This is a genomic window from Paraburkholderia sp. RL17-347-BIC-D (assembly GCF_046027915.1).
Lineage (GTDB): Bacteria > Pseudomonadota > Gammaproteobacteria > Burkholderiales > Burkholderiaceae > Paraburkholderia.
Genome location: NZ_JARESS010000009.1, coordinates 171,879 through 228,421 on the forward strand (window position 1 = coordinate 171,879; position 56,543 = coordinate 228,421).

50 protein-coding genes and 1 pseudogene (2 of these 51 cut by a window edge) are annotated in these 56,543 nt (G+C 63.7%); 25 read left to right on the plus strand and 26 right to left on the minus strand.

The annotated features are described in order from the left end of the window. The 3 genes and pseudogenes from P0D96_RS15055 to P0D96_RS15065 form a co-directional block, all read left to right on the plus strand. Positions 1–121 (plus strand): annotated as a pseudogene (locus P0D96_RS15055) (type VI secretion system Vgr family protein); it begins 2,547 nt to the left of the window's first position. Further along, entirely contained in the window at positions 121–984 is an 864-nt protein-coding gene (locus P0D96_RS15060; protein WP_408178365.1) for a hypothetical protein, read from the plus strand. The pseudogene P0D96_RS15055 and the gene P0D96_RS15060 overlap by 1 nt, the downstream one beginning before the upstream one ends. 79 nt (positions 985–1,063) lie before the next feature. Beyond that, positions 1,064–2,221 carry a glycosyl hydrolase gene (locus tag P0D96_RS15065; RefSeq protein ID WP_408314150.1) on the plus strand — a complete coding sequence of 386 codons (1,158 nt, stop codon included), beginning with the start codon at positions 1,064–1,066 and terminating at the stop codon, positions 2,219–2,221. A 54-nt stretch (positions 2,222–2,275) separates the two neighbouring features. Here the strand turns inward: P0D96_RS15065 and P0D96_RS15070 are convergent, their stop codons facing one another. Beyond that, positions 2,276–4,852, minus strand: a complete 2,577-nt coding sequence (locus P0D96_RS15070) for an adenosylcobalamin-dependent ribonucleoside-diphosphate reductase (protein WP_408178364.1) — start codon at positions 4,850–4,852, stop codon at positions 2,276–2,278. 271 nt (positions 4,853–5,123) lie between these two features. Then, positions 5,124–5,405, minus strand: coding sequence for a DUF3331 domain-containing protein (locus P0D96_RS15075; protein WP_106311561.1), 282 nt, complete (start codon positions 5,403–5,405; stop codon positions 5,124–5,126). A gap of 371 nt (positions 5,406–5,776) precedes the next feature. On the opposite strand from P0D96_RS15075, the gene P0D96_RS15080 reads away from it, so the two are divergent. Further along, positions 5,777–6,859 (plus strand): AI-2E family transporter, encoded by a 1,083-nt coding sequence (locus P0D96_RS15080; RefSeq protein ID WP_408314097.1) that lies wholly within the window; start codon positions 5,777–5,779, stop codon positions 6,857–6,859. Positions 6,860–6,910: 51 nt separating this feature from the next. Here P0D96_RS15080 and P0D96_RS15085 read toward each other — a convergent pair whose 3' ends face one another. Together P0D96_RS15085 and P0D96_RS15090 are read right to left on the minus strand one after the other, a co-directional pair. Then, positions 6,911–7,819, minus strand: a complete 909-nt coding sequence (locus P0D96_RS15085; RefSeq protein ID WP_408314099.1) for an alpha/beta hydrolase — start codon at positions 7,817–7,819, stop codon at positions 6,911–6,913. A gap of 99 nt (positions 7,820–7,918) precedes the next feature. Continuing rightward, complete coding sequence (locus P0D96_RS15090; RefSeq protein WP_132382997.1) at positions 7,919–9,028, minus strand: OpgC domain-containing protein; 1,110 nt, start codon at positions 9,026–9,028, stop codon at positions 7,919–7,921. A gap of 521 nt (positions 9,029–9,549) precedes the next feature. Between P0D96_RS15090 and P0D96_RS15095 the strand changes: the two genes are divergently transcribed. Beyond that, positions 9,550–10,710, plus strand: coding sequence for a porin (locus tag P0D96_RS15095; protein WP_132382999.1), 1,161 nt, complete (start codon positions 9,550–9,552; stop codon positions 10,708–10,710). 30 nt (positions 10,711–10,740) lie between these two features. On the opposite strand, the gene P0D96_RS15100 is transcribed toward P0D96_RS15095, so the two are convergent. Next, complete coding sequence (locus tag P0D96_RS15100) at positions 10,741–11,688, minus strand: LysR family transcriptional regulator (protein WP_408314101.1); 948 nt, start codon at positions 11,686–11,688, stop codon at positions 10,741–10,743. Between the two features lie 229 nt (positions 11,689–11,917). Here P0D96_RS15100 and P0D96_RS15105 point away from each other — a divergent pair, with 229 nt between their 5' ends. Further along, positions 11,918–12,919, plus strand: a complete 1,002-nt coding sequence (locus P0D96_RS15105) for an aldo/keto reductase (RefSeq protein ID WP_408314103.1) — start codon at positions 11,918–11,920, stop codon at positions 12,917–12,919. Between the two features lie 141 nt (positions 12,920–13,060). Here the strand turns inward: P0D96_RS15105 and P0D96_RS15110 are convergent, their stop codons facing one another. Beyond that, positions 13,061–13,390 (minus strand): hypothetical protein, encoded by a 330-nt coding sequence (locus tag P0D96_RS15110; RefSeq protein WP_342960527.1) that lies wholly within the window; start codon positions 13,388–13,390, stop codon positions 13,061–13,063. A gap of 222 nt (positions 13,391–13,612) precedes the next feature. Next, entirely contained in the window at positions 13,613–14,200 is a 588-nt protein-coding gene (locus P0D96_RS15115; protein WP_408178358.1) for an NUDIX domain-containing protein, read from the minus strand. 124 nt (positions 14,201–14,324) lie between these two features. Between P0D96_RS15115 and P0D96_RS15120 the strand changes: the two genes are divergently transcribed. From P0D96_RS15120 to P0D96_RS15135, 4 genes are all read left to right on the plus strand, one after another. Continuing rightward, complete coding sequence (locus P0D96_RS15120) at positions 14,325–15,080, plus strand: DeoR/GlpR family DNA-binding transcription regulator (protein ID WP_408314104.1); 756 nt, start codon at positions 14,325–14,327, stop codon at positions 15,078–15,080. A gap of 433 nt (positions 15,081–15,513) precedes the next feature. Then, complete coding sequence (locus tag P0D96_RS15125) at positions 15,514–18,342, plus strand: xanthine dehydrogenase family protein molybdopterin-binding subunit (protein WP_408314105.1); 2,829 nt, start codon at positions 15,514–15,516, stop codon at positions 18,340–18,342. After that, the gene (locus tag P0D96_RS15130; protein ID WP_408178355.1) at positions 18,339–19,061 is read left to right on the plus strand and encodes a (2Fe-2S)-binding protein; all 723 of its coding nucleotides are present in this window, start codon (positions 18,339–18,341) and stop codon (positions 19,059–19,061) included. Before P0D96_RS15125 ends, P0D96_RS15130 begins: the two co-directional genes overlap by 4 nt. Then, on the plus strand, positions 19,058–20,317 hold the full coding sequence (locus tag P0D96_RS15135; RefSeq protein ID WP_408285955.1) for a c-type cytochrome: 1,260 nt from the start codon (positions 19,058–19,060) through the stop codon (positions 20,315–20,317). The genes P0D96_RS15130 and P0D96_RS15135 overlap by 4 nt, the downstream gene beginning before the upstream one ends. Before the next feature lie 155 nt (positions 20,318–20,472). Here the strand turns inward: P0D96_RS15135 and P0D96_RS15140 are convergent, their stop codons facing one another. Continuing rightward, the gene (locus tag P0D96_RS15140; RefSeq protein WP_408285953.1) at positions 20,473–20,880 is read right to left on the minus strand and encodes an SRPBCC family protein; all 408 of its coding nucleotides are present in this window, start codon (positions 20,878–20,880) and stop codon (positions 20,473–20,475) included. A 131-nt stretch (positions 20,881–21,011) separates the two neighbouring features. Between P0D96_RS15140 and P0D96_RS15145 the strand changes: the two genes are divergently transcribed. Continuing rightward, entirely contained in the window at positions 21,012–21,428 is a 417-nt protein-coding gene (locus P0D96_RS15145) for a hypothetical protein (protein WP_408178352.1), read from the plus strand. 619 nt (positions 21,429–22,047) lie between these two features. Beyond that, on the plus strand, positions 22,048–23,001 hold the full coding sequence (locus tag P0D96_RS15150; protein WP_408178351.1) for a peptidoglycan DD-metalloendopeptidase family protein: 954 nt from the start codon (positions 22,048–22,050) through the stop codon (positions 22,999–23,001). A 10-nt stretch (positions 23,002–23,011) separates the two neighbouring features. Here P0D96_RS15150 and P0D96_RS15155 read toward each other — a convergent pair whose 3' ends face one another. Then, on the minus strand, positions 23,012–23,830 hold the full coding sequence (locus P0D96_RS15155) for an alpha/beta fold hydrolase (RefSeq protein WP_408285950.1): 819 nt from the start codon (positions 23,828–23,830) through the stop codon (positions 23,012–23,014). A 493-nt stretch (positions 23,831–24,323) separates the two neighbouring features. After that, entirely contained in the window at positions 24,324–24,722 is a 399-nt protein-coding gene (locus P0D96_RS15160; RefSeq protein WP_132383021.1) for a hypothetical protein, read from the minus strand. A gap of 409 nt (positions 24,723–25,131) precedes the next feature. Between P0D96_RS15160 and P0D96_RS15165 the strand changes: the two genes are divergently transcribed. The 3 genes from P0D96_RS15165 to P0D96_RS15175 are packed head-to-tail and all read left to right on the plus strand — an operon-like array spanning position 25,132 to position 29,113. Further along, positions 25,132–25,587, plus strand: a complete 456-nt coding sequence (locus tag P0D96_RS15165; protein WP_408252169.1) for a (2Fe-2S)-binding protein — start codon at positions 25,132–25,134, stop codon at positions 25,585–25,587. A 1-nt stretch (position 25,588) separates the two neighbouring features. Continuing rightward, entirely contained in the window at positions 25,589–27,820 is a 2,232-nt protein-coding gene (locus tag P0D96_RS15170; RefSeq protein WP_408314108.1) for a xanthine dehydrogenase family protein molybdopterin-binding subunit, read from the plus strand. Between the two features lie 12 nt (positions 27,821–27,832). Next, positions 27,833–29,113 carry a c-type cytochrome gene (locus P0D96_RS15175; RefSeq protein ID WP_408314109.1) on the plus strand — a complete coding sequence of 427 codons (1,281 nt, stop codon included), beginning with the start codon at positions 27,833–27,835 and terminating at the stop codon, positions 29,111–29,113. Positions 29,114–29,192: 79 nt separating this feature from the next. On the opposite strand, the gene P0D96_RS15180 is transcribed toward P0D96_RS15175, so the two are convergent. From P0D96_RS15180 to P0D96_RS15210, 7 genes are all read right to left on the minus strand, one after another. After that, a complete protein-coding gene (locus tag P0D96_RS15180; protein WP_408314111.1) occupies positions 29,193–29,849 on the minus strand; it encodes an amino acid ABC transporter permease in 657 nt (218 codons plus the stop codon). A gap of 2 nt (positions 29,850–29,851) precedes the next feature. Beyond that, positions 29,852–30,598 (minus strand): amino acid ABC transporter permease, encoded by a 747-nt coding sequence (locus tag P0D96_RS15185; protein WP_106277825.1) that lies wholly within the window; start codon positions 30,596–30,598, stop codon positions 29,852–29,854. A gap of 68 nt (positions 30,599–30,666) precedes the next feature. Beyond that, positions 30,667–31,491 (minus strand): transporter substrate-binding domain-containing protein, encoded by an 825-nt coding sequence (locus P0D96_RS15190; protein ID WP_408285946.1) that lies wholly within the window; start codon positions 31,489–31,491, stop codon positions 30,667–30,669. A gap of 78 nt (positions 31,492–31,569) precedes the next feature. Beyond that, a complete protein-coding gene (locus tag P0D96_RS15195) occupies positions 31,570–32,643 on the minus strand; it encodes an ABC transporter ATP-binding protein (RefSeq protein WP_408181914.1) in 1,074 nt (357 codons plus the stop codon). A gap of 39 nt (positions 32,644–32,682) precedes the next feature. After that, on the minus strand, positions 32,683–33,567 hold the full coding sequence (locus P0D96_RS15200) for an ABC transporter permease (protein WP_132383035.1): 885 nt from the start codon (positions 33,565–33,567) through the stop codon (positions 32,683–32,685). Continuing rightward, the gene (locus tag P0D96_RS15205) at positions 33,564–34,526 is read right to left on the minus strand and encodes an ABC transporter permease (RefSeq protein WP_408285944.1); all 963 of its coding nucleotides are present in this window, start codon (positions 34,524–34,526) and stop codon (positions 33,564–33,566) included. Before P0D96_RS15205 ends, P0D96_RS15200 begins: the two co-directional genes overlap by 4 nt. Then, a complete protein-coding gene (locus tag P0D96_RS15210; protein WP_132383037.1) occupies positions 34,523–35,617 on the minus strand; it encodes an ABC transporter substrate-binding protein in 1,095 nt (364 codons plus the stop codon). The genes P0D96_RS15205 and P0D96_RS15210 overlap by 4 nt, the downstream gene beginning before the upstream one ends. Positions 35,618–36,150: 533 nt before the next feature. On the opposite strand from P0D96_RS15210, the gene P0D96_RS15215 reads away from it, so the two are divergent. After that, positions 36,151–37,044, plus strand: a complete 894-nt coding sequence (locus tag P0D96_RS15215) for a LysR substrate-binding domain-containing protein (protein ID WP_132383039.1) — start codon at positions 36,151–36,153, stop codon at positions 37,042–37,044. Between the two features lie 66 nt (positions 37,045–37,110). Here the strand turns inward: P0D96_RS15215 and P0D96_RS15220 are convergent, their stop codons facing one another. Further along, positions 37,111–38,193: a calcium:cation antiporter gene (locus P0D96_RS15220; RefSeq protein ID WP_132383041.1), complete on the minus strand. Its 1,083-nt coding sequence runs from the start codon at positions 38,191–38,193 to the stop codon at positions 37,111–37,113. Positions 38,194–38,665: 472 nt separating this feature from the next. Then, positions 38,666–39,028, minus strand: coding sequence for a BON domain-containing protein (locus tag P0D96_RS15225; RefSeq protein ID WP_132383043.1), 363 nt, complete (start codon positions 39,026–39,028; stop codon positions 38,666–38,668). A gap of 418 nt (positions 39,029–39,446) precedes the next feature. Here P0D96_RS15225 and P0D96_RS15230 point away from each other — a divergent pair, with 418 nt between their 5' ends. Beyond that, positions 39,447–40,088: a DNA-3-methyladenine glycosylase gene (locus P0D96_RS15230; protein ID WP_408314113.1), complete on the plus strand. Its 642-nt coding sequence runs from the start codon at positions 39,447–39,449 to the stop codon at positions 40,086–40,088. A 282-nt stretch (positions 40,089–40,370) separates the two neighbouring features. Beyond that, the gene (locus P0D96_RS15235; RefSeq protein WP_408285937.1) at positions 40,371–40,715 is read left to right on the plus strand and encodes a DUF4148 domain-containing protein; all 345 of its coding nucleotides are present in this window, start codon (positions 40,371–40,373) and stop codon (positions 40,713–40,715) included. Between the two features lie 371 nt (positions 40,716–41,086). Here P0D96_RS15235 and P0D96_RS15240 read toward each other — a convergent pair whose 3' ends face one another. Continuing rightward, a complete protein-coding gene (locus P0D96_RS15240) occupies positions 41,087–41,530 on the minus strand; it encodes a CBS domain-containing protein (protein ID WP_408289484.1) in 444 nt (147 codons plus the stop codon). 270 nt (positions 41,531–41,800) lie between these two features. On the opposite strand from P0D96_RS15240, the gene ribA reads away from it, so the two are divergent. Continuing rightward, on the plus strand, positions 41,801–42,451 hold the full coding sequence (gene ribA, locus P0D96_RS15245; RefSeq protein WP_116121574.1) for a GTP cyclohydrolase II: 651 nt from the start codon (positions 41,801–41,803) through the stop codon (positions 42,449–42,451). Between the two features lie 128 nt (positions 42,452–42,579). On the opposite strand, the gene P0D96_RS15250 is transcribed toward ribA, so the two are convergent. Then, the gene (locus P0D96_RS15250) at positions 42,580–42,783 is read right to left on the minus strand and encodes a hypothetical protein (protein WP_408289487.1); all 204 of its coding nucleotides are present in this window, start codon (positions 42,781–42,783) and stop codon (positions 42,580–42,582) included. A gap of 14 nt (positions 42,784–42,797) precedes the next feature. Beyond that, positions 42,798–43,715, minus strand: coding sequence for an NmrA family NAD(P)-binding protein (locus tag P0D96_RS15255; protein WP_408314115.1), 918 nt, complete (start codon positions 43,713–43,715; stop codon positions 42,798–42,800). Positions 43,716–43,920: 205 nt separating this feature from the next. Between P0D96_RS15255 and P0D96_RS15260 the strand changes: the two genes are divergently transcribed. Continuing rightward, complete coding sequence (locus P0D96_RS15260) at positions 43,921–44,859, plus strand: helix-turn-helix domain-containing protein (protein WP_408314117.1); 939 nt, start codon at positions 43,921–43,923, stop codon at positions 44,857–44,859. A gap of 89 nt (positions 44,860–44,948) precedes the next feature. On the opposite strand, the gene P0D96_RS15265 is transcribed toward P0D96_RS15260, so the two are convergent. The 3 genes from P0D96_RS15265 to P0D96_RS15275 form a co-directional block, all read right to left on the minus strand. Then, entirely contained in the window at positions 44,949–45,776 is an 828-nt protein-coding gene (locus P0D96_RS15265) for an anti-sigma factor family protein (RefSeq protein ID WP_408314119.1), read from the minus strand. Beyond that, complete coding sequence (locus P0D96_RS15270; RefSeq protein WP_012426855.1) at positions 45,773–46,291, minus strand: sigma-70 family RNA polymerase sigma factor; 519 nt, start codon at positions 46,289–46,291, stop codon at positions 45,773–45,775. The genes P0D96_RS15265 and P0D96_RS15270 overlap by 4 nt, the downstream gene beginning before the upstream one ends. 150 nt (positions 46,292–46,441) lie before the next feature. Continuing rightward, positions 46,442–47,164, minus strand: a complete 723-nt coding sequence (locus P0D96_RS15275) for an anti-sigma factor family protein (protein WP_408181905.1) — start codon at positions 47,162–47,164, stop codon at positions 46,442–46,444. Positions 47,165–47,444: 280 nt separating this feature from the next. Here P0D96_RS15275 and P0D96_RS15280 point away from each other — a divergent pair, with 280 nt between their 5' ends. The 3 genes from P0D96_RS15280 (at position 47,445) to P0D96_RS15290 (ending at position 49,454) form a co-directional block, all read left to right on the plus strand. Then, positions 47,445–47,714 carry a DUF4148 domain-containing protein gene (locus P0D96_RS15280; protein ID WP_132383061.1) on the plus strand — a complete coding sequence of 90 codons (270 nt, stop codon included), beginning with the start codon at positions 47,445–47,447 and terminating at the stop codon, positions 47,712–47,714. A gap of 112 nt (positions 47,715–47,826) precedes the next feature. Then, entirely contained in the window at positions 47,827–48,918 is a 1,092-nt protein-coding gene (locus tag P0D96_RS15285) for a catalase family peroxidase (protein WP_408289498.1), read from the plus strand. Then, positions 48,915–49,454 carry a cytochrome b gene (locus tag P0D96_RS15290; protein ID WP_132383065.1) on the plus strand — a complete coding sequence of 180 codons (540 nt, stop codon included), beginning with the start codon at positions 48,915–48,917 and terminating at the stop codon, positions 49,452–49,454. The genes P0D96_RS15285 and P0D96_RS15290 overlap by 4 nt, the downstream gene beginning before the upstream one ends. Before the next feature lie 7 nt (positions 49,455–49,461). Here the strand turns inward: P0D96_RS15290 and P0D96_RS15295 are convergent, their stop codons facing one another. Further along, positions 49,462–51,957, minus strand: coding sequence for a GcvT family protein (locus tag P0D96_RS15295; RefSeq protein WP_408314122.1), 2,496 nt, complete (start codon positions 51,955–51,957; stop codon positions 49,462–49,464). A 272-nt stretch (positions 51,958–52,229) separates the two neighbouring features. On the opposite strand from P0D96_RS15295, the gene P0D96_RS15300 reads away from it, so the two are divergent. Further along, positions 52,230–53,012 (plus strand): DeoR/GlpR family DNA-binding transcription regulator, encoded by a 783-nt coding sequence (locus tag P0D96_RS15300; protein ID WP_408181899.1) that lies wholly within the window; start codon positions 52,230–52,232, stop codon positions 53,010–53,012. 124 nt (positions 53,013–53,136) lie between these two features. Next, positions 53,137–56,543 carry the 5' portion of a DEAD/DEAH box helicase gene (locus P0D96_RS15305; protein WP_408314124.1) on the plus strand. The gene runs 52 nt beyond the window's last position, so the window shows 3,407 of its 3,459 coding nt (coding positions 1–3,407); the start codon lies at positions 53,137–53,139; the stop codon falls past the right edge of the window.

Genomic DNA, 56,543 nt, shown 5'->3' on the forward strand with positions numbered 1-56,543 from the left:
CCAGATGTTCTCTGACGGCACGCTCATTTCGCAGGGTGTCACGAACGATCTCGGTGAAACAGGGCTGACGCAGAGTCACGTGCCCAAAGACGTGGTCATTAAATTTCTGGAGAACCATTGATGGGTGACAAGCAGGGCACAGTCCTTGGAACGGGCACGGCAATGCTGACGCCCAGCGGCTACCAGGTTCGCCCGAAAGTCGCGCTAAGCAGTTGCAACAGGATCGTGCCGCCCGCAGCGGCTTCGATAATCGGGAAATGTCCGTACTACTATCAGCCATTACACGGTGAGTATCTTGAAACGGTAGAAAAGGTTAGCGTCTCAAGTGCCTGGGAAACGGTCAAGGCTTTTGCCACCTCGTGGGATCCATGGAAAGACAAGGAGGTCGCGCGTCGTTTGCTGCGTCGTCGCGAGCAGTTGATAGCGCCTGAGAGCACCGATTCCGATTGGTCTCGTCATGGCAATTTCATGATGCGACATGTCGGTTGCGAGCATAAACCGCCCTCGTATTACGTGAGCTATGGGTACTACTATTGCTCTACTTATGGAGCCAAGCTTTATCCGAAGTTGAGTCCGGAAGGGCAGGCGTGGCTACAAAAAGCGCGGTGGCATCTTCAGAAAAATATGGAAGATGGACTCAACAAGAACATGATGGGAGATTTGATTCGGATGAGCAGCCAGAAGCCGGGGAATGGCAGCTTCAAGATGATGGTTCCGCAATACGAACTTGAACTCGACGACGATATGTTCAAGGCCTTCGCGTTCAGGACACACCCTCTGGCCTATCTGGATGGCGGTCTCGCAGATCTTCCGGTTTCGGACCTCGCAAAAATTACGGCGCAACCAAACATTCAGGAGTGGGGTGACGCACGAACGTGGGAGCAGGCGGTCGACAGTGGCAAAGTGGTCCTCCCGAACATGATTAACCGCTCGGATATGGATGATCCCGTCGGCAAGGCTCTCGGCCGACTGCTGGCGAAGTGATATGCAAAAAGCTAAACGCTGGAAAATTTCGATCGGCGGGCTCGCGCTTCTCGCCGCTGTAACCTATGGATACCAGAGCATGACGACAGGTTGGGAAACGATTGCGACCGCCTTTTCAAAAGGTGACAAGCCCTATGGTGGCGGAGAATTTCGTATTCGCGGAAACCAGGTGATCAGTCTGAAGCTCGCAGATCCAGAAATCACTTTCAAGCCAGCGAGTCAGTTGAAGGATCCGCAGGTGGCAGAGCCAACCGAAGAATGGATGAATGACTCCGGCGAGCGCCTAAACCGGTCAACTGTAAATTTCTTGCAGGGGACCATCGAAGCTGGGATAAAGCGCACGTTCCAGCAACGAGGTCAGGATGCCGCATGGTGGTATTCAAAAGACTGGGGTACCGTCTATATCAGCACGGGTTGGATGGATTACAAAGCACCTCGCCTATCGAACGGCCTGGCACCGCAAATTACCAAACTCTGGCGCTCCAGCGACGGCGGCCGCAACTGGACGCAATTGAACTGGCAAGCAGATCACAACATCGGACAGTTGCTGTTTCTCGATCCGCAACGCGGCTATGCAATTGGATGGGGACCTCACATATGGCGCACGGCGGATGGCGGTCAGTCCTGGCACGAGGTCAAGGTGCCGCCGCTCGCCGACGTTGGTAAGCCCCGCAAAACATTTGACGGGGTGAACCTGGCCCCCGATGGTGTGCTGCGTGTTGCCTACTATGTCGAACAAGCCGGCGACATCAAAACATCCAGTCTTGTCTACCGGCTGAGTTGGGACCAGGCTGACTTCGAGCCGGATGTCGTGCTGCCGGATCAGACGGTAGTCGACCTGCAATCATCCCCGCAAACGAGCGGCGGTTACTCGCTGTATGCGCTGTCCCGGTTGGGGGCGCCGCGCAATTGGGATGACCCGAGCGACAAGGGGCATCGCACAGGCGCTGTTTCAGTATGGAGAAACGTCCAGAAAGCCAGTGCGCAGCAGTTGCATACGTTTGACGACCGCTTGATGCTCGACGGTCTCAGCGTAGGTCAGCAAGGCGTGCTGCTGGTCTATGCCACGGATGCGACGGGCGATGGCGCACCACGGGATCTCACCTTCGTCAGCAAGGATTTCGGAAAGTCATGGAACGACCTGAATGACGGGGCTGCTCAAGGCGGCTACTTCGATCCCGATACGAACACGCAGTACGCGTTGTTTGCCTACACGCTGAAGAAAAGGAAGCTATAGCGATCTGGGTTTATCGTTTTTGAATAGGTGGGTCGACGTCACGACCCACCCAATCTACCCGCACGCCCCCACTTCACCACACGCCGTGCAAAAGTCACACCCGTCCTTGCGAATCACCGCATTCGCCCCGCACGACCCGCACTTACGCCCGAGCATCGTATGCAGGCCTTGCGCTCCGCCGGGCTGCGTCAACGCGAGCGCGTCGGCGTCAGTCTCAACGGGATGCGGCCGGATGCCGAAATCCGCCGGCAACGCCGTCTCGGCCCGCATCTGTCCGCGCGGCAAACGCGCCAGCATGCGCGAAGGCACCTGGTTACCTTCGGCATCGAGAAACCCGCGCCGATGCAGAATCTGTTGGATCGCAAAGGCGAGGGCGGCCACTTCCGAATCGTGCCAGCGCGGCGTGCGATGCCCGTCGAGACGCTGCACCTCACCGAGCCGGACCTGGCCGCGATCCCACGAAACCTTGCGCATGTCCTGCAAGTTGCGCGCGACAAAACCGCCGCGTGCCGCCAGCGACAGCGAACGCATCGTCGCCGTGATCCATTGCTGCGATTCGTCGCGCTGACCGGTCGGAATGAAGAACTCGATGGGCCGTTCGATGGTGACGTCTTCACCGCCCAGCCGTCCCGTGACCTCGATGAACGATACCGCCACATAGAGCGACTTCTTGCCCGCCTGCGTCAGATATTCGACCTTCTCGATGATCGCGGGCAGCTCGCCTTTAGGCCGATGATCGATCGCGATCCGCAACGGGTCGAGGTCGCTCTCGGCCAGCGTGTCGTCGGCTTGCGGCGGGCTCACGCTGAGCACCGCGCCGAGCGTTTCGTTGGGCCGATAGGTGGCAAGACCCTTGAGGCCGTTTTTCCACGCATCGAAGTAGAGGCTTTCGAACGCTTCGAACGGATAGTCGGCGGGCACGTTCACCGTCTTCGAGATCGACGTGTCCACGTACGGTTGCACGGCCGCCATCATGTCGAGATGGTCGCGCGCCGACATTTCCAGCGCGCTGACGAAATAGTCCGGCAGCTTGCTCGTGTCGCCGCCGAGTTCGCGATAGAGCCGATACGCGTAGTCTTCGACATCGAAGGATTCGCGGCCGCCGTCGGCCATCACCTTCATACGCGTGTAGGTCCACGAGAAGGCCGGCTCGATGCCGTTCGACGCGTTGTCCGCGAAAGCGAGGCTCACCGTGCCGGTCGGCGCGATGGACAGTAGATGGCTGTTGCGAATGCCATCGCTGCGAATCGCCTGCTTGATGTCCTCGGGCAGACGCGAGGCGAACGTGCCGGCTTCCAGATAACGCGCGGCATCGAAGAGCGGAAATGCGCCACGCTCGCGCGCCAGTTCCACGGATGCGCGATACGCCTCGTCGCGCATCAGTTGCGCGATGCGCACGGCGAAGTCGCGCCCTTCCTGCGAGTTGTAGCGCAAGCCGAGCATGACGAGCGTATCGCCGAGGCCAGTGAAGCCCACGCCGATGCGCCGCTTGGCGCGCGACTCGTCGTATTGCTGCTGCAGCGGCCACAGCGTGACGTCGAGCACGTTGTCGAGAAAGCGCACTTGTGTGCGCGTGCGTTTGGCGAGGCCGTCCCAGTCGAACGAAGGCTTGCGGCCTTTCATCTGCGCGAACGGATCGATCACGAAACGCGTGAGGTTCAGCGGCCCGAGATTGCAGCAGCCGTACGCCGGCAGCGGTTGTTCGCCACACGGATTGGTGGCGCGGATGGTTTCGACCGCGCGCAGATTGTTGTCCTCGTTCATGCGCGAGATGAACACGATGCCGGGTTCCGCGACGTCGTACGTGGAGCGCATGATGCGATCCCAGATCGCGCGCGCGGGGCGTTCGCTGTAGACCCACAGGCCGTCTTCGCGTTGCCGCACGTCGTCGGCCGCGCGTTGGGCGGGCGAAGGCTCGGCGCGATGCACGAGTTGCCAGGGCTGATCTTCCTCGACCGCGCGCATGAATTCATCGGTCACGCCGACCGAGACGTTGAAGTTATTCCAGCGGCCCTTCGAATGCTTGGCCTCGATGAACTCCAGCAGGTCGGGGTGATTGCAGTCGAGCACGGCCATCTGCGCACCGCGCCGCGAACCGGCGCTCTCGACGGTGCGGCACGACGCGTCGAACACGTCCATATAACTGCACGGCCCGGACGCCGACGAACTGGTGGTGTGAACGCGCGCGCCCTTCGGACGGATCGCGGAGAAGTTGTAGCCGACGCCGCCGCCGCGGCGCATGGTTTCGGCCGCTTGCAGCAAGGCGACGTAAATGCCGGGCAGGCCTTGTTCGTCGACGCCCTGAATCGCGTCGCCCACCGGTTGCACGAAGCAATTGATCAGCGTGGCCGCAATGCCGGTGCCCGCCGCGCTCATGATGCGGCCGGCGCCGAGCGCGCCGTGCCGCAGGTTGTCGACGAAGAGCGCTTCAACCGACTCGCGCAACGCTTGCGGCTCCGCCTCGGCGACGCCGCGCGCGACGCGCTTGAACACATCGTCGGCCGATTGTTCGTCGCCTTTCGCGTACTTCTCTAGCAGGACGTCGAGGGAGAATTGTTGCGGCGCGACGAGTGGAGCGGGCGGCGCGGGGGGCGCTATTTGCGCGCGGGTTTCCGGCGTGTCTTCGGCCATGGTATGCCCTCAATCGGCGCCGCACGGGGCACGGCGCGGTGGGTGGACGTGCGGGTCACGATAGCGCCGCGCGTGGAGCCGGCAGGTGACTTGACGCAACGACGTCCACCTTAACGCACGTGGCGAAGGGCCGCAATCAGAGGGTGTTTTACCCACGGCGCGGAGCGGGTCGCGCGAGGCGCGTGCCGCTATGTGGGTTGGTCCGCCGGGCAAATCGGGCACGTCAGGCACGTGGCGGAACGCACGCGCGACGCCGGCAGGCAGATGAGGCTCAGGCTTCGACGCACTCCAGCAGTTCAGCGCAAATCATCGCGGAAGCGTTCAAAGGCGCCGGCCGCTCGGCCGGTTTGAATACCGCGTCGCCGCGGCGAATCTTGCGCCGCGAGACCGCGCAGGTTCCCGAGGTATGTGCCGACCTGCGGCGCCACCGCTGCTCGCCGTAATGACATTTACCCGGCTCGACCCAGCGAATTACCAGCGTCGTGTCCGAACGCTCGAGAATCTCGATGCGGACGCCATTGGTACCGTCAAGGGGGATGGACTCTAAGGTCATCGTCGTCGGCTCCGTATTGTGTGGTGTGCCGAATGTAGTCCCGCGCGCGTCGGATAGCCATTGTGTCGCGGTTGAAACACTGTTCTTCAAATAGCAACAATGAAACTTGACATTCGCGCTATCCCGAAAAGACGGGCCTTCGCGGGCCATTGTTAAGTTGAATTTACGATAGGGCGGATTTTTGCAACGCAGTGTTGTACGCAGTGAGACAAGCGTTCGACCCGCAAAGGGCGCCGGTGCTTCCTTTAAGATGTGGTTATTGATGAGCGACCGTGCAACGGCAGTGTAGCGGTTTTGCATTTTTCCGGTCGGCTCGCGCACACACCGAAGGAAGTCCTTGGGGGCACCTTCACAAAACCATAAGAGCTCACATGAATTCACGCCCGCCTGTCGCACCTCCTGAACCACCTGACGCGTCGGACTGCCTGAAGAAGCAGAAAGCGGCCTCCCTCGTGTTGTACATCGGACTGGTGCTGCTGGCGTTGTGGGTCGCGCGCGATTTCATCGCGGTGGTGGCATGGGCCGCCGTGATTGCAATCGCACTCTGGCCGCTGTTGCGCAGGGTCGAGGGCAACCGCTGGTTCACCGGACGCACGACGCTGATCGCGGCTGTCTTGACGCTGGCGATCGCGTTGCTGGTCGTGCTGCCGGTGGGCATCGGCATTGCCCAGGCGCTACGCGAGGCGCATGACATGAACGAGTGGTTCAAAGATGCCCAGGAAAACGGCATTCCGCTGCCGGATTTCATCCAGCATCTGCCGTTCGGCGTGCAACAGGCTTCTACGTGGTGGCAGGCCAACCTCGCTCAGCCACTGCGCGAATCGGCCGCCATGAAAGGACTGCACAGCACCACGGTGATGACGCTCGGCCGCCACTTCGGCGCGCGCGCGGTGCATGCCGTGGCGGTGTTCGGCTTCATGCTGATCACGCTATTCGTGATCTTTCAGGCGGGGCCGCGCTTGTCCGGCTCGCTGCTGAAGGGCGTGCGGCGCGGCTTCGGCGACGACGGCGCGCAACTTCTGCTGCGGATGGCCACGGCGGTGCGCGGCACGGTGTCGGGACTGGTCGTGGTCGGACTCGGCGAGGGCGCGTTGATGGGCGTCGCCTATTTCGTGACGGGCCTGCCGCATGTCGCGCTGCTCGCGCTCGTCACCGCGATCGCCGCGATGCTGCCGTTCTGCGCGCCGATCACCTTTGGTCTCGCGGCCTTGTGGCTGGTCGCGCAAGGCTCGGTGGCAGCGGGCGTCGGCCTCGCCGTGTTCGGCTCGGTCGTGGTGTTCATCGCCGAGCACTTCGTGCGGCCGGTGTTGATCGGCAACTCGACGCGTTTGCCGTTCCTGCTCGTGCTGTTCGGCATTCTCGGCGGAGCGGAAACTTTCGGCCTGCTCGGCATCTTCATCGGCCCCGCGCTGATGACCGTGCTGATGGTGTTGTGGACCGACCTCGTGCAATAGTTGCACTGTTTTTTCAGGCCCATCCCATTTCAGCCAGTACTGCTGAACCGTTCAGGGCCGCTGATACGAAGGATGTTCCAGCGGCGGCTGCTGTGGTTGCTGCGGTCGCGACTGCGGTTGCGGCTTCACGCAACCGAGCGTGTATTTGAGCGCCGCGGGCAGCAGCGTGCTCCAGACGTCCCACGTATGGCCGCCGTCGATAATGCGCAGCGCCGCCGGATTGCCCGCCAGCCGCAAGTGCGTATAGAGCGAAGACGCATCGGCCTGGATCGCGAGGTCGTCGTCGCCGGCGGCGATGAACATCGGCAGACGGTACGGCCGGCTCATATAGCGGTCCCACTGCGCCGGATAGTTGAGTTCGTGCCAGACCCGCGCGTCGAACTCGCGCTCGCCGAACACACCGACGCGGCGCGCAGCCGACGCACGCGGCGGCTCGTTCGGATAGATCGCGGGGCTCAGCAGCAGCGCGCCGCAAAAGCGCTCCGGTTGCGTCATCGCATAGCGCAGCGCGCCGAAGCCACCCATCGAGACGCCGCCGATTATCCGTCCGCCGCGTTGCGTCGAGACCGCGTAGCGCGCTTCGATCTCGGGCAGCAGATCCTCGAAGAACGCGGTCTCCATCTTCTCCTTGCGATCGACGTACCAGTCCGTGCCGCCTTGCGGCATCACGATCACGACGGGCGGCATGTCCTTGTGCTCGATCAGCGCGTCGGCGGCGCTCTGCAGATGGCCTTGCGCGATCCAGTCGTTGGCGTCGCCGTTGTTGCCGTGCAGGAGATACAGCACGGGCAGGCGGCCGACGTCATGGCGATAGCCGGTCGGCAGATAGATCGTGTAAGCCCAGTCGCGGCCGAGGGCGTCGGAATGGAAGCTGCGGCTGATCACGGTGCTGGCGAGCACTGGCGCGCTGCTCGAGGCCGCGCAGAGCGCAACGAGGGCGGAACGTAGGAAAAGACGCATGTCAGAGTAGGAGGCCGCGGCGTGGGTCGCGCGCGGCCGTCATGCTATCAGGATCGGCGGTGAATTTTTGAGCAACGGTCGCCGGCCGGCGTACGCCGCTCAGGGCGATGTCCGCAGCCGCCCGGCATACAGCCGGCCAGCCAGACGCTTGAGCGGTTCCGCGCCCAGCGCCACCGCGAACAGCGCACCGATCGCAATCGCATCCGCGAGCAGTCCGAGCGGATAGTTCAGGTAACCGTCCGTCGCCGCGTACAGCACGGAATCGACCACGAGCGAGATCACCGCGCCGGCGATAAAGCACAGCAAGCCCTTGCGGCCGATCACGCCGACCCACGGCACCCATTGCGCGAGCTTCTTCGCCCAGCCGAGCTGAATCAGATTCGCGACGAGCCACGCGATGGCGAGGAAATTGACCGCGCGCAGGTACGAGAGGTTTTGCTTGAGGCTGCCATCGAGCGGCTCGTGCTCGATAAAGAGCTTGTAGTAAGCGGCGGCCGCGACCACCGCAAACGCCAGCAGGCTGACGACCCAGCTCAGGCGGTGCGCGCTGATGCGCTGATAAACCGGCTGGCAACGGGCCAGCACGCCGAGCACGAACAGCAATTGCCAGGCGAACGGATTGAAATCCCAATGCATGTCCGGCGCGGCGGGCAGGTAGGCGTCGATGGCGGGCGCGCCGGCCCACAGCGCGACGCTGCCGGCCAGCAGCAGCCACGGCTTGCTGCGCGCGAGCGGCAGGATCATCGGCACCAGCAGGGCGAAAAACGCGTACATGGGCAGCACCGAGGCCAGATACGGCTGGCGGCGGAACAGCAGGATGTCGCCGAGAGCCGCGAGCGGGGTGTCCATCAGATCGTCGAGATCGGTGGTGGCGAGATTCGGCCCGTCGATGCTGAAGGCGGTGAGCACGGCGCTGACCAGCAACATCAGCGCAGCAGTGACGAGGAACGCGCGATAGATCTCCAGCGAGCGTCGCAGGAAACGGCTGCGCGCGATCGTCTCGTTGCGCCGTTCGGCCAGTGCGGCGTAGGCCGTGGCGGTCGCGAAGCCGCCGAGGAACACGAAGACCTCGGCGGCGTCGCACAGCGCGTAGGCGTGCAGGGTGACGCGCGACAGAATGCTGCCGCCGATGTGATCGACGACGATGATCAGAAGGACCAGCCCTCGAAAAAAATCGAGTTCGATCAGGCGGGATTGCGACTTTTGCATTGTGTGGCGCCAAAAGCAAACCCCGTGCGACGGCGCGCTGGTTCAGCGCGGCAGGCGTCTCACAAGGCTTTTAGAAATTGGATTGGATGCTGCGGCGGATACGCGACCCGCGTCGCCGCTTTCAACCGGCCGGACGTGGCGCGGTTGCAGGGGGCAGTAAAAATGACCCACGTGGCGGCGCGGAGTTCCGCTGCGCCGCCGCAAGAAGGTTGCGATTATATTTCCTTTCGTGACAAATCTGCCTGCGGCAGGGCAAGTCAGCGCGCGTCGGCCGCAGCCGGTATCAAGTCCGCGCGGCGTTGCGCCGTTTACCTGAATGAGCGCCGCGACAAAAGGGCCCAACGCACCAAGTGGAGATTTCGCAACGTTTTGAGATATCGATACGACACCCAATGGACGGCGACCTAACGGCGTGTGAGGATTTCTGAAAGCGCGTCAAGGTCGATGCAGCACCTTGTAAGGCGCAAAGAACAAAGCGGCCGGATCGAGTTGTCCCATTGCTCGAGTGCAGGGAGATCGTCATGAACAAGCAAGTGTTCGCGCTAGCTGTCTCCACCGCTATGTCCGCCGCTTTTGCCGCGCCCGCCCTGGCGCAGACGAGTGTCACGCTATATGGCGTGCTCGACGAAGGCATCAACTACACGAACAATGTCGGCCGCGGCCATGTCTATGAGCTGGCGAGCGGCTATGCGCAAGGCAGCCGCTGGGGGCTGAAGGGCGCCGAGGAACTGGGCGGCGGCCTGAAAGCGATCTTCCAGCTGGAAAACGGTTTCGACGTGAGTTCCGGGCGGCTCAACCAGGGCGGCCGGATGTTCGGCCGCCAGGCCTTCGTCGGCTTGAGCGCGGAGCGCTACGGCACGTTGACGTTCGGCCGCCAGTACGATTCGGTGGTCGATTATCTGGCCCAGACCACGGCCAACGGCAACTGGGCCGGCTTGCTCTTCTCCCACCCGTACGACAACGACAACACGGACAACTCGTTCCGACTCGACAACTCGATCAAGTACACGAGTCCGTCGCTGTCCGGCTTCCAGTTCGGCGGCGTCTATAGCTTCAGCAACGACACCAACTTCGCCAACAATCGCGCGTACAGTTTCGGCGGCCAGTATTCTTATGGCGGCCTGCTGGTGGCCGCGGCCTATCTGCAAGCCGACAATCCCGGCAATGGAGCGAACGGGGCGATCACGGCGAACGACGCCAGCTTCATCGCCGCCCGTATGCGTGTGTTCGGCGGTGGCATCACCTATACGTTCGGTCCGGCGACGGCCGGCTTCGTCTATACCAACTCGAACTATCTGGACCCGACCGGCAACGGCTATCTCGGCGTGACGCCGCTCGTGCCGCCGGGCGTATTGCTGAACTCGCTGAAGTATCAGAACTTCGAGGTGAACGGCAAGTATCAGATTTCGCCGATGCTGTTCGTCGGTGCACAGTACGTGTACACGATGGAAACCTACGACGCCTCGACCGGCGGCGTGAAGCCGAAGATTCACTCGTTCGGCCTGATGGCGGATTACAACCTGTCCAAACGCACCGACGTCTACATCCAGGGCGAGTATCAGCAGGTGACGGGCGACGCGACCTATTCGATTCTGGACGACGCGTTCAACGTCGGCACGCAGTCTCCTTCATCGACCTCGAGGCAGGTCGTGGTGCGCGCAGCGATCCGGCACAAGTTCTGACTTCACCTGGGCTAACCACCTCGGCTAACTTTACCTGGCCGCGCCGCGCGGCCGTTTGTGTTTAGGCGCCGCCACAGCGGGCGTCTTTGTGCCGATCAACTCCGCCACCCAGTCGACAAAAATCCGCACCCGCGGCGCCAGATGCCGGCCGTGCGGAAACACCACCGACACCGGCAGCGGCGGCGCTTTCCAGTCCTTCAGCACTTCGACGAGTTCGCCGCTTGCGAACAGCGGCGCGTCCACGCTGCCGACCGGCCCCTGAATCATGCCGAGCCCGGCGAGACAACAACCTATATAGGCATGCGCGCTGTTGACCGAGACGGCGCTGCGCATCGCGACCGTCTTCAGTTCGCCTTGCTCCTGATACTCCCAGTCGAGATCGCGCCCGCTGCGGCTGGAGAAAAAGCCGACCGCGACATGGTCGTCCAGATCGGCGGGCGTGCGCGGCAAGCCGTGTTTCTCGATGTACCCGCGCGACGCGCAATTGACCTGCTCGAACTCGCCGATGCGCCGCGCGACCAGCGTCGTGTCGCCCATGCTGCCGACCCGCACCGCGCAGTCCACGCCGTCCTCGATCAGATCGATCATGCGATCGGTCGCGCTCAGCACGACGCGAATGTCCGGATAACGCGCGAAGAATTCCGGCAGCGCGGGGATCACCACATGCAGTGCCAAGCGCTCCGGCAGGTCGACGCGGATCACGCCGCGCGGACCGCTGGCGACGTCGGCGAACAGCGCCTCGGCGTCGTCGATCTCGGCCAGCACCTGGACGCAGCGCTCGTGATAGGCGGCGCCTTCAGGCGTGAGCGCGACGCGCCGCGTGGTGCGCTGAAGCAGCCGCACGCGCAGATGGCTTTCCAGGTATTGGATCGCGTTACTGACGGTGGGGCGCGGCAGTTGCATCTGCTCGGCGGCTTTGGTGAAGCTGCCGAGTTGCGCGACGCGCGCGAAGACTCTCATGGCTTGCAAGTGATCCATCGACGACGCTCTCCGTCTGAGAAGCAGCCGGACCGGGTTCGGGTGGCTTTCCATTACCCTGATTGTTAACCGTTTTCGACCAATCTGATCGGACGCCGCGCCTTTATCGCTTGTCGGCTCGGGCGCAGAATGCCGCTCAGGCGTGGCGGACCCGGCTTCAAACGCGGCTTCACGCAGGCCGGTTCGCCGTCATCCTCAACGCGATCAAACGACTTCGGGAATGCACGCAATGAATACACGTCAACTGGGCCAGCAAGGCCCGCGAGTTTCCGCCATCGGCCTCGGCTGCATGGGCATGTCCGATCTGTACGGTCCGGCCGACCGCGACGAAGGCATCGCCACGATTCACGCGGCGCTCGACGCCGGCATCACGCTGCTCGACACCGGCGACTTCTACGGCATGGGTCACAACGAAATGCTGATCCGCGACGCGCTGCAAGGGAGCCAGCGCGAGAACGTGGTGGTCAGCGTGAAATTCGGCGGGATGCGTGATCCGGCCGGCGGCTGGATCGGCTTCGACGCGCGGCCGGCGGCGGTGCGCAATTTCCTCGCGTATACGCTGCGGCGGCTCGGCACCGACTATATCGACGTTTACCGCCCCGCGCGACTCGACCCGGCGGTGCCGGTCGAAGAGACCGTCGGCGCCATTGCCGATCTGGTCAAGGAAGGCTACGTGCGCCAGATCGGCTTGTCGGAAGTCGGCGCGCACACGCTACGCCGGGCGCGGGCCGTCGCGCCGATTGACGATCTGCAAATCGAATACTCGCTGATGTCGCGTGGAATCGAGGCCGAGATTTTGCCGGTGTGCCGTGAACTCGGCATCGGCATCACCGCGTATGGCGTGTTGTCGCGGGGTTTGCTGAGCGGCACGTGGTCGAAGGAGCGTGGCGCGCAGAAGGATTTCCGCAGCGTGAGCCCGCGCTTTCAGGGCGAGAACCTCGAGCGCAATCTGGCGCTGGTCGAAACCCTGCGCGCTATCGCCGACGCGCGCGGCACCAATCCAGCGCAACTGGCGATCGCATGGGCCTTGTCACGCGGTGACGACATCGTCCCGCTGGTCGGCGCGCGGCGCCGCAGCCAGTTGACGGACGCGCTCGCGGCGACCGAGTTGCGCCTGAGCGCCGACGAACTGGCGCGCATCGAAGCTGCGATTCCGCCTGAAGCCGTGGCGGGTTCGCGCTACAACGAGGTGCAGATGGCGCATCTCGACAGCGAACGCAGCGGGCATTGATCGGCTGATCGGCTTTTCGATCGGCCCGCATTGGGAAAAGGGAAGACGTAAACGAATCGCGCGCCTGGGATAACGGATTATCACAAGGCGCGCGAATTTCAGACTATGAATATCGAGCGGCGTATTAAAACGGATTAGCGCTCAATTCATCACGTAATTCTGAAACAGAATGCCGACGATAACGCCAAACGGAATACCAAACGTCCGGCCGCGAAGGGTGGCGTTGATGTCCTCGTCGAGGACGAAGCTGCAGCGGCGCTCGCGCCAGACGGTTTTATAGGCCAATGGTTTTGCGTCGACGATCACGATGGAAATCAGCGCGGTCATCGTAACCTGTTCGAGTGCATGCAGTTTGGCCATAAACGGCGAAAATTCACCTGCATTGCACAGGAGCACCATGATGACGGCGGCAATCAGGGTGCCGAAGAAAAAACCGTTCATGAATCGGTTTGCGGAACTGAGAGAATCCATTTGAACCTCGGCTTTACCCGCAGCCTTGATAAAGGCGGCGAATTAAAAATATTCTGACGGAAAGGGTTTTCCATTCGATAAACCGGCGTCGCCTTGACTGCGGCGCCGGTCAATCTCACTGGGATGCGTAAGAATATTTTTACTGCCGTGTTCAACCTATCGTCCTTTTCCTAATGCCGGGTAGGATGATTCCGAAAAGCGCGGAAACGCGCCACGTTCGAACTACGTCCCGAACAGATTCAGTTGGGCGTACTGCAACAGCATGATGGTCTTTCCGTCGACGATTTCGCCGCGCTCGATCATCGCCAGCGCTTCGTCCACCGGCAGCTCCAGCACCTCGATATCTTCACCTTCGTCGGCGAGGCCGCCGCCCGCGCCGACTTTCGCCACCGCATCGTATTCAGCAACGAAAAAGTGCAGTTTCTCCGTGACCGAACCCGGGCTCATGAAGGCCTCGAATACCTTGCGGACGTCGCGCACCCGGTAGCCGGTTTCTTCCTCGACTTCCGCGCGAATCCGTTCCTCCGGCGACGCGGTCTCCAGCAGCCCGGCCGGTGTCTCGATCAGCATGCCGTGATGACCGTTGACGAACGCCGGCAAGCGGAATTGCCGCGTTAGCACGACCGTGCGCCGGTGCGGTTCGTAGAGCAGCAGCGTCGCGCCGTTGCCGCGGTCGTAAGTTTCGCGGCTCTGGCGTTGCCAACTGCCGTCGGCGCGCTGGAAGTCGAAGGTGGTTTTTTTCAGCACGTACCAGTCGTCCGACAGCACCTCGACGTCGACAATCCTGACCCGTTCGGCGATTTCGTTCATGGCTCGCATCCTGTCCTGTAGGGAAACGCGGTTCGCCCCCGCATGCGAATCATGGTATCGTGCGATATCGTGCAAAAACAAGTAATTTCGTGCAAATTGATAAGACTCGCTAAAGACCGCCGCCGTGCTCACATCGCAAAGAAAGCAACTGATACTCGATGCGCTCAAGCGTAACGGGCAAGTGGTCGCCAAAACCTTGAGCGCCGAATTCGACGTCTCCGAAGACACGATTCGCCGCGATCTGCGTGAGCTCGCTGCCGAAGGTCAGCTTCAGCGCGTGCATGGCGGCGCACTGCCGGCGTCGCCGGCGGCGGCGGACTTTGCCGGGCGCGAGCGTATCGAGTCGGCGTCGAAGGCGGCGATCGGCCGGGCGGCCGCGGGCATGATCGTGCGTGGCCAGATTGCGTTCGTCGACGGCGGCACGACCGCGGTGCAACTCGCGCGTCATCTGCCGCGTGACTTGCGGGCGACGATCGTCACCCATAGCCCGAGCATCGCCGTCGAACTCGCGGAGCATGCCGGGTTGGAAGTCGTGATGATCGGCGGCCGCCTGTTCCGGCATTCGATGGTCAACGTCGGCGCCGCGGCAATCGAAGCGCTCAGCCACATTCGCGCGGATCTGTATTTCATGGGCGTGACCGGCGTGCATCCGCAAGCAGGCCTGAGCACCGGCGATAGGGAAGAGGCCTACGTGAAACGCGCGTTCGCGGAACACGCGGCGGAGACGGTGGTGCTGGCGTCGGCGGAAAAACTCAATGCGGCCTCGCCGTACAAGATCGCCGATGTGACGGCGGCGAGCACGATCGTCGTCGAACGGAATACGGACGAGGCCTTGACCGCGCCGTTCGAAGCGTTGGGTATCACGATCGTGCGGGCATAGTTGGGCATGCTGATTAAAAAGTAGAAAAACCGCCAGAAACCGCTGTAAACCCGCGAATATAGCGGACCATACGAGATCCGTTATTTGCGAGATAGGGCAAAAAATTTGACGCACCCCGCGGCAAATCAGCGCGATAATCCCGCCCCTTGCCCTCTGTGGGGCGAGGACAAGGCAACTCACGGTAGTTCAAGGTCAATCAGATCGACTGCGGCACGACCGAAGTGACGGTCGTCGCAGGTCGCCGGTACGCCCGGGCGTTAAATAGCGTCCGCGGTTCGAACACCTCCCTCGTGGTGATAGCCGTCCAGCGCAGGTTCGTCGCGTGCCGTCACGCACGCGGCCGCGCGCGCGTGACGGTCCGTGTCTTCCTGACGCCGGGAAGGAAAGGCCTTGATGGCCCGTATTGCCGCCGTATTCACTAAAGGAGAAGTCCATGGGGAAACTCGACCTTTCGCGTCGTAGTTTTCTGAAGGCCAGCGTGTTGGCGGGTGTGTCGGTGTATATCGCGCCGATGGGCAGCCGCGCATTCGCTGCGTTGTTCGAAGAAAAAATCCTGACGCCGGTGCAGTGGGATGCGGCCAACGGTCAGGCAAAGTTCCGCATCGACGGCATTGCCAAGGTAACCGGCTCGAAAGTGTTCGCCCGCGACATCCGCGCCGCCGACATGCCGCACTGGCCGCAGCAGCAGTCGCACGCTTTCATTCTGCGCACGACGCAAGCCGACCGCAGCTACGAAGGCTTCGACCTCACGCTGCTCGGCGACGACCTGAAGCCCGACCGCGTGATCACCGCCGCCGATCTGGCGCGCGATGGCCTGATCTTCCCGGCCTTCTATGGCGACGACATGCTGCTGCCGCCGGGCAAGACGCCCGCGTATCTCGGCCAGGCGGTGGCGATCCTGATCTATCACGACTTCGCGCGCTTCCGCTTCGCGAAAGATAAGCTGAAGTTCCAGGATCAGATCATCCGTTACGGCGCGCAAACCGGCGCGCTCGAACGTGATCCGTGGGGCACGTTCCGCTTCGTGCGCGTCGGCGGCAAGACCCCGTACGACGACGACACCTTCTCCAGTCTGAAAGACGCGCCGGTGTTTCCGAGCATGATGCGCAAGCACCAGGCGGTGTGGCCGGACGGCGGCGAGCACGGCAAGCTCGACGAGCAGGGCATGTTCCACGCCGCGCGGATCCAGCAGGAATTGGATCAGCCGTCGGCGGACTGGCTGGTGATGGAGCGCGAGTACAACACGCAGTCCATCGACACGGCCGCGCTCGAGCCCGACAACGCGAACTGCTGGTACGACGCGGCGACGCAATCGCTTCACATGGTCGTGCCGACCCAGGCGCCGTCCGAGGTCGCCGACAGCGCGGCCGGCATGGTCGCGAAGTGCGCGTTCCCGGTGAAGCACCTGTTCATTTACCCGTGCTACACGGTGGGCTACGGTTCCAAGGATCACTTCAATGTGCCGTTCTACGGCCTCGTCTGCGCGATGTATGCCGATGGCCGTCCCGTGCGCCTCGCCAACGATCGCTACGAGCAGTTCCAGACCTCGTTGAAGCGCCATGCGTTCAAGATGAACTACCGCATCGCCGTCGACAGGAAGTCCGGTTTGCTGCAATCGTTCAAGGCGGAGATGGAAGCGAACGGCGGCGGACGCTGCAACTTCTCGCCGTCGGTGGCGATGGTGGGCGCGACCGCCGCGCAGTCGATCTACTACTTCCCGAAGAACGATCTGTCGGCGGTGGCGCTCGCAACGCGCGCGATCGACGCCGGTTCAGCACGTGGCTACGGCACGCTGCAGAGCATGGCCGCGACCGAGATGATGGTCGATGAAATCGCCGCGCGGCTCGAACTCGATCCGATCGAGTTCCGCCTGAAGAACGCATTGCGTTCCGGCATGAAGAACACACAAGGCGCGGTGCCGGCCGGCGCGATTCGCGTCGACGATGTGTTGAACAAAGCGAAGGTGCATCCGCTGTGGCTGAACCGCGCGAAGCGCAAGGCCGAGTTCGAAGCGGCGCATCCGGGCAAGCGCTACGGCGTCGGTTTCGCCTGTGTGCAGAAGGACTTCGGCACCGGCGCGGAGACTTCGTTCGCGAAGGTCGAGTTCAGCGCCGATGGCAAGATCAGCCTGCAACACACGGCGGCCGAAATCGGCACCGGCATGTCGACCTCGCAGGCCGTCGCGGTGGCGAAGTGGCTCGGCAAGCCGGCCACCGACGTGCATGTCGCCATCACCGACTGGCCCGATCTGCCGGTCGTCACGAGCGGCGATCCGTACATGATGTCGCAAGCCGATCAGGACAAGCTCGCGGCCAATCCGCGCTGGTCGCCGGGCTACGCATCGCCGTCGAGCGCGACGAATTCCGCTTACTACTTCACGCACAGCACGCGTGAAGCGGCGCGCGTGGTGTTCGCGCATGGCCTGTGGCCCGCGGCGATGTCGATCTGGAGCCAGGGCAGCGGCGGCGGTCAGGCCGCGCCGCTGGTGGTGCGTATCGAAGACGCCCGCTGGGTCGACGGCAAGCTCTCCGCGGCCGGCCTCGAAGCGTTGTCGTTCGAACAGCTCGCGAAGAAGGCGCACGAACTCGGCCTCGTGACCGGCGCGACCGTGCACGTGTTCAACCGCTGGCAGTGGACCGAAGCGGACTTCGAGATCGACGGCAGCGTCGAGCGTTGGCCGCTCGACGGGCTCGCTGTGCGCTATGGCGACAACGCGTCGGCCGACAAGCAGAAGATGCAGACCACGGCGAATCGCTACCGCGTGCTGGACCGCCAGCGTGTGTTCATTCCGCCGGTCCAGCGCAACAACGCGGCCGTCACGTACTACAGCGCGGTCGGCACGCTGGTCGAACTGTCGGTGCATGAAGCGAGCGGCAAGGTCGATCTGCTCGCGCATCACTCGATCATGGAGTGCGGCAATCAGATCTCGCCGCAACTCGTGTCCGGCCAGTTGCAGGGCGGTCTGGCGATGGGCATCGGCCACGCGCTGCACGAATATCTGCCGCTCTACGAAGACGGTCCCGGCAACGGCACGTGGAACTTCAATCGTTACCACTTGCCGCGCGCGACGGACGTTGCCGTCTGGACCCAGACCGACGAAGTGCTGCCGCCGCTGACCGAGACCGATCCACCGAAGGGCATCGCCGAAGTGGTGATGATTCCGGTGGTCGGCGCCATCGTGAACGGCATCGCGCATGCGATCGGACATCGTTTTACCGACCTGCCGGTCACCCCGCAACGTATTCAGGAGGTGCTCGCATGACGGCCCCCAATCAAACCAACGCAGCTGTCGCTAGCGGCGCGGTGAGTACTGCCGCTGCAAGTGGCGCTTCCGCTGCATTCGGCGCGGCTCCCGCGAGTGGCGCTTCCGTGGCTTCGGCCGCCGACGCCGCGAGCGCGCCTGCTCCCGCCGTGGTCGAGCGTCCGCTGACGCACTTCCGTTCGATGCCGCTGTCGATCAAGGTCAACGGCGAGATCGTCGGTCCGACCGATGTGCCCGCCGGGCTGATGATGATCGACTACCTGCACGAGTATCTGCACCTGACCGGCTCGCGCCTCGGCTGCGGCCAGGGCATCTGCCACGCGTGCGTGGTGATCGTCGACAAACCGGACGGCACGAGCGAAGAAGTGCGCACCTGCATCACCGGCGCGAATTTTTTCCACGGCAAATCCATTCGCACGATCGAAGGCCACGCGAAGCGCAACGAAGCGGGCGAGGTCGTCGAACTGTCGCCGATCCAGCAGAAGTTTCTCGAGCACTTCAGTTTTCAGTGTGGCTACTGCACGCCGGGCTTCGTCAATGCGGCGACCGTGTTGATCGAACGCCTGAAGCGTGAGCCGGTTGCCAAAGACAAGGTCGAGGCCACGATTACGGAAGCGCTGAACGATCACATCTGCCGCTGTACGGGCTACGTGCGCTATTACGAAGCCGTGAAGGAAGTCGTGCTGACGACGCCTGGCCTCGTAAAGGACGCCGCATGATGAGCCGACCGATCACCTTGCGCCGCGCGCTGCTGCTGCTCGGTACGACGCTCGCGCTGAGCGCTTGCGGCAAGCACGACGACTCCGGCGCGCTGGCCGCGGCCGCCGCATTGGGACCGCAATCCACCGCCGCCGATCCGCTCGCGCGCGGCCGCTACCTCGTCAAGGCCGCCGATTGCGCTGCCTGCCACACCACGGCAGACGGCGCGCCGTTCGCCGGCGGCGTGAAGCTGGCTTCGCCGTTCGGCACCTTCTATGGCACCAACATCACGCCGGATAAGGACCACGGCATCGGCAACTGGAGCGCGGACGATCTGTACAAGGCGTTGCATGACGGCGTCACGCCGGACAAGCAGCTTTATCCGGCGATGCCGTACACGTCGTACCGTCAGTTGTCGCGCGCGGACAGCGATGCGATCTACGCGTACCTGATGGCGCAGAAGCCGGCCGCGGTGGCGAATCACGAGCCCGAGCTGTCGTTCCCGTTCAACATGCGATTCGGCGTGCGTTTCTGGAACTGGGTGTTCCTGAAGGACGCGTTGCCGGATGCATCGACTGGACGCACGGCGGAGTGGAATCGCGGCCGCTATCTGGCGAGCGCGCTCGGCCATTGCGCCGAGTGTCACACGCCGCGCGGCACGTTCGGCCAGCTCGACGGCGCGAAGCCGCTGACCGGCGCGGCACTCGGCCGGATCGCGGCGCCGGATATCACGCCGCACGGTCTCGCGGCGCGCGGCTGGAGTGCGGCCGACCTGCAGACGTTCTTCGCCACCGGCATCGCGCCGCAGGGCTCGGCATTCGGCGAGATGTATCCGGTGGTGCATCTGAGCAGCCAGTACCTGACGCACGACGACTTGCGCGCCATGTCGACCTATCTGCTCGGCGACCAGGCGCCCGCGCCGCAACCGCTGCAGTCGGTTTCCGCGGATGCCGCTCAGCTCGAAGCAGGGCGCAACGTGTATCTCGCCGTGTGTGCGGGCTGTCATGGTCTGAACGGCGAAGGCAAGCCGCATGTCGCCGTGCCGATGCACGGCAACTCGACGCTGCGTCAAAGCGATGCCCACAATCTGATCGTGGCGATGCTCGACGGCATCGGCGCGCAGGATTTTCCGGGCCTCGAACGGATGCAGGATATGCCGGGCTTCGCCACGCAACTCAACGACGCGGAACTCGCGCAGCTCGCCAATTATTTGCGCGCGACGTGGGGCGGCCAGCCTGCAGATGTGACGGCGGATGCGGTGAAAGCGCTGCGCTGAACCGTAGCCGCACTTCTGGCGCTTGATATCAGGCGCCAGGAAGCGTTCAAAGAAACCGGTGCTCTTTCGTTAAGGGCGCCGGTTTTTTTACGCGTGAGGGTCATGCGCAAGCAGCAGCGTGGACAAAAACCGTCAAGGCCGCGCACGCACTTTCGTCAATCGCGCCCTTCGACCAACGCCTTCAGCTTGCCCAAATCCCGTTCGACCCATTGCGCGTCAGCGGCAAATTTCCCGTCCGTCATGCCGGGCACGCGAAACAGTGTGAATTGCACATCGCAGCCGCTGCCGTTCGCGATCACCCGCAGCGGTACGTAGATCTCGCTGCCGTCCGGCAAGAGAACGTAATGGTCGAGCACGCCATACTCGTTCGGCGCGGAAAAGCGCACGGTCGTCGTGCCTTCGCTGCCTTCGAAACGCCATGTCGCACCGTCATGGCCCAAGGGCCGGCCCAATCCTGATGCCCATTCGGGAAATGCCGCCGGCTCCGATGTGAAAGCGTAAACCTCGCGCCAGTCACGCGCGATGTGGACGCTGATGATTTGCGCCTGCGCAGGCTCAGTCATGATGTCTCCTGTGAACGGCGCGCAATGAACTCGCGCGCTGCGGTCTGCTCAAATGGTATCGCGCCGCTGCCGGCTTGCGGCGCGCCTTACGTTTCGCCGTAGGCAAGACAGATTCCTTTCACGGAGACTTCATGAACAATCGCGCGACGCAGATCCTTCCTCATCATAGTTACGTCTATTCGCTGGGCGCGCCGCTGGCCTGTGTGCAAGGCACGATCAGCAAGGTGTTCGCCAGCCCGGAGAATCACAACGGCGCCAATCACCAGCACTTCGTCATCAAGATCGACACGGTCGTGAAGTTCGAAGGCGGTACGGAAAAACTGGTGGGCACCGAGGTCTTCGTCGCCGTGCGTTTCGGCGACAACGAGGGCCTCGCGCACGAGATCCCCAATTTGCAGGCAGGGCAGCCAATCGAAGCGCAAGGCGAATACATCCCCGACGCCAGCGCCTATCCCACCGAAGACAATCGCAATCCCGTTCTGCCGGTGCTGCACTTCACGCATCATCCGATCGGCTACGTGAAGTACCAGGGGCAGTACTACAGCTAGCCTCGTTCCATCGAGCCGGACGGACGCCGGGCCGTCCGCGCGCCGACACGATCCTCCTTGACGCCTACCGCCGCCGCTGGCAATTCAAGTTTTGACGCCATTCTGCCGTTAATGCAAACGTTATCGTGCGCTTGCCTGGGCTTCGGCGTGCGTGCGTCCTGCATGGCTTGCAGATGCGCAGCCTGATCCGCCATCGGCGCATGAAACGCGGTCAGGTAATGACGAACTTGCGGCGGCCACGCGGATGCCTGACGGGCACGCGCCGCCGTACACGTTGCACGCGCAACGATGTCCGCAATACTGTGCGTAAGGTTTGTATCAAAGTATGTGGGTTGGCGCGTTTTTTATAAAACGCACTTTACAATTCCGCTTGAATTTTAATCGGCAGTCTGGCCCTTTTCGCGGACGATGGGCTGTTTTGGCGGGCGGCATGTACGCGTCCCGGGCATCCGGCAGCTTGTGAAGGCGAGGGTTGGGTTGGTCGGCAGGGCATGGGTGAGCGCCGCACGAGGCGGCTTTGCCGTGTCGCAGGGGAAAGCAGCGCGCCGTTCGGGCGCGCGCATCGCACGCGACAAGGCGGCATCCGGCTCGCCAATGAACGAGGCAGGAGTCGAACAAGATGGGAAAGCGCTTCGACAGAACAAAGATGGCCAGTCTCGCTGGCGTATGGGTCGCGCTGGCGGTCAGCGGTTGTGCGAATGTGGGCCAGCAGGACGCGCAGACAGCCGCGGCGGCTGCGTCCAGCGTGCCGGCGGCAAGCGCGCCGGCAGCCGATGCGACGGCGGCCGCGCCGCCCGCGATCACCCCCGAGCAGAGCGCGCTGCTCAAGAAATCGCCGCCACTGGTGTATCGCGTCAAACGTGGCGACACCTTGGCGCGCGTCGCGCAGCATCATCATTGCAGCGTGAAGCAGTTGCAGGCCTGGAATGGATTGAAGGCGTCCTCGCACTTGAAGTCGGGACAGGTCTTGCACGTCGCGTCGCCGGAAACGGTGCGGGCGGTGAACGCGGCTAATGCGGCAGCGAAGGCCGCCGCGGCGTCCACGCCGGCGACTTCGGTTGCGGCGCAGCAAGCGACGGCGCCGAGCACCACGTCGGGTGCGACGCAGTCAACGTCGCAGTCCGCCCAGGCCGTGCAGTCGCCGACGCTTAGTGCCGCTGAAGCACGCGAAGTCGCGCAGCAAACCGCGCGGCACGCGAACGGCGTATCACTAGCCTGGCCGGCGGGCGGGCGCGTGGTCGAAGGATTCCAGCCGGGCGAAACGCGTGGCATCGAAATCGGCGGCAAGCCGGGCGATCCGGTGCGGGCCGCGGCCGACGGCAAGGTGATGTACGCCGGCACGGGCCTGAACAGCTACGGCAGCCTCATCATCGTCCAGCACAACAAGGACTTTCTGACCGCCTACTCGCACAACCGCAAGCTGCTGGTCAAAACCGGCGACATTGTCGTGCAAGGACAGCAGATCGCCGAGATGGGCGACGAAAACAATTCGCGCGTTTCCGTGGGCTTCGAATTGCGCCGCGACGGCAAGCCGATCGATCCCATGCCGTACCTGCCGCACGGACGCGGCTAGGCGCGCGACCTCAATCCAGCCACAGCAGCGCCGCGGCAACGATCGCTTCCGGCGCGTCTTCCTGCATCAGGTGGCCGGCTTTCGGCACCGACTGAAAGCGCGCTTCCGGTATGGCCGCGGCCAGTTGACGGCCGCGCGCCAGTGGAATCCACTGGTCCTCTTCGCCCCACAGAATCTGCACCGGACAGCGTAGCTGCGGGTAGCGCGCCTCGACCTCGTCGGTGTAGCGCTGATCCATTTGCGCGATCTGCCGGTAAAACGCGGCTTGACCCGTTGCGCCGAGCCAGGGCGTCACATAGGGCGCGAGTTCGTCATCCGGAATCTCGCGCGCGATCGCGCCGCGCACGTACGCCTTCACCACCGCCTCGTGGATGTAGGACGGCAGTCCGGCAAACGCGTCACCGTGTTCGCGCACATGCCGCACGAACGGCGAACCCCACGGCGCGACCGCCACCGGATCGATCAGCGTGAGGCTGCGATAGTCGCAGCCGTCGATCAGATGGGCGCGCAATGAAGTCGCGCCGCCGAAATCGTGCGCGATGACATCCGGGCTTTCCAGTTGCCAATGCGCGAGCAATTCCGCCAGCAAACCATTCTGCACGCCGAGCGAGACGTCCTGGCCGTCGCACTGTTCGGATTGTCCATAGCCGAGCAGATCGTAGTAATAGACGGTGCGCGTCTGCGCGAGATGCGGAGCAATGCGGTGCCACACATACGAAGAAAAGGGCGTGCCGTGAACCAGCACCAGCGGCGGGCCATTGCCGCTCACGTTGAAGCGCACGGCTTGATCGCGGAAGGTATAGCTTTCGGGGAGCGGCCAGTTTTGCATAGCGATGAGCGTCGCAAGAAAGTCTGCTTACCTTAGCAGGGCTTTGTGAAGCATGCTGACCGGCTTTTCGTAGCCTGCATCAGGATGCCTCCCGCAGAAGCTCACCTTTGTTTTAGTCAGCAAAGCCAGGCAAATTCAACCTTGACTCGGTCGCGCACTCGTTTCAACGGCAAACGAATCCACCGCACACCACACACTCTTACGAATCGTGCATAAATTGGCCTGAAATAAGGCCTCGTTGCGTTGGCCGCATTCAAAAAGCCTGGTAATCCGTCAACGCCGCCGCCGTGCCGCCGTCATGCAGACGAGTCCCGCTCGATCGAAACGCGCGCTTTTCAATGGTGAGGAAATTCGGGAGCCGAGGCCGCATGAACGCTGCGCGCCGCGCTCGCGACCATGCCGACAGCGAATCGCAAACCACGCGCAAACCACGCGCAAGCAACGCGCGGCCCGAACCCGCACGACGCGAGCACACGAAGCCGCGCGCAACCGGCTACTTCGATTCAATCCCGCGCAACAGCTGCGACACCTGGCCATGCTGATGCAGGATCGCCGGATCGGCCTGCAATAGCGGCAGATAGCGCGGCAGGAAAGCATTGTTCGGCTGGTCGGGCGAGAAGAGCCCGGTCACCGCTTCGGCCGCGGCGGTGCGGTCGGCGGCTTCGGCTTCCTTATCGTCGAGAATTTCGTCGACGTTCGCAATGATCGTCGAGAGCGGCGTGAGCCAGCGGAACCCCGAACCGTTGATGAGCACCTGCAGGAAAGCCGCCGGCGTGACCGGGCCGAATTCCTTTTCGTACACGGCACGCTCGTGATCGAGGATGGCTTTGTGCAGCGCCAATAGCGGTCGGCGAATGTCCGAGAGGAATTGAGTGCATTGCGAGTCGTTCATGTGTGCTGCTCCTTCGGATAGTCAGTCAGACCGGATCCATGCTAACAAAATCGCCCGGCATTGATTCAACAAGATTCACTGATCGTATAAAGGCCGGCCGCTCGAACCGCCGCGCGGATAGTTTCCGCCGATTAAAAACACCTTTCAGCCACGCGATCGGCGCCCGCGAGAATCTTCCAGCCGGCTGGCGGCATGCAGCTTCGAGGCGAACTTTTTAAAGGGCGTCTACAATTCGCCGATCAGTTTTGGCGCGTTCGCGCCCATGCATTCACCGCCGTTTTAAACGACTGGAAAGCCGCAGCGCGCATTAGTCCGGCTTGTCGAATAAACGCGGCGAGTCTTTACGTTTTGGTTCGACGTCTCTGCCTAAACAACCTGATAAACAATAAACCCCACTCGGAGCCGCTCAATGACAACGCTGAATATCAATGGCCAGACGCACACCGTCGACGCGCCGCCCGACATGCCCCTCCTGTGGGTCTTACGCGATCTGGTCGGTCTGACCGGCACGAAGTTCGGTTGCGGCATCGCGCAATGCGGAGCCTGCACGGTGCACCTCGATGGCGTGGCGGTACGCTCGTGCGTGTTGCCGGCGGCGGCTGTTGGCGACCGCAAGATCACCACGATCGAAGCGGTGGGCAGCACGCCGGCCGGTCAGAAGGTGCAGCAGGCCTGGCGTCAACTGGACGTGGTGCAATGCGGCTACTGTCAGTCGGGGCAGGTGATGTCGGCGGCTTCGCTGCTGGCGAGCAACCCTAATCCTACCGATGCGGACATCGACGCCGCCATGGCCGGCAATATCTGCCGCTGTGGGACCTATAACCGCATCCGCGCGGCGATCAAGCACGCCGCAAAGGGGGCATGACATGTCCCAGGGATTGCTCGATGCACAGAGCGGCGCGCGTGCCGCACGTGGCTTTTCACGACGCACCTTTCTGAAATTTGGCGTGACGGTAGGCGCGGCGGCAGGCGGTGGCCTGTTGCTCGGCTTCAGCATGCCGGCCGCGAGCCAGGATCAGAAGGCCGGCAAATCGGTGATCGGCGGCGACGGTGTCGAAACGCCGCAAAGCGGCGTGTTCGCACCGAACGCCTTTATCCAGATCGATACCGCGGGCAAGGTCACGCTCGTGATTCCGAAGGTCGAGATGGGCCAGGGCGTCTACACGTCGATTCCGATGCTGATCGCCGAAGAACTCGAAGTGCCGCTCGACGCGGTCACCATCGATCACGCGCCGCCGAATGAAAAGCTCTTCATGGATCCGCTGCTCGGCGGCCAGCTCACGGGCGGCTCGACCTCGATCCGCTATGCGTGGGAGCCGATGCGCAAAGCGGGCGCCACCGCGCGCACCATGCTGATCAGCGCGGCCGCGCAGCAATGGCAGGTCGATCCGGCAAGCTGCCATGCGCAGGCCGGGCAGGTGATCCACGAGGCCAGCAAGCGCAGTGTCGGCTACGGTCAACTGGTGACCGTGGCCGCTGGTCTGCCCGCGCCGCAAGACGTCAAGCTCAAGGACCCGAAGGACTTCAAGCTGATCGGCACGGCGGTCAAGCGCCTCGATTCACCGGAGAAAGTGGACGGCACCGCGATGTTCGGCCTCGATGTACGCGTGCCCGACATGGTCTACGCGGCGATTGCGAACTGCCCGGTGTTCGGCGGCACGCTCGCCAGCGTCGACGACACCAATGCGAAGAAAATCCCCGGCGTGCGCCAGGTCATCAAGATCGACAACGCGGTCGCGGTGATCGGCGACCACACGTGGGCCGCCAAGCGCGGCGTGCAGGCACTCGTCATCAAGTGGAACGAGGGTGCGGGCGCGAATCTGTCGATGAAGCAGATCGTCGGCGATCTCGCCAACGCCTCGCAACGCAACGGCGCGGTGGCGCGCAAGGACGGCGACGTCGGCAATGCTTTCTCCAGTGCGAAGACGCGCGTCGACGCCGTGTATCAGCAGCCGTTCCTCGCGCACGCCACCATGGAGCCGATCAACTGCACGGTGCACGTGCGCCCCGACGGTTGCGATGTCTGGCTCGGCTCGCAGGTGCCGACGCGCGTGGTGGATGCCGCCGCGGCGGTCACGGGCTTGCCCGCCGACAAGATCGTCGTGCACAACCATCTGATCGGCGGCGGCTTTGGGCGGCGGCTCGAGTTCGACATGGTCACGCAAGCCGTGAAGGTCGCCAAACAAGTGTCGACGCCGGTGAAGGTGGTCTGGACGCGCGAAGAAGACATTCAGCACGACATGTACCGCCCGTATTACTACGACAAGATTTCGGCCGGGCTCGACGCGAATGGCAAACCGGTCGCGTGGCAGCATCGGATCGTCGGTTCGTCGATATTGGCGCGTTTTGCACCGCCCGCCTTCAAGAACGGTATCGATCCGGATGCGGTCGAAGTCGCTTCGGATCTGCCATACGACTTGCCCAACCAGTTGATCGACTACGTTCGCGAGGAGCCGCACGCGGTGCCCACCGCATTCTGGCGCGGCGTGGGACCGACGCGCGGCACCTTCGTGGTGGAGAGTTTCATCGACGAACTCGCGGCGCAGGCCAAAGTCGATCCCGTCAAATACCGTCAGGATCTGCTCGGTAAGACACCGCGTGCGCTGAACGTGCTCAACGTCGCCACGCAGGCCGCGAACTGGGGCAGCGCGCTGCCGAAGGGACAAGGGCGCGGCGTGTCGGTCATGCATGCGTTCGGCAGCTTCTTTGCGATCGTCGTCGACGTCGCGGTGGATCAGGGCGAGGTGGCGGTCAAGCACGTGGTGTGCGCGGTCGATTGCGGCATGGTGGTCAATCCGAACACGATCGAAGCGCAGGTGCAGGGCGGCATCATCTTCGGCATCACGGCGGCGCTCTACAGCGAGATCACGATCAAGGACGGCCGCGTCGAGCAGAACAACTTCACCGACTACCGGATGCTGCGCATCGATCAGACGCCGCCGATCGAGGTGCATATCGTGAAGAGCAGCGAGGCGCCTGGCGGCATCGGCGAACCCGGCACGGCGGCGCTCGCGCCCGCGCTGACCAATGCGATTTTTGCGGCCACCGGCAAGCGGCTGCGGCAATTGCCGGTTGGCAGCCAACTGCAAACCGCCTGATCGGAGCCCGACATGAAAAACACTCTGAAGGGTTTCGGTGCGGCGTTGTGCGTGACGCTGCCGTTCCTGGCGCAGACTCCGGCGCTGGCAGCGGATCAGGCGTTGGTCCAACGCGGCGCTTATCTGGCGAAGGTCGGCGACTGCGTCGCCTGTCACACGGCACCGAAGGGCAAGCCGTTCGCGGGCGGCCTGCCGATGACCACGCCGATGGGCCAGATCTACACCACCAACATCACGCCCGACCAGCAGACCGGCATCGGCGCTTATACGGAAGAGGACTTCGCGCGGGCGATGCGCGAAGGCGTCGCGAAAGACGGCCACAACCTCTATCCGGCGATGCCGTATCCGTCTTACGCCAAGGTCAACGACGACGACATGAAAGCGTTGTACGCGTATTTCATGAGCGGCGTGGCGCCGGTGCAGCAGGCAAATCGCGAGCCCGACATCAAGTGGCCGATGAACATGCGCTGGCCGTTGAAGTTCTGGAACATGGTCTTCCTGGATAAAGCCGTCTATCAGGACAAGCCGGGCAAGGACGTGGCCTGGAATCGCGGCGCGTATCTGATTCAGGGGCTCGGGCACTGCGGTTCGTGCCACACGCCGCGCGGCATCGCGTTCCAGGAGAAGGCGCTCGATGAAAGCGGCAGCGCGTTCCTCACCGGCGGCCTGCTCGACGGCTGGTTCGCGGCGAATCTCACCGGCGAGCAGAACGTCGGTCTCGGCCGCTGGAACGATCAGGACCTGCAGGCGTTTCTGAAGACCGGCGCGAATCGCCATGCCTCGGCGTTCGGTTCGATGACCAGCGTGATCAACAACAGCACGCAGGGCATGAACGATACGGACATCGCCGCCATGTCGACGTATCTGAAGTCGCTGCCGCCGGCGGGCGGCAGCGGTGCGCCGCCTTATAAGTACGACCCGCAGGCGACGAAGGTGTCGCTGAACCGTCCCGCGAACGATGCCGGCGCGCGGGTCTATACGGCGTATTGCATGCACTGCCACGGTGTCGACGGACGCGGCTTCGCACCGATGCTGGCGCCCTTGTCCGGCAATCCGAACGTGCTGGAGAAGGATCCGTCGTCGCTGATCAACGTGACGCTGAACGGCACCGAGGACCTGGTGATTGGCGGCATTCCCGCGCCGTATCCGATGCCGAAGTACGCGCCGGTGCTCAACGACCAGCAGATCGCCGATGTGCTGACCTTCGTGCGAGCCGGGTGGAACAACGGCGCGCCGGCGGTGACGGCGGACGACGTGGCGAAGTTGCGCAAGTCGACACACGCGGCTCGCTAGTCCTCTCACGGCAGTAATAAAAAAGCGGCAACCGTTCTGCACGGTTGCCGCTTTATTTATTCACACGCTGCAGCCAATTTCAACGATGCTGGCCCACCTTCTGTCGTTTCTCCAGCACCCGCGCGTACCACGTCAGCGGGAAGCACATCGCGAAGTAGATCATTGCGACCATGCCGTAGATCGGGAACGGGCGGAACGCGGCGTTGGTGATCATGGTGCCGGTCTTGGTCAATTCGGTGAAGCCGATGATCGACGCGAGCGCCGTGCTTTTCACCACTTGCACGAGAAAGCCGACCGTCGGCGCCACCGCGATTTTCCGCGCCTGCGGCCACACGATATAGCGCAACTGCTGGGCGAACGGCATACCGAGACTCGCGCCCGCTGCCCACTGACCACGCGGCACGGCTTCCACACAGCCGCGCCAGATATCGACCAGATAGGCGCTCGTATAAAGCGTCAAAGTGACGGTGGCCGCGACCCACGGCGACACGTCGACACCGAGCAGCGGCAAGCCGAAAAACGCCAGAAAGAGCTGCATCAGGAGCGGCGTGCCCTGAAACACTTCCACATACACCACGACGATGCGCCGCAGCCAGGCGATCGGCGACACGCGCATCGCGAGCAGAATGAGGCCGACAATACCGCCGCCGACAAACGCGATCAACGACAGCAGCACCGTCCAGCGGGCGGCGAGCAACAGATTGCGGGCAATGTCCCACAGCGTGAATTCGACCATGATCAACGCTCCGTGGGCAGGGTGCGGGCGCCGCGCCACATCAGGCGGTTGCGCCAGTTACGCGGCGCGCTCTCGTTGCCGCGCGCCGCACGGCCCGCGAACAGTCCACGACCGAGCCGGTTGAGGATTTGCCGCAACACGATCGACAGCACCAGATACGTCGCGGTGATGATCAGGTAGCTCTCGAACGAGCGGAAGTTGCGCGACTGGATGAAGTTGGCCGCGTACGTGAGATCGGGCACGGAGATCTGCGAGACCACCGCCGAGCCGAGCATCACGATCAGCACCTGGCTCAGCAGCGCGGGAAACACGTTGGCGATGGCCTGCGGCAGCACGATGAAGCGAAACACTTGCCGCCCATGCAGACCGAGAGCCTGCGCCGCCTGCACCTGGCCGCGCGAAATCGAGTCGATGCCGGCGCGCACGATCTCGATGGCATAAGCGCCGAGATTGACGGTCATGGCGAGAATCGCGGCCTGCACTTCATCGATATGAATGCCGAGACTCGGCAAACCGAAGAACACGAAGAACAACTGCACGATGAACGGCGTGTTGCGGATCAACTCCACGTAACTCGCCACCACCCAGCGCGCCCATTTCGGCCCGGCCACCGCCACGCTCGCACCGGCAATGCCGACGATCCCGCCGAGCACGGTGGAGACGGCCGTCAGCCCCAAGGTCACGGCGACGCCGCGCGCGAGCATCCCCGCATAGAGGCCGAAGCCGCTGAAATCGAACGCATAGGTCATGGCGTGGCGCTCATCGTGAGGTCAAACTCCGGCGCGGACCACGCTTCGTGGTCCGCGCAAAAAAAGGTTCAGAGGTCGGCCGGCAGCGGCGCACGCAGCCACTTCTGCGAAATCGCGTTCATGGTGCCGTCCTTGCGGGCCTTGGCAATCGTTTCGTCGACCTTCTGCTTCAGACGCGGCTCGTTCTTGTTCAAACCGACGTGATCCGGCGAGCTGAACAGCGAGAACTTCTGCTCGGGATCGTTGGCGGGATGACGCGCGAGAATCGTGGCGCCGACGTCGTTGCCGACTACCATCAACTGTACCTGACCAGAAAGAAACGCCGAAATTGCGCCGTTAGGATCGTCGAAGCGTTTGATGTTCGCCGTGGGCGGCGCGATCTTGGTCACGCTCAGGTCTTCCAGCGTGCCGCGCGCAACCGAAATCGACTTGCCGGCGAGGTCGGCGGCGTTCTTCACGGGCAGGGCTTTCGGGCCGAACACGGCGAGGTAGTACGGCGCGTACGGTTGCGAGAAGTCGATCACTTTTTCGCGCTCCGGCGTCTGGCCGACTGACAGCAGCATGTCCGCCTTGTGGTCGGCGAGGTAGGCCATGCGGTTGTCGCCCGTCACCTGCACGAGTTCGACCTTGGCGTTGAGCGCCTTGCCGATCAGGTTGGCGACGTCGATGTCGTAGCCCATTGGCTTCATATCCGGGCCGATCGAGCCGAACGGCGGGTAGTCCTCGAACACGCCGATGCGCACCGTACCCGACTTGGCGATGTTGTCGAGCGCGTCCGCATGCGCGGCCGACGGCAACGCACACAGTGCGCCGAGGGCGGTGAAGGCGAGCGTCGCGGCGAGCGTGGCGAACACGCGGCGGGTGCGGGTCGGGGCAGCGGGACGGTGGTTCATGATCTTTCCTCTGTCGAAAATGTCGGTATTGGAATGGGTTTTAGTGGCGTGCGATAGTGGCGTGCAAGTCAGTGCGCTTCAATGCCCGACTCGCGCGGCGATCAGTTTGCACGCATGCGGCGGCAATTCCGCGAGCACCGGCATGCCGAGCGTAAGCCCCGGTGTTTCGCGCGGCGTGGTGGCGGCGGTCAAGATGAAGCCGGCGCAGTCGATGGTCGCTTCGAGCGACGCGCCCACGTCGCGGATAAACGTCACGGTGCCTTGCAGCCGGTTCGGACCCGCGGCGTCGGACGCGGCTTTCACGCACACGTCTTCCGGGCGGATCAGCAGGCGGATATCGCTGCTGGACTCCGGCACGCGCGCCGGTTGCACCACGCTGATGCGCCGGCCGCCCGGCAGGCTCACACCGCCCGCGCCGTCGTAGGTGACCGGCAGGATATTGCCGAGACCGATGAAGTCTGCGACGAACTCGCTGACCGGATCGCGATAGATATCGAGCGGCTTGCCGACCTGTGCGATGCGGCCTTTCTCCATCACGACGATCTCGTCGGCCATCGTCATTGCTTCGCGCTGGTCGTGCGTGACCATGATCGTCGTGATGCCGAGACGCTGTTGCAGCAGGCGGATCTCCACCTGCATGGCTTCACGCAGCTTGGCGTCGAGCGCGGAGAGCGGTTCGTCGAGCAACAGCAGTTTCGGCTGCGAGGCGATCGCGCGCGCAATCGCCACGCGCTGGCGCTGGCCGCCGGAGAGTTGCGTGACCGGCCGGTTCGCCATGTGCGGCAACTGGATCAGTTCCAGCAACTCGGCCACTCGGCGCGTCTGCTGGTCCTTCGCGGTCTTGCGCAGCTTCAGCGGATACGCGATGTTCTGCGCGACCGTCATGTGCGGAAACAGTGCGAGCGACTGGAACACCATGCCGAAGTCGCGCTGGTTCGCCGGCAGTCGCGTGATGTCGCGCCCGGCGAAATGGATGCTGCCCGAGGTCGGCGTTTCCAGGCCGGCGATCATCCGCAGCAGGGTGGTCTTGCCGCAGCCGGACGGGCCGAGGAAGCACACCAGCTTGCCGTCGGGCACGCTCAGATCGACGCTGTCGACGGCATGGGCCGCGCCGAAGCGCCGGGTCACGGCCTGCAACGTTAAATGGGTCATCGGATGCTCCAGCAAGAAGAGGGCGTCATGAGCGCGCGATCACAAAGCGACGCCTTCGTCGCCGATCAGCTTTTCGAGCAGCCAGATCAGCGCGAAGTCGATCGCGACGATGAACACGGCGAAACAGAACACGGTCGGATCGAGCGACGACACCGTGCGGCTGTAGAGCCACACCGGCAGCGTCATCGTATCGATGCCGTACAGGAAGAACGTGACCGTGAATTCGTTGAACGAGATGATGAACGCGAACAGCATGCCGGCGAGAATGCCGGGGCGCATCAGCGGCAGGATCACGTCGACGAGCGCGCGGCTGGGACTCGCGCCCATCACGCAGGCAGCCTCTTCGAACTCCGGACCAATCGAGGCGACCGACGCCGCGCAATTTTTCACGGTGAACGGCAGCGCCAGAATCACGTGCGCGATGATCAGGCGGAACACGCCGAGTTCGACCGGCAGCACGTTGAACACCAACAGCAGCGACAGGCCGAGCATCACGAGCGGATAGACGAGCGGCAACGCGACCAGTTGTTCGACCGCGGGCTTGCCGCGAAAGCGGTAGCGGCTCAACGCGTAGGCGGCGGGCACCGAGACGAGCGTGGCGATCACCATGGTCGATAGCGCGACGATCAGGCTCGTGCGCAATGCGCCGCCCATCGACAGCGTGTCGCTCGCGTCCGGCGACACGAAGCTGTGCCACGCGGCGCGATACCAGTGCAAGCCGTAGGCATGCGGCGGGAATTCGAGCGTGTCGGCCGCGCTGAACGACATCGTGATCATCGTGAGGATCGGCAGCGCGGCGAGGAACAGAACGATAGCCGCGAGCAGGGCGGTGGCCTTGCCGAGCTGGCCGGGCATGACAGCCGGCAAGCGTGGTGCACGCGGTTGCAAGCGCGGCGGCGGCGCGGTTTGAATGGGCGTGCTCATGCGTGAGGCTCCTCGGCGAGACGCTGCGTACGGCGCACGAGGCGCTGCGACAGCGCCATCACCGTCAACGTGGCGACCATCAAAACGACACCCGACGCGGAGGCCGCCGGCCAGTTCAGCAAGGGCGCGACCTGATCGTGGACTAGCACGGCGAGCATCGGCACGCGTCGTCCGCCGAGCAGCAGCGGCACGGCGAACGCGCTCGCGTTATAGGCGAATACGAGCAGCGCGCCGGACACGAGACCGGGCATGGCGAGCGGCAACAGCACGTGACGCAGCGTTTGCCAGCGCGTCGCGCCGAGCGTGGCGGCGGCTTCTTCGTAGGAACTCGAGACCGCGCGCATCGCGCTCGAGAGCGGCAGCACGGCGAGCGGAAACGCCGTCTGGATCAAGCCGAGCAGCACGCCGTTTTCGCGGTAAAGCCACATCAACGGACGTTGCACGAGGCCGCTGCCGAGCAGCGCGTGATTGAGCAGGCCGGCCGGCCCGAGAATGATCAGCCAGCCATAGCCTTGCAGCAGCAGATTGACGAGCAGCGGCAGCAGTACGCCCGCGAGCAGAAGCCGCCGTGCGAGCCGCGACTTCGTGCGCGCCATCGCCAGTGCGACCGGAATCGCCAGCAGCACTGCGCAGATCATGCTTTGGAACGCGAGCTTCAACGTGAGCCACAACGACTTCATGAAGTAGCCGTCGAGCAGGTCCGTGTAGTTTTGCAGCGTGAAGCCGCGCCACTCGTTGCCCTGCGTGCCGAAACTCATGCGCAGCACGACCAGCGCCGCCGCGCCGAGGATGGCGAGAAACAGCAGGATCGGCGCGAGCAGTAGCCACGGCCGCGCCTTTGCCATCGCGTTGGCGGCAGGCGTGTCCGGTCCGAGACTGGACGCGCCCGCCGCGGCGTCCGAGGCCGGATCGGACGCCGGTGAAGCACGCCGCGAAAAGCGCGCGAGCATCGCGGTCATGCCGAGAAGATTTCGGTGTAACGCTTGATCCACGCCGGCTGCACCACGGCGAGCGCCTTGTCGTCATGCAGCACGGCTTTCTCGGCGATCTGCTGCGGACTCGGCACGAACGCGCGGCTCTCGGCGGGAATCACCGCTTTCGAATTGACCGGGCCGTTCAGCACGTCGGCGGCCATGCGGCCTTGCACGCCCGCGTCGAGCGAATGGTTGATGAAGGCGTGGATCAGATCGCTGTCGCCCGGATGCGCCTTGGGGATCACGGTGAACATCAGCTGCGTGGCGAAGCCTTCCTTCATGCCGTAGGTCACGCCCATCTTGTACTCGGGCTTGCGGATCTGGTTGGGGAAGAACGCTGGCGAATAGATGCCGCCGATATCGAGCGACCCGGTGCGGAACAGATCGGCCACCTGGTTCGGGTTCTCGCCGAGCGTCATCACGCGATCTTTCAACAGCATCAGTTTCTTGAAACCCGGCTCGATGTTCTGCTGCGAACCGCCGTTCATCTTCGCGGCGATGATCGCCAGGTCCACCGCTTCGGCCCACTCGGGCGGCGGCAGGAACAGGCGGCCGGCGTATTTGGGATCCCACAATGCTTCGTACGATGCCGGCGCGGTCTTGACTGTCGACGTGTTGTAGATCAACCCGTCCGACCACAGCAGGTAGCCGACGCCGAAGCCGTTCGCGCCCGTGCGGTACTGCGCCGCGACGTCTTTCAGGTTCGGCAGCTTGTCCAGATCGGGCTTCATCAGCAGACCGGCGTCGCCGAGACCGGCTGCGCCGACGCCGGCCAAGGTGATGACGTCGTAGGTGGGACGATCGCCCGCGGCCTTGACCTTCGCGACCATGCCGGAGGTGCCGTCGGCGCGGTCGGCGATCACTTTGGCGCCGGTTTTCGCCGTGAACGTGGCGGCGATATTGCGCAGAGCGGCGGCGCCCGTGTCGTCCGACCACGTCAAGAGACGCAGCGTCTTGCCGCTGAAGTTGTGTTCCTGCGCGCGCAGATTGATGAACGGCATCGGCAAGGTGGATGCCGCGAGAGCCGCGCCGATCGACTTGATGGCCTGCCTTCTACCCCGTTTGATCTCTTCCATGGCGGTCTCCTGTGTTGAACGCCTGTTGCCTGGTGATATCGCTGTGACCGCCGCCGCTGCATCGCTCGTTTGCGTTGCTTGCCTGCGCTGCGTGTGGATGCACTCTAGGTTTGCCAAAATCCCTCAACAAACGAAATATGCGCATGGAGGGCATGACGTAAGCTCATGCGAAGGCCGCCGCGCGACTGGGGCGGCGCACGCCCGTCAGAGGGCGGGAGCGCCGAGGCAGTAGCGCATGCGGGTTAACGTCCATGTTTCGTCGACGATTCGCGCCCTCGTGGAGGTATGAGGAAAGCTCGGTTCTGGTGCGGTTGCGGACGTGTTTTGCCCTGTGCCGGTGCATGCTGGCCTGGTTAACGGCAAGTTTTGGCATCGGCATGAGCCGAATGCATGACCGTCGTGTTCACCGCTGCTCGTGCGGCAATTTGTGATCGCGTATCCTGTAGGCCCGCGAGAGGCATTCTGGCGGCAGGCGACGACCCGCGCCGCCACGCCCACGCAATGATTTTTCCTGATCGTACTGGACACCCACGATGCGCCGCCTACCGCCGCTCAACGCGCTGCAGATTTTCGAAACCGTGGCGCGGCATCGCAGTTTCACGCGCGCCGCCGACCATCTATGCCTGACGCAGGGCGCGGTCAGCCGGCAAATCATCGCGCTCGAGGACTACTACAAGTTTCCGCTCTTCAAGCGCCACGCGAAAGGCCTGACGCTCACCGCCGAAGGGGAATTGTTGCTGCCGGCCGTGAAGGAGAGCTTCGCGCGCATCGAGGAAATTTCGCTGCGCCTTACCCGGCAGCGCACCGATCTCGCGCTGAAAGTGCCGACCTGTGTGATGCGCTGGATGCTGCCGAAGATCATGCGCTTCCAGGCCGAGTATCCCGAACTGCACGTGCAGATCACGACCACGTGGCAGCACGACGTCGATTTCCAGCTCGAACCGTTCGACGCCGCAATCATTTACGGCTCGTCGCCGGGGGCGGACGTGCAGGCGGTGCCGTTGTTCGAGGAGCGTCTGACGCCCGTGTGCGCGCCCGATCTGCTGAAAGACAAGCCGCTTGCCGAGGTGGCTGATCTCGCGCGCCACACGCTGCTGCATCCCACGCGCGATCATCGCGACTGGAAGATGTGGCTTGCCAAGGTAACCGAGATCGATGCCGCGCACGCCGCGGCGATCGACGCCGAGCACGGCCCGAGCTTCGACACGCTCGATATGGCGACCAACGCCGCGTTACAGGGGTTCGGTGTCGCGATCAGCGATCTTGCGCTGATCGACGAGGACGTGGCGGCCAAGCGTCTCGTGCGGCCGTTCGATACGGTGCTCAAGACCGGCTGGCGCTATTACTTCGTCTACCCGGACTCGGTCGCGCATCAGCAGAAGCTGAATCTGTTCCGCGACTGGATCGCGGCGCACTGGGAAGAGTAGTCCGGCTGGCGCGGCGGCGTGGGTCAGCCGACCCGACGCCGCTCTTTCAGGCTCTGGCGCCCAAGGTCAAGGCGCGAACGACAGAAACAGATACGCCGCGAACAGCGACAGATGCACGGCGCCTTGCAGAATCGTCGTGCGGCCCGAGCTGAGCGTGAGCGTGCCGACTATCAGCGTGAGGACGAGCAGCACGGTTTCCTTGCCGTCGATGCCGAGCACCAGCGGCTGGCCGGTGTACAGAAAGACGCAGGCGACGGTCGGAATCGTCAGGCCGATACTGGCCAGCGCCGAGCCGAGTGCGAGATTCAGGCTGTTCTGCAAACGGTCGGCGCGCGCCGCGCGCACCGCGGCCAGCCCTTCAGGCAGCAACACGAGCGCGGCAATCACAATGCCGACCACGGCGGCCGGCGCGCCCGCATTCTTGACCGCGGTTTCGACCACCGGCGAGAGCACCTTTGCAAGCAATACCACCGCGACGAGGCACACCAGCAGCAAGCCGCCGGCCGCCATCGCCTGGCCGGCGCTCGGCGGCGCGGCATGGACGTCCTCGTCCGGCGTGCCGGCCAGAAAGTAATCGCGATGGCGCACGGTTTGCACGAACACGAACACGCCATACAGCACGAGGGACGACACCCCGGCAAACGCCAGTTGCGATGACGACAGGACCGGGCCGACGTTCGTGGTGGTGTAGTTCGGCATGACCAGCGTCAGCACGGACAGCGACGCGAGCACGGCCAGCGCCGCAGCGGCGCCACGGCTTTGAAAATCCTGCTCGCGATGGCGGATACCGCCCACCAGCAGGCAAATGCCGACAATGCCGTTGCAGACGATCATCACCGCGGCGAATACCGTGTCGCGCGCGAGACCGGCCTTTTCCGGACCGGACGTGAGCATGACCGAGACGATCAGCGCGACTTCGATCACAGTGACGGCCACCGCCAGCACCAGCGTGCCGAACGGTTCGCCGACCCGATGCGCGACCACTTCCGCATGGTGCACCGCCGTGAAGACCGCGGCACACAACGCCACGCCGACCAGCACGAGCAGCAGGCCGCTGTCCGGCATGGCATACGCGATACCGAGCACGATCCACGCGACGAATGGCACGGCAATGGTCCAGCGGGGCAGAACGGTCGCAGGCGTGGTCATTGGGCTTCCTTTTAATGCTTGTATTGAGTGGCCCGGCGGGGCGCGAACGGCTTCCGCCTTGGCTTGAAGCGAGCGCATATGTTCATGCAACTTCTAAACAATACGCCCTAACACGTTAAATTATAAAGGATAATTGTTCGTGATCGTGGCTTTGTCCATGCTCAGGGACACACGACGATGGCGTGCGTCCGGCATGCTGTAGCGCAAACGGCGACTGCTGGAGAAAGGGATCGGGTCACGCAGAATTGCGCGGATAACGCGTGGCGGACGTGGCTGGTGTGTGACGAATGCGCGGTGGCTACGGCGACCGGTAGGCATTAAGGTTCCGTCGGCTAAACGCGGGATGTCGGGCGAACCCCGGTGTGTCGAGGATACTACGGGTGCCGCGTGCGGCGAAACCGCTCCGGTGGCGCCAACGCCCCTGTGACAGGGCATTGGCGTCCGGCTATGTGATTACAGCAGGTTCACTCGATTACTGGCCGACCGGACGAATCGTCAGGGCGTTCTTGACCGACGTCACGCCGGCCACGCCTTGCGCCGCCTGAGTGGCCAGGTCGACTTGCTGCTGCTCGGGCACGGAGCCAGCCAGCGTCACTGCGCCGCCGCGTGCACGCACGGTGATGTTCGCCACGCTCAGGCCTTTGGTCTTCGACAGTGCAGTGCGGACCTTGCGTCCCAGGGCGCGATTGGCCGCCTTGGTCTGCTTGGCCGTCGGTTGCGCCGACTCCGATGCCGCGGCCGGAGCTGCGGCGTCGCTGGTTTGCGCATATGCATTGAGGGACGCGAGAACGATCAGCGCGCTGCCGATCATCTTGATTGCCGGGAATGCTTTCATTCAACTCTCTCCTATTGTCATGGGTACAACCGCCCCCGAATGAGGCAGTGCGCTACACCAGCAGGTACATCGGGATCAAAACTGAATGGAACGGTGCTGCGGATCGTGCGAATGCTTTCAATCTGTATGCTGATTCGGGCGGGCCGAAACACACGCGAGCCGGCAAAGGCTGTGCTGCAGGCCGGAAACACACGATACTCCAATTAGTGCCATGGTGATGGCAGCGCAGCACGGAAGTGAGGTTTTGGTACAACGAATGGGCCGATGAAAACTGACCGATGGCGCTCAACCGCTGGAACCAGAGCGTTGCCTCGCGCCGTTGGCGGCTCGCGACGGCGCGGTTGCACGCATCCCATCCCATACCGTTTGCATAGCTATTGAGTCCCACACCATGCGCTTTAAGAATAAGGCCTAACGCATGCGGAAACATCAACTTCCCATCCTGCCATTGCTTCGTGACGAATTACCGCTCGATACCGTCGAACTCGCGCGCTTCATGATCGGCAAATACCTCGTGCACGATCTGCCCGAAGGGCGCATGAGCGGACGCATCGTCGAGACCGAGGCGTATCCGCTCGGCGATTCGACCAGTCATGCGTTCATGGGCCGACGTCCGCATAACGGTTCGATGTTTCTCGCACCGGGTCACGCGTATGTGCGGCTCACCTATGGGCTGTCGTACATGCTCAACATGTCCGCCGAAGCCGAGGAGGTCGGCGCCGGTATTCTGTTGCGTGCAATCGAGCCGCTCGAAGGCCTGCCGCTCATGGAAGCGCGGCGGCCCGGCGTGCCGTTGCGCGATCTCGCGCGCGGACCCGGCCGGCTCACGATGGCGCTCGGCATCGGCCCGGCGTTCGACGGCTGGGATCTGTGCTCGGGCCGCAGCTTGTGGATCGGCGTCATGGAGCGGGGCGAAGTGCCGGTGGGGGTGACGACGCGCATTGGCTTGGCGCGCGAAATGCATCGGCCGCTCAGGTTTTTCGAACCCGGCAGCGCCTTTGTCAGCGGGCCGCGCAAGCTCCTGCTGACGCCCCAATCCGGTGCGCCGAAGAGGGCGTAAATTTGCCCGGCGATCATGCGTATGCCGGCAGAACACGCTCAGATCAGATGTATTTTTGAAACTTCAGACACAAAGGGTTACGATCCCGACAATTATTACGCCAAACATGCTATTCGGATTGAGGCTTGCAGTAATTTTCGACCCATTCTTGCGATTGCGACAATTATGTATCTCGAAATCTAGGGTTTTCCCTTGGCGATCTGATGACTAGACTGAAATCACTCGCTTCTCACATGGTGTGGCAAGCGTCGCAAATAAATCCAGGTCTGGAGGTAAATCATCATGAAATCGCTCATCAAGGCAGTCGCCATTGCAGCCGTTCTCGCCGCTCCGATCGCTTCGTTCGCTCAGTCGAGCCAACAGCCCATCACCCGCGCGGAAGTTCGCGCCGATCTGATCCGGGTCGAACAAGCCGGCTACAACCCGGGTGCGTCGAACGACTCGACCTATCCGGCCGACATTCAGGCTGCCGAACAGCGCGTACAGGCGCAGAACCCGGCCGTCGCGCAGACCCAGGAGCCGGTCGCCGATACCAGCGGTTACGGTGGTGCGACAAGTGGTTCGTCGCAAGCGGGCGGCGTGGTTCAGCCGATGTCGGGCCCGAAGTCGGTGTACTTCGGTAACTAAGCCAGCGAGGGAGCCGCTTGCGGGCCTGGATTCAAGCCGTAGTGGCAGAGGCCCTTGCATAACGTCGATCGAGGCGAAAGCGCGCGCATCAACCGGGCGACGTTTCGCCTCGAACGAGATGCAGTAGTCTGTCAGCAAGCAGTGTGAAGTCGGTATCGACATGCGCGCCGCATTGATGGCGCGCACGCTTCCGACCGTCGAATTGATTCGAGCGCGACGCGGCAGCAGCGCCGCGAGCGCCACAAGACAGCCGGGCCGCGCGAGTCGCGGCCCACAAGTCAAGGAACCTCCGCTGCCGCAAGGTAGCTTCGCCCAACCGTTTCACGGATTGGGCTTTTTTTGCGCGTCGGTTCCGCGGCGTGCGTATCAGGTCAGGGCCGCTCGCCGTGAATATAGAACTCGAGCTGCTGAATGGTGAACTGCTGTTCGGCGATGATGTTCTTCACCAGGTCGCCGATCGATACCATGCCGACCAGCCGGTCATTGTCGATCACGGGCAAGTGGCGCATGCGCCGCTCTGTCATGAGGGCCATGCAGTCGTCGGTGGTCTGATCGGGGCGGACAAAGCGCACGGCCTTGCTCATGATGTCGCGCACCGGCGTGGCCTTCGACGAGCGGTCCATCAGCACGACCTTGCGCGCATAGTCGCGCTCCGTGACGATTCCGGCGATGCTCTCGCCGTCCGTGACGACCAGCGCGCCGATGCCCTTTTCGGCCATCAGCTTGATCGCTTCGTAGACTGAGTCGTCGGCCCCGACAGTGAAAACAGTGGTGTTGTTCGGTTTCGTTTTAAGAAGCTGTGCAACGCTTGTCATGGAGCGGCTCCGTTTCGCAGTGCAGCACGCCGGCGCGGCGCGCTGTCGTGAGGGACAGGCCATTCCAGTATAGGCGTGACGCGCCACCGGGGTACTTCGGGAATACCTGTGGCGCGCGCTGCGTTTAACTCGGGTAGCGGCGCACCGCGACAGCGGTTCCGTGCTCCATGCAAGGGCATACGGGTGCGGCAGGCCGATTAGCGGTAAACTCCCAGTCCGTACCTTATTCCCAGTTTGATCGGGTTCATGTCAGCACCATTGTCTAACGCCATGCTCACGTCTCACGATCCGTCGCCCGCAGTAGACGGCGCACCCAACGGCGAATGCGTCATTCTCGACGCCACCGCCACGCTTCCTACGCGCTACGGCACGTTCACTTCCTACGTGTTTCGCGTATGCGAGAGCGGCGCCGAACATCTCGCGCTCGTGATGGGCGACGTCGCCAACCAGTCGTCCGTGTTGACGCGCCTGCATTCCGAGTGCCTCACCGGCGACGTGCTCGGCTCGTACCGCTGCGACTGCGGCGAGCAGCTCGACCTCGCGCTGCGCTACATCGCGGCGGAAGGCTGCGGCGTGCTGCTGTATCTGCGCGGCCACGAAGGGCGCGGCATCGGCCTGTCGAACAAGATTCGCGCGTATGCGCTGCAGGAGCAGGGGCGCGACACCGTCGAGGCCAATCTCGATCTCGGCTTGCCGGACGACTCGCGCGAATACGATTCGGCCGCGGGCATTCTGCGCACGCTGAAGGTCACGTCCGTGCGTCTGATGAGCAACAATCCGGAGAAGTTCGACACGCTGTCCAAGCATGGCATTCCGGTGTGCGAGCGGGTCGCGCTGGCGATTCCGATGCGCGAGGAAAACGAGCGTTATATCCGCACCAAGCAGGTGAAGTTCGGTCATTACTTCGACGAGAACGAATGAACCACGTGCCTGTGCCGGCCGCCGTGTGTGAACGGCAGCCGGCGTTGTAGCGGCGGATTCGTCGATATCTTGCGCCCGGCATGCCGGGCGCTTTGCTTTGCGCCTTCGATACATCGAAGCGCGGCGGATCAGAACAGGCTGAAGTCGTCGTTGCTGTCGGGAATTGCGTTGAGCACGTCTTGCAGCGCGCGCCAGCCTAGCCATCCCACAAGACTTGCCGATATCGCCAGCCAGCGGTGCGCGCGCGTGTTCATGCGCGTCGATCGCGTTCGGTGTTGGGACGCGACCTTGCGCGCGTCGACCGATGTACGTAGCAAAGGGCAGGTATGCATGCGGTCTCTCCTCTCTAACGAGCGGTGCCGTCGGCGGTTGCCGCAGCCGTGGCCACGCGCGGCAGAATCGCTGCCAATACTTCACCTAGCGTCGTCGCGCCGAAGCGACGTTCGCTGATATCCGCTTCGACATCGATACGACCCGCGTTGTGCGCGTCGTAGAGATCGGTGATCAAACGCGCGTGGCCTTCGCCGAGCCCCGCGCCTTGCAGCACCGCGGCCCATTCGCCGCGCGGCACTTCACGTGCTACGACGGCACGGCCCGCCAGTTCGCTGATCGTGCGCGCCACGTCCAATGCGCTGATGCGCTCATCGCTTTCGATGCTCACGACACGCGGCGAGACCGGCTGCACTCCATCGTCGAGCAACAGTTCGGCGGCCAGCACGCCCACGTCCTGTGCGGCGACGGTCGGAAAGCGCTTGCTCAACGGATGATGCAGACTCGGCAGCGCGCCTTTCGCGAGCGCGATCGGCAGCACGCGTGCCCAGTTATGCATGTGTTCGGCGGCGCGCAGAAACGTCAACTGCGAGTCCACCGTTCGCAGTTGCGTTTCAAGCTGGTGAAACAGCGTGGTGATGCCCGTGCCGGCCGCATGTTCCGCGCCGTAGTCGGAGAGCGCGAGAATGCGAGAGGGCGGATCGGCGCGCAATGCCGCGACGCTCACGTCGATCATGCGCCGCATCGCCTGTGCGGGATCGGCGTGTCCCCGCGGCAACGGACACAGCAGTTGCACTGCATGCGCACCTTCGATTGCGCGCGCCACCGTTGCGGCGTCGAGCAGATCGGCAACGGTGATCTCGCAGCCGATCCCGGCGAGGAATTCGCCCTGTTTTTTATCGCGGACCACCGCACGCACGTTGCGGCCCGCCCGGCGCAATGCCGCCGCGCTCACTGTGCCGACATTGCCGGCTGCTCCCAAAATCACGAACACGTTGCGCTCCTTGTTAGCTCGGTATGGCCTCATCTTAGAGGCGCGGCAGCGGGGAAACGCGCGGGCAAGGATCGCACCGAGCAGATTCGGATGACGGTTTTGCTTGCCGCGCCGGAGCAGACGCGTTGAATCTCGTAGAGTCGAGCGAAGCCGCGCGAAACGTCGCACAATGCAGACACACTCGAAGTCATCCACGAGGGCAGCAATGAATGCAGTGACACCGATACCTGGACTGCAACCACAGCCGCATAGCGGTTCCCGCGTCGTATTGCGTTCGAGCAGGCTGCTCGGCTGGCAAGGCTTCGGCGCGGAACTGGTCAACGTGTCGGCCGGGCTGCACCGTATTCCCGCGTTCAAATATCACCGGGTGGGCGTGCATGTCGGCGCGCCCGTCAAGGCACGCTGCCTGTGCAACGAGCGGCGCTACTCGCGAATCCAGGCGCATGGCGACGCCGACGTCATTCCCGCCGGACTCGACGGGCAGTGGAGCGATGAAGCCGCCTGCACGATTTTCAGCGTGTGGATCAGCGAAGCGTTCGCGCAGCGGACCGTCGAGCAACTGTCGCTGAAATCGAGCGATGCGCAACTGCGCCCGCAATTCCAACTGCGCGATCCGCGCTTTCAGCATCTCGCCTGGGCCTTACGCGCCGAACTCGAAGCGGACGAGGCATCCGATCCGCTCTACGCCGAAAGCCTGTGTACGGCGATGGTGGTGCGATTGATCGGCGGTGCGCCGACGCTCGATAACAAGCGGCGCACGCTCGCGCCGAAAACGGCCGCGCGCGTGATCGAGTTTATCGAAGCGCATCTGGACCAGCGTCTCACGCTGAGCGAACTGGCCGCACTCGCCGCGTTGAGCGTGCCGCATTTCAAGGTGTTGTTTCGCGAGACGCTTGGCATGCCGGTGCATCAATACGTGGTGCAGCGGCGCGTGGAGCGCGCGCGAACGCTGCTGCTGCAAGGTAAGCTCAACGCGAGTCAGATCGCGCTCGATACGGGCTTCGCGCATCAGAGCCATATGGCGCATTGGATGGGCCGCTTGTTGGGTGTGACGCCGCGCGAGCTGATCAGGTCGAGTGCGAATTCAGGCAGCATTGTCGAGTTCGATTCGAGCCATTCCCGCCGCATTGCTACGCCGCGCTAGACCCTCGCAACGACGTTATGCGCGCGGCCTCACTGGATCGAGGCCGCGCGCCGGGAAGCTGAAACGCACACCGTAGTGCAGGGCACCGATCAACCCGGCGCTGCGCCCGTCAACTGCGAATAGACGTCATGCGACAGTTGCAGCAACTGCTTGCGGTCGATTCCGCCCGACACCGCATAGCCGAAATCGCCGTCGATCCAGTAGAACACGTTCACTGGGCCGTCCTGATACAGCTTGAACGCGGTCGTGTTCGAGTTCTGCTGGCGACGCGAGATGCACAGCGTGACGCGCTCGCCGTTCGGCCCGCGATACATGAACTGCGCGGTCGGTCCGTCGGCGCCGGGCAGCAGCCGTCCGCCCGAGAGATTGAAACCGCTCTTCGACAGAATCGGCGGATGCACGTTGGTGCCGAGACGGTTGGAGAGCCACTGCACGAAATCCTGTTCGTGATCGTCGGTGCTCATCTCGGTCGGCCGGTCGACGGCGGGCATGTAGACCACATGCGCCACCGCCGCCTGCCGCGCGAACATTTCCGAGCTGTCCGCGCTGACAGGCCGCGTGTCCGAGTGGCCACTTGCAACCGGCGCGATCACGTCCTGTCCCATATGCGTGCCCACGCCGATGCCCACGCCCATCACCAGCGCCGCCGCCATTCCGGCGAATTGCGGCCAGTTGGCGGCAATTCGCCAGCGGCGCGGCGCAGGCGCCTGCAGGCGCTTCGGCACGGGCTCGCTCAGCACGCGGTCGTAGCGCTCGTGGAACATGCTGTTCAGCGAAAAATAATCGCTGACGCGCGCGGCCAAATCGGGGTTCTGTTCGAGCGCGCGCTCCACATCGGCACGGCGTTCGTCGGACAGCGTGCCGTCCACGTACGCATGCAGGTCTTCTTCGCCGATCGGCATAGTTTGGTCGCTCATCGCACCACCTGTAATTTTGCACCGGGCTGCGTGCCCGCCATCAACGCCCGCAACCGTTCGCGTCCGCGCGACAGCCGCGACATCACCGTGCCGAGCGGAATGTTCAGCGCGAGCGCCACGTCGGCGTAGCTCATTTCCTCGAGCCCCACCAGCAGCACGACTTCACGCTGCTCCATGGGCAGGCGCTGCAGCGCGTAGTCGAGGTCGCGCATTTCCAGCGAGCGGGTCTGCTCGGAGGGCACGGCGAATTCGCTCTCGGACACGCTTTCGTCGTCGACCGCCACGTGGACGGCGCGCGCCGAAGCCTTGCGCGCCTGATTGGCGAACACGTTGTGCATGATCGTAAACAGCCACGCGCGCAGGTCGGTGCCCGGCTGGAACATGCCGGTGCGGCCGAGCGCGCGTTCGAGCGTGTCCTGCACCAGATCGTCGGCGAGGTCGCGATTGTTGATCAACGCTCGTGCATAGCGCCGCAAACGCGGTACATGCTCCATCAACTCGTCACGGACATCCATTTTGTATCCCAATCGTGGAGTTTTTCCGCGGGCAAGAAGGCGTTCTCTTGCCGCGCGAAAAGACGCATTCGAGATGCGAACACACGTGCGCGCATTTTATTCCGCCGTGGTGTCTGAGAGCGTGAAATGCGTGCCGCACTCAACACCCCGTCATCGCATGGTCATCGCGTCGGCGGCGCGCATCAGGCCGTGGGTGCGGGCGTCGCCGGCGACCACGAAACGCTGCCGCTGCGCGGTCCACAGCAACAGGCGAATCTCGCCGATGCGTCTCGCGGACCACTGCGCCTGCGCCGGCGCGAACAATGCCAAAGCCGACAGCAGCACCACCGGTTGATTGTCGCCGTTCAGATAGATGAATTCGCTGACCCGCTGAAGCGGGCCCAGCGCCACCACTTTTTGGTCCACGAGGCGCAACCCGATCGCCGAAAGATTTGGCGCGGACGGATCGGCGCGCGTTGGCGACGCAGCGGAAAACTGCCCGGCGGCGCTTTCGGCCAATGCCATCACCGCGGCGTTGTTCAGCGCCTGGGCGGACACCTGAGTCGCGGCGAGCCAGCCGCTTGCCACCGCTAGCGTCAGCGCGAGCGCCGCCAGCGTGTTGACCACCTTGCGGGTCCGTTTTCCCGTGTTGATGCGCTCCAACACGCGGCGCCATCCTTTGACGCGGCCCGGCACGGGTTCGTCAGTTGTTTGGAAAGCCTGCTGAATCTGCGCGTTCAGCCTGCCGTAAAACGCCACCCGGCGCGCCTCCGCTGGATCCTTGCCCAGATAGTCCCGCAGAAATGCCGCGCGCTCAGGCGTCAGCGTGCCGTCGGCGTAGGCCTGAATGTCCGCTTCGGAAAGCGGCGAATCGGAAGGGGCGTCAGTGGTCATGATGTCGGCGTGCGAGGGAGTTCGGCTAGCGAAGGGGCGAACACGCACACACCCAAGTTTATTCCATATGTTCGCACGCCAATTTCAACGCCGCAGGGCGGCCGCGAGCGCACATTCATGCGCCCCTCAGCGCGCTGCCGAAGCACGAGCTAACCCGATTGCGCGCCGGTTTATTCCCGCTTCCGGATATGTTTTTTCTGACGCTTCGAGGCAGGAATAAAAGCCATGGACCCGTGGTTCTCCCTCATGCAAACCCGCACAAAACTCACTGGAGTTCATCATGAAGAAGATCGCTTTTGCCGCATTGTCCGTTGCTGTTCTCGCTGCTTCGTCGAGCGCTTTCGCGCAAGGCAAGACGCGTGCTGAGGTGTACCAGGAATTGATCCAGGCCCAGCAGAACGGCCTGAATTACGTCACCGATGCATCGTATCCCGACGTGAGCCCGGTGTTCGCGCAGCAGGTCGCGCAGCACAAGGAAGCACTCGCCAAAGAAGCGGCAGCCGCCAACCATGTTGCGAGCCAGGACGCGCAGGCAGGCAGCGTCAATTGAAGTGCCGATACCCCGGCGCGCGACTGGAACGGGCGCGCCGGATATCGAATGGAATAGATCGCTGCATCGCGTGTTAGCCCGGTAAGCGCATCTATCCGAGAGAGGAGTTTTCGTGGCAAAACCATCCGTTCCCAATCCCGGGCCTGTCTGCGTGCCCTGCCGACTCATCGCGATCGGCGCGGCCGTGCTGGTGCTCGCCGGCGGCTTCGCCTTCACGGCGGGCTGGCTGACGCCGGCGCGTCTCACCGCACCGCGTTTCATCAACACATTCGAGGCCGTGGCCGGCCAGCCGCATCCCGGTTATCGGCGCAATCATGCCAAGGGCCTGTGTATCGAGGGCTATTTCGACAGCAACGGCGATGGCGCGGCGCTGTCCAGCGCGGCCGTGTTCGCGCCCGGCCGCACGCCGGTCACGGGCCGCTTCGCGGTGCCCGGCGGCAACCCGTCCGCGCCGGATACCAGTTCGCCCGTGCGCAGCCTCGCATTGCTGTTCCAGTTGCAAAACGGCGAGCAGTGGCGCACCGGGATGAATTCGACGCCCGTTTTCGCGGTGCACACGCCCGAGCAGTTCTATCAGCAACTGGTGGCCGCCAAGCCCGACCTGGCGACCGGCAAACCGGACCCCGCGAAACTCAAAGCGTTTTACGCGGCGAATCCCGAGACCCAGCCGTTTCAGGCGTGGGTGAAGGCCCATCCGCCTTCGTCGAGTCTGGCGAATGCCGCGTACTACAGCATCAACGCATTCCGCTTTACCGACGGCACCGGCAATACGCATGCCGTGCGCTGGGCGATGGTGCCCGAGACGCCGTACGCGCCGATCACGGACGCCGAAAAAGCCGAGAAGAATTTTCTCGAAGCCGACCTCGATCAGCGCCTGCAAAACGGCCCTCTGCGCTGGCATCTGATCCTGACCGTCGCGAAGCCCGGCGACCCCACCAACGACGCCACGCTGCAATGGCCCGACGATCGTCAACAAGTCGACGCCGGCACGCTCGTGATCGATCACACGACGCCGCAGGCAAACGGCACGTGCCGCGACGTCAACTTCGATCCGACGATCCTGCCGGCCGGCATCAAGCCGTCGGACGATCCCTTGCTGGCCGCACGCTCGGCCGCGTACGCACTATCCTACAAGCGCCGCACACGCGAGGAAGCGTCGCATCCCGCGGTTCATCAAGCCCAGACAAACGGAGACCACTCATGAGGCCGACGCGCACCCATTTCAGTCCGCTCGCGCGCCTGTTGCATTGGACGATGGCGCCCCTGATCATCGCGATGCTGTTCATCGGCGTGGGCATGGTCGCCACCGTCTCGAGCGCGCACAACACGCTGATCGCGATTCACCGGCCGCTCGGCATTGCGTTGCTGCTGCTGGTGGTGCTGCGTGCGGGCGTGCGCCTCACACGCGGCAGCCCGCCGTTGCCCGACGATATGCCCACGCCGCAGCGGTTCGCGGCGAAGGCTTCGCATCTGGTGCTCTATGTGTTGATGGCGGCAATGCCGTTGATCGGCTGGGCGATGCTGTCCGCCGCGGGTTATCCGGTCACGCTCTACGGTCCGCTGCACTTGCCGCCGATCGCGCCGCATAACGTCGAGTTGTTCGCCTTGCTGCGCGCGTTGCACACGTGGTTTGCGTTCGCCTTGTTCGCCACCGTGCTGCTGCATCTCGCGGCGGCGCTGTTTCATGGGCTGATCCGACGCGACGGCGTGTTTTCGAGCATGGCGCGCGGCGAGCGTTAGTTCTTCTTTAGCGCTTCACGCGTTCCGAGCGCGGATCGTAGGGCGCTTTCAGATGCAGCGTTGCCGGCAGCAGTTCGCCGGCGACGTCGATCGCATAGCTGCCGCTGTTCAGATAGGCGGCATCCGCTGGGCCCTCGGGATTGTTCACATAGCCCATCGCCACAGGACAGCCGAGCGTGTGGCCGAACGCCGCCGAACTCACGAAGCCCACCGGCTTACCGTCGCGCAGAATCGCTTCACCGCCCCATAGCATGCGATCCGCGGCGCCGTCGGCGGTCAGCACGACCATGCGTCTGCGTGGCGGTTCGGCGCGCAATTTCAGCAGCGCGTCGCGGCCGCGAAACGCAATGTTCTTGTCGAGCTTGCACGCGAACGACAGTCCCGCTTCGAACGGATTCGTATCCGGCGTGAGTTCGCGGCCCCATGCGCGATAACCTTTTTCGATGCGCAAGGAGTCGATTGCATAGCAGCCCGCGTTGACGAGGCCGAACGCTTTACCCGCGGCGCGCAGCGTCTCGTACACGCCTACCGCGAATTCCACCGGCACATACAGTTCCCAGCCGAGTTCGCCGACGTAGGTGAGACGGGTGGCCCGCACCGTTGCGTAACCGAGGTCGACCTCGCGGCTCTGGCCGAACGCGAACGCTTCGTTGCTCCAATCCGCTTTCGACACGCTTTGCAGCAGTTCGCGCGAACGCGGGCCCATCACGGCGAGCACGGCATACTGGCCGGTCACGTCGACGAGCGTGCAGTGTTTGTCGTGTGGAATGGCTTTGTCGATCATGTCGAAGTCGCGCGTGGTTTGCGCGGTGCCGGTGACGAGCAGGTATTGATCGTCGGCGAGGCGCGTGAGCGTGAAGTCCGATTCGTAGCCGCCGCGCTCGTTGAGCATGGCGGTGTAGACGGTGGTGCCGGTCGGCACATCCACGTCGTTGGCGACGATGCCTTGCAGCACGTTTTGCGCGTCGCGTCCCTTGACGAGAAATTTGGAGAACGACGTCATGTCGAACAGCGCGACGCCTTCGCGGCACGCGCGGTGTTCGGCGCCGCTCCAGGGCAGCCAGTTCTGCTGGCCGAATGCGTACTCGATCCTGGCCTCTTGCGGCGAAGGCGCAAAAAAGTTGGCGCGCTCCCAGCCCATCTTGCTGCCGAAACACGCGCCTTCGTCACGCAGCAGCGAATACAGCGGCGAGCGGCGAAACGGCCGCGCGCTGTCGAGTTCGCGATTCGGCCACGGCATCGCGTAATGCAGGCCGAGCGTTTCCTTCACGCGGTCGTGCAGCCACGTGTCGTTGCCGTTGAAGCGCGCGAAGCGGCGAATGTCGACCGGCCACAGATCCATGGTCGGCTCGCCCGCCACGATCCATTCCGCGAGTGCCATGCCGGCGCCGCCCGCCGAGGCGATCCCCATCGAATTGAAACCCGCGCCGACGAAAAAGCGCCGCAGTTCGGGCGCTTCACCGAGCATGAAGTTGTTGTCCGGCGTGAACGATTCGGGACCGTTGTAGAACTGCTTCACCTGAGCCGTTTCGAGCGCGGGCACGCGCTGCAGCGCATTTTCCATCAGGATTTCGAACTGATCCCAATCGTCCGGCAGCAGTTGAAACTCGAAATTCTCGGGGATGCCGTTCATGCCCCACGGCTTCGCATCCGGTTCGAAACCGCCCATCACGAGGCCGCCCACTTCTTCCTTGAAGTAGATGAAGCCGTCCGGGTCGCGCATCACCGGCAGGTCCGGATGCACGCCAGCAATCCGTTCTGTCACGATGTAGTAGTGCTCGGCCGAGTGCAGCGGCACGGTCACGCCGCACAAGCGTCCGACGGCCTTGGCCCACTGACCCGCGCAATTCACCACGATGTCCGCGCCGAGCGTGCCTTCCTCGCCATCCTTGTTGCGCCACGCTAGGCCGCTGACTTCGCGCGCGCCGCTCGTTTTGCCGTCTTGCGCGGTGCGCGTGTGGATCGCCGTAACGCGGGTGTTTTCGACGATGCGCGCGCCGCGCTGGCGGGCGCCGCGGGCGAGGGCCTGGGTCAGATCGGTGGGATTCGCCTTGCCGTCGCCGGGCAGCCAGACCGCGCCGAGCAGGTCGTCGGTGCGCATGACCGGCCACAGGTCGCCGGCTTCGCGCGGGCTGATCACGTCGCAGGCCACGCCATAGGCGCGCGCAACGGCGGCCGTGCGTTTGAGCTGCGTCATCCGCTCGGCCGTGCGGGCCACCGAGAGCGAGCCGCATTGCTTCCAGCCGGTGGCGAGGCCGGTGTCCGCTTCGAGTTCGGCGTACAGCGCGGTCGAATAGCGGATCAGCTTCGTCATGCTCTCCTGGGCGCGCAACTGGCCGACGAGCCCGGCAGCGTGCCAGGTCGTGCCGCATGACAGTTGGCCCTGTTCGAGCAGCACCACATCGGTCCAACCCAGCTTCGTCAAATGGTAGGCGACCGAGCAGCCGATGATCCCGCCGCCGACAATGACGACGCGAGCGTGAGTGGGAATGGATGTGGACATATGTGGATATGCGTGGATCGGGTTCATGTAGATTGCCGTAAAAAGACACAAAATGCAACGAATACGCAGCCTTGTTGTGATTGCGGCGGCGTCATGCAGCGGTCATACGACCGTGCACCTTCCGGAAGGGTACGGCCGCTCCGGCCTTGTTTCAGAAGAGAAAGCGCATAGTGCGCCTTAAAAATGTGGTTTTAGTTGGAAATGTGTGGCTATTCAACCCGTAAAACTGTGTCTTTTGCTAGACTGCAGTGAATCCTCACCGCCCAATCGCCATGTTCTCCAACCAGCGCCAAGCCGAAATCCTGCGACTCGTCCGCGAGCAGCGCACCTGCACGATTACCGATCTCGCCGGCCGTTTCGCCGTCTCCGACGAGACCATCCGCCGCAACATCAAGCCGTTGATCGCGGACGGCCTGCTGATCAAGGTCCACGGCGGCATCATGCTGCCGGAGCGTCTCGACGAGCCGCCGTTCCAGCGGCGCATGACGGCGAGCCTCGAGGGCAAGCGGGCAATCGGCGCGCGGATCGGCGAACTGGTGCGGGACGGCGATTCGCTGATCCTTGAAGGCGGCACGACGTGCCTGCATATTGCACAGGCGCTCGCTGCCCGTTCGCGGCTCACGGTCGTGACCAATTCCATCGAAGTCGCGCGCGTGCTGGCGCCGCGCAACGGCAACCGGGTGTTCGTCGCGGGCGGCGAGCTGCGGCCGGACGACTGCGCCGCGGTTGGCGACAGCGTGCTGGCGTTCCTGCGCCAGTTCCACGTGCGCTACGCGATCGTCTCGGTCACCGCGATCGACATGCAGGGACGGTTCATGGACGCGCTGCCCGCCGACGTGGCGTTTTCGCTGGCGGCCTTCGCCCAGGCCGAACGGCGCGTGGTCGCGGCGGATCACGCGAAATTCGGCCACAGCGCGCTGGTGCACGCGTTCGGCGCGGACGCCGTCGATCTGCTGGTGACGGATGAAGCACCGGCGCCCGCATTGGCTCAGGTGTTCGTGGCGGCGGGGGTGGATGTGGAAGTGGGCACACAGCCAATTTCGTCCAACGCGTAAAATGGCCGGTTATCACGGGCAATCGATGCTGCACAGACACTCACCGGCCGGCGCCAGCCGCGCTCTGTCGAGCTGATTCTGTCCGCGCGCTTGCCCAAGCCGGCTTGAATAGGATTGGACGCTGATGTCGTCAGTTTTCTTTGATCGGGAACGGATTGCAGAATGGCTGGGGGACCAAACCGTCGCCAAGGCGCGCTCGGTCGGCCCCATCGCCAATGTGAAATGGCACGGCGCCACGCTGAGCGGCGACGTGCAGGGCACGCGGACGCTTCCCTACAAAACGCGGGTGCGGTTTCGGACCGACGGCGGTTCCCCTTGGGCGCAGAGCGACTGCACGTGTCCGGTCGGGCGCAACTGCAAGCATGTCGCCGCGCTGCTGCTCGCCGAACTCGACTATCACGACGAGATGGACCACATCACCCATGTCGAACTCGACGACGGCGACTCGGCGCGCGATCTGCCGCCGAAGCCGATGGCGCACATGGGACAGCCTTCAGGCGTGCGGCCCGAACTGGTCAGTTGGCTCGAACGTTTTCGCGCCCGCGCCGAGGCTGCGGACGCCGACGCCCAGAAGGCGAGCGCCCCGCGCACCCAGACGCTCGCATACCGGCTGAACTGGTCCAACTTCCACATGCGCCACGAGGTGGTGCTGTACCGCGCGCGCTGCAATCCGGACGGCGCGGTTGTCGAAGTGGACGAACCTTGGGGCAATGTCGAGACGGCGCTGCTCAAGCAGCCGAAATTCGTCTCCGACGAAGATCTGTCGATCCTGCGCGGCCTGTGGCTCGGCCGCTCCCGTGAGGACTTCGGCCAGTTCATCCTGCGCGGCACGAGCGGCGCGGAGATGCTGCAGAAACTGATCGCGACGGGGCGGCTCTTCGTCGACTTCAATCCCGCGCCCGGGCAAGCAGGACCAACCGCGCTCTCGCGCGGCGCCGACCGGCCCGGCCGGATCGAATGGGAGCCGCTCGCCGACGAGCGCCTGCGGCCCGTGCTGTGCACCGAGCCGCGCGCCAGCATGGTGCTGCCGACCGAGCCGGTCTGGTACGTGGACGGCGTCGCGAATGAGGCGGGCATCGTTCAGTCGTCGCTGCCGTTCCAGCAGTTGCCCGACTACCTCGCCATGCCGCCGATCTCGCTCGCCGAAGCGCCATTGGTCGCCTCGGTGCTGCGCGAGATCGCGCCCGAGTTGCCGCTGCCGCCCACACACGACGCGTCCGCGATCCGCGTGATCGACGTCGAGCCCGTGCCGGTGCTCTCGCTCAACAGTCATGCGCTGCCGTCGTCGGCGAGCAAGGCGGGGCTGCGTCAATCCGGAGCGGTGGAGTTGGCCGGCGTGAGTTTCGATTACGACGGCGTGAGCATCAACGTGGACAGCAGCGTGACGCTCGTGCCGATGCCGGGCGGCGACGTGATTCATATCCGCCGCCGCTACGAGGCCGAGAAAAAACGTCTGCTCGAACTGCGCAAGACGGGTTTGCAGAAGGTGCCGACCAGCCGGGTCTACGCATCGCGCCTGCTGCCCGACACCATGCTCGGCCTGCCCGATGCCGAAGCGTGGTCCGCGTTCGTCAACGACGCCGTGCCCGACCTCGTGAGCAAAGGCTGGCGCGTGACGATGGCGCCGGAGTTCCGCTACAACGTCATCGAGATCGACGCGATCGAAGGCACCGCGCATCAGGCCGGCGACGGCTGGTTCGATCTGGAGATGGGCATCCGCATCGGCGAGCGCAACGTGCGGCTCGAACCGCTGCTCGCCGACCTGTTCCGGCGCGACCGCCGCTGGCTGAGCGGCGCGCTCGAAAGCATCGCCGACGACGAACCGATCGAGCTGAAGACCGAGGAGAACAAGCGTCTGCGCTTGCGCGCCAACCGTCTGAAGCCGGTGGTGCGTGTACTCGTCGATCTGTTCGACGCGCTCGGCGGCTCGCTTGCGGAGGGTGCGCCGCTGCGCGTGGCATCCGTCGACGCCGGTCGACTGGAAGCGTTGAACGGCACGGGCCGCTGGCAATTTCGTGGCGAAGATTCGATCCGGCAACTCGCGCAGCGTCTGCAAGCCGGGCCGGGTTTGCGCGAGGTGCCGGTGCCGCGCGGCCTGAAGGCCGAACTGCGGACCTATCAGCACCAAGGCCTGAACTGGATGCAGTTTTTGCGCGAGCAGAACCTCGCCGGCGTGCTCGCCGACGACATGGGTCTGGGCAAGACCGTGCAGACGCTCGCGCATATCCTCGCGGAAAAAGAAGCGGGGCGTCTCACGCGGCCGGCGCTGATCGTCGTGCCGACCACGCTCGTGCACAACTGGCGCGAAGAAGCGCGCCGCTTCGCACCCGAACTCAAGGTGCTGGTGCTCAACGGTCCGCAGCGCAAGGAGCGCTTCGAACAGATCGCCGGGCACGAACTGATTCTGACCACGTACGCGCTGCTATGGCGCGATCAGAAGGTGCTCGCCGAGCATGACTATCACTTGCTGATTCTCGACGAAGCGCAGTACGTGAAGAACGCCACCACCAAAGCCGCGCAGGCGATTCGCGGGCTGCGCGCGTCGCATCGGCTGTGTCTGACGGGCACGCCGCTGGAGAATCATCTCGGCGAGCTGTGGTCGCAGTTCGATTTTCTGTTGCCGGGCTTTCTCGGCAGCCAGAAAGACTTCACCAAACGCTGGCGCAATCCGATCGAGAAGAATGGCGACGGCGTGCGCCGCGCGTTGCTGGCGCGCCGCATCCGGCCGTTCATGCTGCGCCGTCGCAAGGACGAGGTCGCCAAGGAGCTGCCGGCCAAGACCACGATCCTGTGCTCGGTGGACCTGGAAGGTGCGCAGCGCGATCTCTACGAAACCGTGCGCACGGCGATGCAGGAGAAAGTGCGCGCCGCCGTCAGTGCGCAAGGTCTCGCGCGCAGCCACATCATCGTGCTCGATGCCTTGCTGAAGCTGCGCCAGGTGTGCTGCGATCCGCGACTCGTCCGGACCCTCAAGGCGGCCGGCGAGGCCGGTGAGGCAGGCGAGAAACGCGACAGAACGGACCGGGTCGAGAAGGGCGCGCGCGCCATGCGTTCGGCCAAGCTCGACCTGCTCCTGTCGATGCTGCCGGAACTGATCGAGGAAGGGCGCCGCGTGCTGCTGTTCTCGCAGTTCACGGGCATGTTGGCGCTGATTGCTGAAGCGCTCGAAGAAGCCGCGATTCCCTATGTGATTCTCACCGGTGACACGACAGACCGCGTCACGCCGGTCGAGCGTTTTCAGCAGGGCGAGGTGCCGCTGTTCCTGATCAGCCTCAAGGCGGGCGGTGTCGGCCTGAACCTGACCGCCGCCGACACGGTGATCCACTACGACCCGTGGTGGAATCCGGCGGCAGAGAATCAGGCAACCGATCGCGCGCATCGGCTCGGGCAGGACAAGCCCGTGTTCGTCTACAAGCTGATTGCGGCGGGCAGCATCGAGGAAAAGATCGTGGAGTTACAGGAGCAGAAGGCCGGGCTTGCGGACAGCATTCTTTCCGAAGACGCCGCCGGCGCCGCCAAGTTCTCGGACGA

Excerpts from the sequence above, each read along its gene's own strand:
- P0D96_RS15270 (WP_012426855.1), bottom strand. The coding sequence starts at position 46,291 with ATGGATGTCCGTGACGAGTTGATGGAGCATGTACCGCGTTTGCGGCGC.
- P0D96_RS15145 (WP_408178352.1), top strand. The coding sequence starts at position 21,012 with ATGAACAATCGCGCGACGCAGATCCTTCCTCATCATAGTTACGTCTAT.
- P0D96_RS15195 (WP_408181914.1), bottom strand. The coding sequence starts at position 32,643 with ATGACCCATTTAACGTTGCAGGCCGTGACCCGGCGCTTCGGCGCGGCC.
- P0D96_RS15060 (WP_408178365.1), top strand. The coding sequence starts at position 121 with ATGGGTGACAAGCAGGGCACAGTCCTTGGAACGGGCACGGCAATGCTG.
- P0D96_RS15220 (WP_132383041.1), bottom strand. The coding sequence starts at position 38,193 with ATGACCACGCCTGCGACCGTTCTGCCCCGCTGGACCATTGCCGTGCCA.
- P0D96_RS15080 (WP_408314097.1), top strand. The coding sequence starts at position 5,777 with ATGAATTCACGCCCGCCTGTCGCACCTCCTGAACCACCTGACGCGTCG.
- P0D96_RS15275 (WP_408181905.1), bottom strand. The coding sequence starts at position 47,164 with ATGACCACTGACGCCCCTTCCGATTCGCCGCTTTCCGAAGCGGACATT.
- P0D96_RS15250 (WP_408289487.1), bottom strand. The coding sequence starts at position 42,783 with ATGCATACCTGCCCTTTGCTACGTACATCGGTCGACGCGCGCAAGGTC.
- P0D96_RS15115 (WP_408178358.1), bottom strand. The coding sequence starts at position 14,200 with ATGAACGAAATCGCCGAACGGGTCAGGATTGTCGACGTCGAGGTGCTG.
- P0D96_RS15300 (WP_408181899.1), top strand. The coding sequence starts at position 52,230 with ATGTTCTCCAACCAGCGCCAAGCCGAAATCCTGCGACTCGTCCGCGAG.
- P0D96_RS15140 (WP_408285953.1), bottom strand. The coding sequence starts at position 20,880 with ATGACTGAGCCTGCGCAGGCGCAAATCATCAGCGTCCACATCGCGCGT.
- P0D96_RS15160 (WP_132383021.1), bottom strand. The coding sequence starts at position 24,722 with ATGAACGACTCGCAATGCACTCAATTCCTCTCGGACATTCGCCGACCG.
- P0D96_RS15065 (WP_408314150.1), top strand. The coding sequence starts at position 1,064 with ATGACGACAGGTTGGGAAACGATTGCGACCGCCTTTTCAAAAGGTGAC.
- ribA (WP_116121574.1), top strand. The coding sequence starts at position 41,801 with ATGCTCACGTCTCACGATCCGTCGCCCGCAGTAGACGGCGCACCCAAC.
- P0D96_RS15075 (WP_106311561.1), bottom strand. The coding sequence starts at position 5,405 with ATGACCTTAGAGTCCATCCCCCTTGACGGTACCAATGGCGTCCGCATC.
- P0D96_RS15085 (WP_408314099.1), bottom strand. The coding sequence starts at position 7,819 with ATGCGTCTTTTCCTACGTTCCGCCCTCGTTGCGCTCTGCGCGGCCTCG.
- P0D96_RS15175 (WP_408314109.1), top strand. The coding sequence starts at position 27,833 with ATGAAAAACACTCTGAAGGGTTTCGGTGCGGCGTTGTGCGTGACGCTG.
- P0D96_RS15190 (WP_408285946.1), bottom strand. The coding sequence starts at position 31,491 with ATGAACCACCGTCCCGCTGCCCCGACCCGCACCCGCCGCGTGTTCGCC.
- P0D96_RS15205 (WP_408285944.1), bottom strand. The coding sequence starts at position 34,526 with ATGACCGCGATGCTCGCGCGCTTTTCGCGGCGTGCTTCACCGGCGTCC.
- P0D96_RS15210 (WP_132383037.1), bottom strand. The coding sequence starts at position 35,617 with ATGGAAGAGATCAAACGGGGTAGAAGGCAGGCCATCAAGTCGATCGGC.
- P0D96_RS15090 (WP_132382997.1), bottom strand. The coding sequence starts at position 9,028 with ATGCAAAAGTCGCAATCCCGCCTGATCGAACTCGATTTTTTTCGAGGG.
- P0D96_RS15100 (WP_408314101.1), bottom strand. The coding sequence starts at position 11,688 with ATGGATCACTTGCAAGCCATGAGAGTCTTCGCGCGCGTCGCGCAACTC.
- P0D96_RS15180 (WP_408314111.1), bottom strand. The coding sequence starts at position 29,849 with ATGGTCGAATTCACGCTGTGGGACATTGCCCGCAATCTGTTGCTCGCC.
- P0D96_RS15240 (WP_408289484.1), bottom strand. The coding sequence starts at position 41,530 with ATGACAAGCGTTGCACAGCTTCTTAAAACGAAACCGAACAACACCACT.
- P0D96_RS15265 (WP_408314119.1), bottom strand. The coding sequence starts at position 45,776 with ATGAGCGACCAAACTATGCCGATCGGCGAAGAAGACCTGCATGCGTAC.
- P0D96_RS15135 (WP_408285955.1), top strand. The coding sequence starts at position 19,058 with ATGATGAGCCGACCGATCACCTTGCGCCGCGCGCTGCTGCTGCTCGGT.
- P0D96_RS15105 (WP_408314103.1), top strand. The coding sequence starts at position 11,918 with ATGAATACACGTCAACTGGGCCAGCAAGGCCCGCGAGTTTCCGCCATC.
- P0D96_RS15155 (WP_408285950.1), bottom strand. The coding sequence starts at position 23,830 with ATGCAAAACTGGCCGCTCCCCGAAAGCTATACCTTCCGCGATCAAGCC.
- P0D96_RS15170 (WP_408314108.1), top strand. The coding sequence starts at position 25,589 with ATGTCCCAGGGATTGCTCGATGCACAGAGCGGCGCGCGTGCCGCACGT.
- P0D96_RS15185 (WP_106277825.1), bottom strand. The coding sequence starts at position 30,598 with ATGACCTATGCGTTCGATTTCAGCGGCTTCGGCCTCTATGCGGGGATG.
- P0D96_RS15110 (WP_342960527.1), bottom strand. The coding sequence starts at position 13,390 with ATGGATTCTCTCAGTTCCGCAAACCGATTCATGAACGGTTTTTTCTTC.
- P0D96_RS15295 (WP_408314122.1), bottom strand. The coding sequence starts at position 51,957 with ATGTCCACATCCATTCCCACTCACGCTCGCGTCGTCATTGTCGGCGGC.
- P0D96_RS15235 (WP_408285937.1), top strand. The coding sequence starts at position 40,371 with ATGAAATCGCTCATCAAGGCAGTCGCCATTGCAGCCGTTCTCGCCGCT.
- P0D96_RS15070 (WP_408178364.1), bottom strand. The coding sequence starts at position 4,852 with ATGGCCGAAGACACGCCGGAAACCCGCGCGCAAATAGCGCCCCCCGCG.
- P0D96_RS15130 (WP_408178355.1), top strand. The coding sequence starts at position 18,339 with ATGACGGCCCCCAATCAAACCAACGCAGCTGTCGCTAGCGGCGCGGTG.
- P0D96_RS15260 (WP_408314117.1), top strand. The coding sequence starts at position 43,921 with ATGAATGCAGTGACACCGATACCTGGACTGCAACCACAGCCGCATAGC.
- P0D96_RS15290 (WP_132383065.1), top strand. The coding sequence starts at position 48,915 with ATGAGGCCGACGCGCACCCATTTCAGTCCGCTCGCGCGCCTGTTGCAT.
- P0D96_RS15200 (WP_132383035.1), bottom strand. The coding sequence starts at position 33,567 with ATGAGCACGCCCATTCAAACCGCGCCGCCGCCGCGCTTGCAACCGCGT.
- P0D96_RS15125 (WP_408314105.1), top strand. The coding sequence starts at position 15,514 with ATGGGGAAACTCGACCTTTCGCGTCGTAGTTTTCTGAAGGCCAGCGTG.
- P0D96_RS15280 (WP_132383061.1), top strand. The coding sequence starts at position 47,445 with ATGAAGAAGATCGCTTTTGCCGCATTGTCCGTTGCTGTTCTCGCTGCT.
- P0D96_RS15230 (WP_408314113.1), top strand. The coding sequence starts at position 39,447 with ATGCGGAAACATCAACTTCCCATCCTGCCATTGCTTCGTGACGAATTA.
- P0D96_RS15225 (WP_132383043.1), bottom strand. The coding sequence starts at position 39,028 with ATGAAAGCATTCCCGGCAATCAAGATGATCGGCAGCGCGCTGATCGTT.
- P0D96_RS15095 (WP_132382999.1), top strand. The coding sequence starts at position 9,550 with ATGAACAAGCAAGTGTTCGCGCTAGCTGTCTCCACCGCTATGTCCGCC.
- P0D96_RS15165 (WP_408252169.1), top strand. The coding sequence starts at position 25,132 with ATGACAACGCTGAATATCAATGGCCAGACGCACACCGTCGACGCGCCG.
- P0D96_RS15215 (WP_132383039.1), top strand. The coding sequence starts at position 36,151 with ATGCGCCGCCTACCGCCGCTCAACGCGCTGCAGATTTTCGAAACCGTG.
- P0D96_RS15150 (WP_408178351.1), top strand. The coding sequence starts at position 22,048 with ATGGGAAAGCGCTTCGACAGAACAAAGATGGCCAGTCTCGCTGGCGTA.